General features: G+C 67.2%; 52 protein-coding genes, 2 tRNA genes, 3 pseudogenes and 1 other annotated feature (2 of these 58 only partly in view). Of the genes and pseudogenes, 33 read left to right on the plus strand and 24 right to left on the minus strand.

The annotated features are described in order from the left end of the window. Positions 1 to 382, plus strand: partial view of a M48 metallopeptidase family protein gene (locus ACQ1RG_RS11690; protein ID WP_040340957.1) — the 3' portion only. The gene continues 170 nt to the left of window position 1, outside the view; only the last 382 of its 552 coding nucleotides appear in the window; the start codon falls outside the window, past its left edge; it ends in the stop codon at positions 380 to 382. Between the two features lie 56 nt (positions 383 to 438). On the opposite strand, the gene ACQ1RG_RS11695 is transcribed toward ACQ1RG_RS11690, so the two are convergent. Next, a complete protein-coding gene (locus tag ACQ1RG_RS11695; protein ID WP_063249704.1) occupies positions 439 to 984 on the minus strand; it encodes an NUDIX hydrolase in 546 nt (181 codons plus the stop codon). A 1-nt stretch (position 985) separates the two neighbouring features. Continuing rightward, the gene (locus ACQ1RG_RS11700) at positions 986 to 2578 is read right to left on the minus strand and encodes a zinc-dependent metalloprotease (protein WP_040341141.1); all 1593 of its coding nucleotides are present in this window, start codon (positions 2576 to 2578) and stop codon (positions 986 to 988) included. 162 nt (positions 2579 to 2740) lie between these two features. On the opposite strand from ACQ1RG_RS11700, the gene ACQ1RG_RS11705 reads away from it, so the two are divergent. Both ACQ1RG_RS11705 and ACQ1RG_RS11710 read left to right on the plus strand, forming a co-directional pair. Then, positions 2741 to 3880, plus strand: a complete 1140-nt coding sequence (locus ACQ1RG_RS11705) for a YlbL family protein (RefSeq protein ID WP_040340959.1) — start codon at positions 2741 to 2743, stop codon at positions 3878 to 3880. Beyond that, positions 3877 to 6858, plus strand: a complete 2982-nt coding sequence (locus ACQ1RG_RS11710; RefSeq protein ID WP_119296823.1) for a UPF0182 family protein — start codon at positions 3877 to 3879, stop codon at positions 6856 to 6858. The genes ACQ1RG_RS11705 and ACQ1RG_RS11710 overlap by 4 nt, the downstream gene beginning before the upstream one ends. Before the next feature lie 138 nt (positions 6859 to 6996). Here the strand turns inward: ACQ1RG_RS11710 and ACQ1RG_RS11715 are convergent, their stop codons facing one another. The 7 genes and pseudogenes from ACQ1RG_RS11715 to ACQ1RG_RS11745 all read right to left on the minus strand — a co-directional run bounded on the left by ACQ1RG_RS11715 (position 6997) and on the right by ACQ1RG_RS11745 (position 13579). Further along, complete coding sequence (locus tag ACQ1RG_RS11715; protein ID WP_238614676.1) at positions 6997 to 7992, minus strand: ABC transporter substrate-binding protein; 996 nt, start codon at positions 7990 to 7992, stop codon at positions 6997 to 6999. A gap of 502 nt (positions 7993 to 8494) precedes the next feature. Then, a pseudogene (locus tag ACQ1RG_RS11720) lies at positions 8495 to 9076 on the minus strand (recombinase family protein). Positions 9077 to 9363: 287 nt separating this feature from the next. Then, positions 9364 to 10857, minus strand: a complete 1494-nt coding sequence (locus ACQ1RG_RS11725) for a multicopper oxidase family protein (protein ID WP_119296825.1) — start codon at positions 10855 to 10857, stop codon at positions 9364 to 9366. Continuing rightward, on the minus strand, positions 10854 to 11120 hold the full coding sequence (locus ACQ1RG_RS11730; RefSeq protein WP_062862452.1) for an SHOCT domain-containing protein: 267 nt from the start codon (positions 11118 to 11120) through the stop codon (positions 10854 to 10856). Before ACQ1RG_RS11730 ends, ACQ1RG_RS11725 begins: the two co-directional genes overlap by 4 nt. Positions 11121 to 11429: 309 nt before the next feature. Beyond that, the gene (locus tag ACQ1RG_RS11735) at positions 11430 to 12785 is read right to left on the minus strand and encodes an MBL fold metallo-hydrolase (RefSeq protein WP_119296826.1); all 1356 of its coding nucleotides are present in this window, start codon (positions 12783 to 12785) and stop codon (positions 11430 to 11432) included. Between the two features lie 53 nt (positions 12786 to 12838). Beyond that, the gene (locus tag ACQ1RG_RS11740) at positions 12839 to 13258 is read right to left on the minus strand and encodes a DUF302 domain-containing protein (protein WP_062862454.1); all 420 of its coding nucleotides are present in this window, start codon (positions 13256 to 13258) and stop codon (positions 12839 to 12841) included. A gap of 63 nt (positions 13259 to 13321) precedes the next feature. Beyond that, positions 13322 to 13579: a metal-sensitive transcriptional regulator gene (locus ACQ1RG_RS11745; protein WP_062862455.1), complete on the minus strand. Its 258-nt coding sequence runs from the start codon at positions 13577 to 13579 to the stop codon at positions 13322 to 13324. 124 nt (positions 13580 to 13703) lie between these two features. Between ACQ1RG_RS11745 and ACQ1RG_RS11750 the strand changes: the two genes are divergently transcribed. The 4 genes from ACQ1RG_RS11750 to ACQ1RG_RS11765 all read left to right on the plus strand — a co-directional run bounded on the left by ACQ1RG_RS11750 (position 13704) and on the right by ACQ1RG_RS11765 (position 16898). Beyond that, positions 13704 to 15083, plus strand: coding sequence for an MBL fold metallo-hydrolase (locus tag ACQ1RG_RS11750; protein WP_062862456.1), 1380 nt, complete (start codon positions 13704 to 13706; stop codon positions 15081 to 15083). A 40-nt stretch (positions 15084 to 15123) separates the two neighbouring features. Beyond that, positions 15124 to 15426 (plus strand): rhodanese-like domain-containing protein, encoded by a 303-nt coding sequence (locus tag ACQ1RG_RS11755; RefSeq protein WP_119296827.1) that lies wholly within the window; start codon positions 15124 to 15126, stop codon positions 15424 to 15426. Positions 15427 to 15504: 78 nt separating this feature from the next. Beyond that, positions 15505 to 16128 (plus strand): rhodanese-like domain-containing protein, encoded by a 624-nt coding sequence (locus tag ACQ1RG_RS11760; RefSeq protein WP_062862458.1) that lies wholly within the window; start codon positions 15505 to 15507, stop codon positions 16126 to 16128. Next, positions 16125 to 16898: a sulfite exporter TauE/SafE family protein gene (locus tag ACQ1RG_RS11765; protein ID WP_062862459.1), complete on the plus strand. Its 774-nt coding sequence runs from the start codon at positions 16125 to 16127 to the stop codon at positions 16896 to 16898. The genes ACQ1RG_RS11760 and ACQ1RG_RS11765 overlap by 4 nt, the downstream gene beginning before the upstream one ends. Positions 16899 to 17126: 228 nt before the next feature. Here the strand turns inward: ACQ1RG_RS11765 and ACQ1RG_RS11770 are convergent, their stop codons facing one another. The 3 genes from ACQ1RG_RS11770 to cmtR all read right to left on the minus strand — a co-directional run bounded on the left by ACQ1RG_RS11770 (position 17127) and on the right by cmtR (position 18858). Beyond that, positions 17127 to 17750: a recombinase family protein gene (locus tag ACQ1RG_RS11770; RefSeq protein ID WP_119296828.1), complete on the minus strand. Its 624-nt coding sequence runs from the start codon at positions 17748 to 17750 to the stop codon at positions 17127 to 17129. Between the two features lie 158 nt (positions 17751 to 17908). Next, positions 17909 to 18502, minus strand: coding sequence for a cadmium resistance transporter (locus tag ACQ1RG_RS11775; protein ID WP_062862469.1), 594 nt, complete (start codon positions 18500 to 18502; stop codon positions 17909 to 17911). Further along, on the minus strand, positions 18499 to 18858 hold the full coding sequence (cmtR, locus tag ACQ1RG_RS11780) for a Cd(II)/Pb(II)-sensing metalloregulatory transcriptional regulator CmtR (RefSeq protein ID WP_062862470.1): 360 nt from the start codon (positions 18856 to 18858) through the stop codon (positions 18499 to 18501). Before cmtR ends, ACQ1RG_RS11775 begins: the two co-directional genes overlap by 4 nt. A 198-nt stretch (positions 18859 to 19056) precedes the next feature. Between cmtR and ACQ1RG_RS11785 the strand changes: the two genes are divergently transcribed. The 4 genes and pseudogenes from ACQ1RG_RS11785 to ACQ1RG_RS11800 all read left to right on the plus strand — a co-directional run bounded on the left by ACQ1RG_RS11785 (position 19057) and on the right by ACQ1RG_RS11800 (position 21955). Then, entirely contained in the window at positions 19057 to 19683 is a 627-nt protein-coding gene (locus ACQ1RG_RS11785) for a recombinase family protein (protein WP_009883804.1), read from the plus strand. 19 nt (positions 19684 to 19702) lie between these two features. Continuing rightward, positions 19703 to 20407, plus strand: a pseudogene (locus ACQ1RG_RS11790) (transposase); the annotation flags it as partial. A gap of 322 nt (positions 20408 to 20729) precedes the next feature. Beyond that, entirely contained in the window at positions 20730 to 21035 is a 306-nt protein-coding gene (locus ACQ1RG_RS11795) for a transposase (RefSeq protein ID WP_009381361.1), read from the plus strand. Continuing rightward, positions 20996 to 21124, plus strand: a sequence feature (AL1L pseudoknot). It overlaps the preceding gene by 40 nt. Beyond that, positions 21032 to 21955 (plus strand): IS3 family transposase, encoded by a 924-nt coding sequence (locus tag ACQ1RG_RS11800; protein WP_009381362.1) that lies wholly within the window; start codon positions 21032 to 21034, stop codon positions 21953 to 21955. It overlaps the preceding feature by 93 nt. Before ACQ1RG_RS11795 ends, ACQ1RG_RS11800 begins: the two co-directional genes overlap by 4 nt. A 150-nt stretch (positions 21956 to 22105) precedes the next feature. Here ACQ1RG_RS11800 and ACQ1RG_RS11805 read toward each other — a convergent pair whose 3' ends face one another. The 3 genes from ACQ1RG_RS11805 to ACQ1RG_RS11815 are packed head-to-tail and all read right to left on the minus strand — an operon-like array spanning position 22106 to position 24350. Next, the gene (locus ACQ1RG_RS11805) at positions 22106 to 23206 is read right to left on the minus strand and encodes a DUF2637 domain-containing protein (protein WP_119296326.1); all 1101 of its coding nucleotides are present in this window, start codon (positions 23204 to 23206) and stop codon (positions 22106 to 22108) included. Next, complete coding sequence (locus tag ACQ1RG_RS11810) at positions 23206 to 24123, minus strand: hypothetical protein (protein ID WP_157929919.1); 918 nt, start codon at positions 24121 to 24123, stop codon at positions 23206 to 23208. The genes ACQ1RG_RS11805 and ACQ1RG_RS11810 overlap by 1 nt, the downstream gene beginning before the upstream one ends. After that, the gene (locus ACQ1RG_RS11815) at positions 24123 to 24350 is read right to left on the minus strand and encodes a helix-turn-helix domain-containing protein (protein ID WP_193338286.1); all 228 of its coding nucleotides are present in this window, start codon (positions 24348 to 24350) and stop codon (positions 24123 to 24125) included. The genes ACQ1RG_RS11810 and ACQ1RG_RS11815 overlap by 1 nt, the downstream gene beginning before the upstream one ends. Positions 24351 to 24554: 204 nt before the next feature. Here ACQ1RG_RS11815 and ACQ1RG_RS11820 point away from each other — a divergent pair, with 204 nt between their 5' ends. Then, positions 24555 to 24818 (plus strand): helix-turn-helix domain-containing protein, encoded by a 264-nt coding sequence (locus ACQ1RG_RS11820; RefSeq protein WP_227492575.1) that lies wholly within the window; start codon positions 24555 to 24557, stop codon positions 24816 to 24818. Here ACQ1RG_RS11820 and ACQ1RG_RS11825 read toward each other — a convergent pair. Further along, positions 24775 to 24851 (minus strand) — tRNA-Met (locus ACQ1RG_RS11825). The two genes, ACQ1RG_RS11820 and ACQ1RG_RS11825, sit on opposite strands and share 44 nt — an antisense overlap. Before the next feature lie 272 nt (positions 24852 to 25123). Between ACQ1RG_RS11825 and ACQ1RG_RS11830 the strand changes: the two genes are divergently transcribed. Then, on the plus strand, positions 25124 to 25672 hold the full coding sequence (locus tag ACQ1RG_RS11830) for a YceI family protein (protein ID WP_009375251.1): 549 nt from the start codon (positions 25124 to 25126) through the stop codon (positions 25670 to 25672). A gap of 165 nt (positions 25673 to 25837) precedes the next feature. Here ACQ1RG_RS11830 and ACQ1RG_RS11835 read toward each other — a convergent pair whose 3' ends face one another. The 5 genes from ACQ1RG_RS11835 to ACQ1RG_RS11855 are packed head-to-tail and all read right to left on the minus strand — an operon-like array spanning position 25838 to position 30704. After that, positions 25838 to 27094, minus strand: coding sequence for an aminotransferase class I/II-fold pyridoxal phosphate-dependent enzyme (locus tag ACQ1RG_RS11835; RefSeq protein WP_231882214.1), 1257 nt, complete (start codon positions 27092 to 27094; stop codon positions 25838 to 25840). After that, positions 27091 to 27882, minus strand: coding sequence for a histidinol-phosphatase (gene hisN, locus ACQ1RG_RS11840; protein WP_009375253.1), 792 nt, complete (start codon positions 27880 to 27882; stop codon positions 27091 to 27093). The genes ACQ1RG_RS11835 and hisN overlap by 4 nt, the downstream gene beginning before the upstream one ends. A 9-nt stretch (positions 27883 to 27891) precedes the next feature. Next, positions 27892 to 28911 carry a ribosome small subunit-dependent GTPase A gene (gene rsgA / locus ACQ1RG_RS11845; RefSeq protein WP_009375254.1) on the minus strand — a complete coding sequence of 340 codons (1020 nt, stop codon included), beginning with the start codon at positions 28909 to 28911 and terminating at the stop codon, positions 27892 to 27894. 1 nt (position 28912) lies between these two features. After that, the gene (gene aroA / locus ACQ1RG_RS11850) at positions 28913 to 30220 is read right to left on the minus strand and encodes a 3-phosphoshikimate 1-carboxyvinyltransferase (RefSeq protein WP_051995472.1); all 1308 of its coding nucleotides are present in this window, start codon (positions 30218 to 30220) and stop codon (positions 28913 to 28915) included. After that, complete coding sequence (locus tag ACQ1RG_RS11855; RefSeq protein WP_040340965.1) at positions 30207 to 30704, minus strand: DoxX family protein; 498 nt, start codon at positions 30702 to 30704, stop codon at positions 30207 to 30209. Before ACQ1RG_RS11855 ends, aroA begins: the two co-directional genes overlap by 14 nt. A gap of 213 nt (positions 30705 to 30917) precedes the next feature. On the opposite strand from ACQ1RG_RS11855, the gene ACQ1RG_RS11860 reads away from it, so the two are divergent. Together ACQ1RG_RS11860 and rsrA are read left to right on the plus strand one after the other, a co-directional pair. Continuing rightward, entirely contained in the window at positions 30918 to 31562 is a 645-nt protein-coding gene (locus tag ACQ1RG_RS11860) for a sigma-70 family RNA polymerase sigma factor (protein ID WP_269668304.1), read from the plus strand. Then, complete coding sequence (rsrA, locus tag ACQ1RG_RS11865; protein ID WP_009375261.1) at positions 31559 to 31825, plus strand: mycothiol system anti-sigma-R factor; 267 nt, start codon at positions 31559 to 31561, stop codon at positions 31823 to 31825. Before ACQ1RG_RS11860 ends, rsrA begins: the two co-directional genes overlap by 4 nt. A gap of 77 nt (positions 31826 to 31902) precedes the next feature. Here rsrA and ACQ1RG_RS11870 read toward each other — a convergent pair whose 3' ends face one another. The 3 genes from ACQ1RG_RS11870 to ACQ1RG_RS11880 are packed head-to-tail and all read right to left on the minus strand — an operon-like array spanning position 31903 to position 36439. Then, complete coding sequence (locus tag ACQ1RG_RS11870) at positions 31903 to 31977, minus strand: 50S ribosomal protein bL37 (protein WP_100227367.1); 75 nt, start codon at positions 31975 to 31977, stop codon at positions 31903 to 31905. Between the two features lie 59 nt (positions 31978 to 32036). Further along, positions 32037 to 32654, minus strand: coding sequence for a GDSL-type esterase/lipase family protein (locus ACQ1RG_RS11875; RefSeq protein ID WP_009375263.1), 618 nt, complete (start codon positions 32652 to 32654; stop codon positions 32037 to 32039). Continuing rightward, the gene (locus ACQ1RG_RS11880) at positions 32651 to 36439 is read right to left on the minus strand and encodes a multifunctional oxoglutarate decarboxylase/oxoglutarate dehydrogenase thiamine pyrophosphate-binding subunit/dihydrolipoyllysine-residue succinyltransferase subunit (RefSeq protein WP_009375265.1); all 3789 of its coding nucleotides are present in this window, start codon (positions 36437 to 36439) and stop codon (positions 32651 to 32653) included. The genes ACQ1RG_RS11875 and ACQ1RG_RS11880 overlap by 4 nt, the downstream gene beginning before the upstream one ends. 101 nt (positions 36440 to 36540) lie before the next feature. On the opposite strand from ACQ1RG_RS11880, the gene ACQ1RG_RS11885 reads away from it, so the two are divergent. The 18 genes and pseudogenes from ACQ1RG_RS11885 to ACQ1RG_RS11970 form a co-directional block, all read left to right on the plus strand. Further along, on the plus strand, positions 36541 to 37998 hold the full coding sequence (locus ACQ1RG_RS11885) for a GuaB1 family IMP dehydrogenase-related protein (protein WP_009375267.1): 1458 nt from the start codon (positions 36541 to 36543) through the stop codon (positions 37996 to 37998). A gap of 131 nt (positions 37999 to 38129) precedes the next feature. Beyond that, entirely contained in the window at positions 38130 to 39461 is a 1332-nt protein-coding gene (locus ACQ1RG_RS11890) for a hemolysin family protein (protein ID WP_009375269.1), read from the plus strand. Further along, a complete protein-coding gene (locus ACQ1RG_RS11895; protein WP_009375271.1) occupies positions 39458 to 40504 on the plus strand; it encodes a hemolysin family protein in 1047 nt (348 codons plus the stop codon). Before ACQ1RG_RS11890 ends, ACQ1RG_RS11895 begins: the two co-directional genes overlap by 4 nt. 271 nt (positions 40505 to 40775) lie before the next feature. After that, the gene (locus tag ACQ1RG_RS11900) at positions 40776 to 41774 is read left to right on the plus strand and encodes a M15 family metallopeptidase (RefSeq protein WP_040340968.1); all 999 of its coding nucleotides are present in this window, start codon (positions 40776 to 40778) and stop codon (positions 41772 to 41774) included. An 81-nt stretch (positions 41775 to 41855) separates the two neighbouring features. Beyond that, positions 41856 to 41928: transfer RNA gene (locus ACQ1RG_RS11905), tRNA-Arg, on the plus strand. A 75-nt stretch (positions 41929 to 42003) separates the two neighbouring features. After that, positions 42004 to 42765, plus strand: a complete 762-nt coding sequence (locus tag ACQ1RG_RS11910; RefSeq protein WP_009375275.1) for an ABC transporter ATP-binding protein — start codon at positions 42004 to 42006, stop codon at positions 42763 to 42765. Next, positions 42762 to 45299, plus strand: coding sequence for an FtsX-like permease family protein (locus ACQ1RG_RS11915; RefSeq protein WP_009375277.1), 2538 nt, complete (start codon positions 42762 to 42764; stop codon positions 45297 to 45299). Before ACQ1RG_RS11910 ends, ACQ1RG_RS11915 begins: the two co-directional genes overlap by 4 nt. A gap of 44 nt (positions 45300 to 45343) precedes the next feature. Continuing rightward, positions 45344 to 46519 carry an MFS transporter gene (locus ACQ1RG_RS11920; protein WP_009375279.1) on the plus strand — a complete coding sequence of 392 codons (1176 nt, stop codon included), beginning with the start codon at positions 45344 to 45346 and terminating at the stop codon, positions 46517 to 46519. A gap of 46 nt (positions 46520 to 46565) precedes the next feature. Next, positions 46566 to 47432: a DALR anticodon-binding domain-containing protein gene (locus tag ACQ1RG_RS11925; RefSeq protein ID WP_009375281.1), complete on the plus strand. Its 867-nt coding sequence runs from the start codon at positions 46566 to 46568 to the stop codon at positions 47430 to 47432. Further along, complete coding sequence (gene lysA / locus ACQ1RG_RS11930; protein WP_009375282.1) at positions 47433 to 48896, plus strand: diaminopimelate decarboxylase; 1464 nt, start codon at positions 47433 to 47435, stop codon at positions 48894 to 48896. A 46-nt stretch (positions 48897 to 48942) separates the two neighbouring features. Further along, the gene (locus tag ACQ1RG_RS11935; protein ID WP_040340970.1) at positions 48943 to 50250 is read left to right on the plus strand and encodes a homoserine dehydrogenase; all 1308 of its coding nucleotides are present in this window, start codon (positions 48943 to 48945) and stop codon (positions 50248 to 50250) included. Next, positions 50247 to 51368 (plus strand): threonine synthase, encoded by a 1122-nt coding sequence (gene thrC, locus ACQ1RG_RS11940; protein WP_430600143.1) that lies wholly within the window; start codon positions 50247 to 50249, stop codon positions 51366 to 51368. The genes ACQ1RG_RS11935 and thrC overlap by 4 nt, the downstream gene beginning before the upstream one ends. Beyond that, positions 51365 to 52273, plus strand: a complete 909-nt coding sequence (gene thrB, locus ACQ1RG_RS11945; protein ID WP_009375286.1) for a homoserine kinase — start codon at positions 51365 to 51367, stop codon at positions 52271 to 52273. The genes thrC and thrB overlap by 4 nt, the downstream gene beginning before the upstream one ends. 243 nt (positions 52274 to 52516) lie before the next feature. After that, complete coding sequence (gene rho / locus ACQ1RG_RS11950) at positions 52517 to 54478, plus strand: transcription termination factor Rho (protein ID WP_040340972.1); 1962 nt, start codon at positions 52517 to 52519, stop codon at positions 54476 to 54478. Position 54479: 1 nt separating this feature from the next. After that, entirely contained in the window at positions 54480 to 55553 is a 1074-nt protein-coding gene (gene prfA / locus ACQ1RG_RS11955) for a peptide chain release factor 1 (protein WP_063249734.1), read from the plus strand. After that, positions 55537 to 56490, plus strand: coding sequence for a peptide chain release factor N(5)-glutamine methyltransferase (prmC, locus tag ACQ1RG_RS11960; protein WP_009375299.1), 954 nt, complete (start codon positions 55537 to 55539; stop codon positions 56488 to 56490). Before prfA ends, prmC begins: the two co-directional genes overlap by 17 nt. Further along, positions 56491 to 57140: pseudogene (locus tag ACQ1RG_RS11965) on the plus strand (L-threonylcarbamoyladenylate synthase). Further along, positions 57141 to 57173: the start of an MraY family glycosyltransferase gene (locus tag ACQ1RG_RS11970; RefSeq protein ID WP_009375302.1), read on the plus strand. The gene runs 1077 nt beyond the window's last position; the window shows 33 of its 1110 coding nt (coding positions 1-33); its start codon is at positions 57141 to 57143; its stop codon lies beyond the right edge, outside the window.

The following is a 57173-nucleotide window of genomic DNA, read 5'->3' on the forward strand; positions in this document are numbered from 1 at the left end:
GTCGCTGACCGATCTGTTCAACCGCCTCGCCGCGAAGGACCACTCCTCGGCTGCGGACCTCGTCGCTCTCGCCGACGAACTCAACGACCGCTACTTCGCCGGACGCCTGCGGCCGGCGTCGATCCGGTGGGTGACGAACCAGAACCTCAGCCGGTGGGCGTCGACGACGACGTCGACCGGCGACATCAGGATCTCCCACCGGCTGCAGTCCGTGCCGCGCTGGGTGCTCGAGACCGTCATCGTCCACGAACTCGCGCACCTGCAGATCGGCCCGCACACCAAGGAGTTCCACGCTCTTGCCGACCGTCACCCGAGGCAGGCGGAGGCGAAGCTCTATCTCGACGGCTTCAGCGCGGGGGAGCGCTTCGGCCGCGGCACCTGAGGCGGCCGTGCGCGGGTCCGTTCGGCTGCCGCGTGACCGACCGCTCATCGATCCGTTCAGGCGCCTTGCGCGAACACCTCGGCTGTGGCCCGATAGAGCTGCGGAAGGCGCTCGACGAGGTCGGGCATGAGGTCCTCGGGAAGTCTGCCGACGGGGAACCAGGCCACGTCGATCGATTCCTCGGAGACCCTCGGCAGATCCGCCGTCTCGGCGACGGCACCGTAGACGACGTCGAAATGGCGTCGGCACGTGCCGAAGTCACCGGCCAGCTCGTGGATGTCGAGGTCGATGGGGGCAGGGGAGACCCATGAGAGCGAGCCGATCCCGCTCTCCTCGAGCGCCTCGCGTCTCGCCGCCTCCCGCAGGCTCACATCACCGGGTTCGAGGTGACCCCCGAACTGCATCCAGGCCCCGGCCTTCCGGTGGTGGTTGAGGAGGACCGCTTCGGCGGCGGGGTCGATGACGAGGCAGCTCGCCGTGACATGCTCGGACGTGCCCTCACGCACGAGCGCCGACGCCCCGCTGTGCTCGAAGAGCTCAGCGAACGCCTCGGCGTTGACGATGCCCGTGATCTCCGCGCGAGCGGTGTCGAGGTCGATCACCTCACTTCTCGTCGCGGTCCGTGGAGTCAGGGCCCTCAGGGGTCGACTCGTCCTCGGTCGCCGCGGACTCGTCATCCGTCGACCTGTCGCCTCGCGCGCTGTCACCCCGCGCGCTGTCGGCCTGGGAACCGTCGGCGGAGGAGGCGTCGGTGGATGAGTCGCCATCCTGCGACGCGGATGCCGAACCGTCCTCGGCGTCGCCTCGCGCCTGCGCCGGATCCTCGGCACCGGCGGACGAGTCGGTCGCGGTGGCCGTGGCGCCGCTGCCGTCCGTGCCTTCGGCGAGGATGCGGCTGAGCGCCTCGTCGAGGGTCGATCCGCCCTCCCATTCCGCGCGACGGCGTTCGCTGTAGCCGAGCGGGTCGTCGAGGTCCTCGGTCGTGGGCAGGAGGTCGGGATGGGAGAAGACCTTGTCCCGGGCCTCCGCCCCGCCCTGCGTCTCGAGGTACCCGAAGAGCGCGGCGGCGTCGCGCAGCCGGCGGGGATTGAGCTGGAGTCCGACGAGGGTGGAGAAGGTCTTCTCCGCCGGGCCGGCGGTCGCCCGTCGACGGCGCAGGGCCTCGCGGATCTGCTCGCGAGCCGGAAGCTTCTCGCACGCGGCATAGACGACGACGTCGACCCAGCCGGCGATGACCGCAAGGAGGTTCTCCAGGGTCGTCAGCGCCCGCTTCTGCTCGTCCGTCGTCGGCGGGTTGAAGAGTCCCTGGCGGATGTTGTCGCTGAGGTCGGAGATGTTCGAGGGATCGATCGACGAAGCCATCTCCTCGATCTGCGAGGTGTCGACCTTGAGGCCCTGAGCGTATCGGGCGAGCGCGGTCTCGACCTGAGCGCTCAGCCACGGAGCGCGCTCGAAGAGTGCGAGGTGCGCGAGCTCCTGGGCGGCGAGATAGATGCGGACCTGGGAGACGTCGACGCCGATCTCCTCGGCGAACGCGGCGATGTTCGACTCGACGAGGACGGCCTGGTCGTGGGGGAGCAGAGGCAGTCCCACCTCGGTGCCGGTGAGCACGCTCTCCGACAGCGCCCCGACGGCCTGACCGATCTGCATCGAGAACATCGAATCGCTCATCGAGGAGAACATCGACGAGGCACCGGCGAGGATGCCCTTCATCTCTTCGGGCATCTGGGTCTGCAGGGTGTCGGTGAGCGCGGTCGACATGTTGTCCTTGATCGGCTCGACGAAGCGCTGCCAGCCTGGCATCGTCCGTTTGACCCAGTCGGCGCGGGTGAGCGTCGACGTCGACCGATTGGCCACGGAGAGGTCCGTCGCTTCGGCGAGCCACAGCTCGGAGAGGCGGAATGCATCCGTGGTCGCGTGGACCGCGTCATCACCGACAGCGGGATCGGGGGAGGGGACGCTGCGCAGGGCGATCGAGGTCGCCTGCGCGGTCGGGTCGGCTCCCTGCCCGAAGAGGCCCTGCATCTGGTTCATGATCGTCGCCATCATTGCGGGGTCGATCGAGAAGCCCTGTGCACCGCCGGCACCCTGCGCGCCGTCCGAGCCGCCCTGACCACCCTGGCCGAAGAGCATTCCGAAGATCTGCTCGAAGGGGTTCTGCTCGTTGCTGTTGTCGTTGGTGTTGTCGTTGCTCATGATCTCACGCGCCTTCACGAATCGTAGTCATCACCACGGTAACCGCCGTACCTGTCAGAAGCTTCCCAATCCCGCCCGATGTTCGCACCGGGCGAAAGGAGTCTGAGAATTCCGTGACCTGCTTTCAACTAGACTGGTCACGCGGTGCAGCGAAAGGAATACATGTCTGAGAATGCCCCCCGGGCCGTGCCGGTGACGGCGCCGTCCCAGCGGAGCCGAGCCCGCCGACGTTCACCCCGTTTCGCCACGTCCTCCGGCGTCATGACCTATCTCCTCATCGCCCTTGCCGTGCTCCTGCCCGTGCCCTACATGCTCCAGCTGCCGGGGCCGGTGTTCAACACCCTCGGTGACTATCAGGGGAAGCCGATGATCAGCGTCTCCGGCGCCCAGACCTACCCCACCGACGGGAAGATCGACATGCTCACCGTCGCCGTGAGCGGTGGACCCGGACGCGACACCTATGCCTCGCAGGCGCTCGGGGCGCTCATCCGCGGCAAGGAGACGGTGGTTCCGACCGAGGCCTACTATCCGCTCGAGACGACCCGCGAGCAGGTCGCGGAATCGAACTCGTATGAGATGACGTCGAGCCAGGACGTCGCCGTCGCCGCTGCGATGGAGCAGCTCGACAAGCCGTACACGGTCTCCCTCCTCGTCGACGAGGTGACTCAGGGTGCTCCGGCCGACGGTCGGCTGGAGTCGGGAGACCGAATCCTCTCCGTCAACGGCACCGGCCTCGAAACCGACCCCGAGGCGGCTGCGAAGATGAGCACGACCGTGCAGAACTCGGACTCCGTCGATCTCGTCGTCGACCGGGACGGCGAACAGGTCGAGCTCACCCTCGAGCCTGCGACGATCCAGGGACGCAACGCCATCGGCATCACGATGAAACAGGATTTCGAGTTCCCCGTCGACGTCACCTTCAACGTCGACGGCATCGGCGGACCGTCCGCCGGCACGATGTTCGCCCTCGCGATCGTCGACGAGCTCACTCCGGGGGCGATGACCGGCGGCAAGCACGTCGCCGGCACCGGTGAGATCACCCCCGCCGGACAGGTCGGCCCCATCGGCGGAGCCCGGCAGAAGGTGGCGGCGGCGACCGCGGCGGGAGCGAAGCTCTTCCTCTCGCCCGCCGGCAACTGCGCCGAGGTCATCGCCGCAGCCGACCGGTCGAAGATCACCGTTGCACGCATCGACACCCTCGACGACGCGCAGAACGCCGTCGAGGGCTTCGCCGCCGGGGACACGTCCGCACTGAAGACGTGCCCGGCCGGCGACTCCACCAATGAGAAAGGGAAGCAGTGAGCACTTCGTCCTCACCCACCTCCGCGAGAATGCCCGGATCTGGATCCAAGCGTTCCCCCCTGCTGCTCACCCTCGTGACGGTGGCGATCCTCCTCGTCGCCTTCATCGCGTTCACCCAGGTCTACACCGAGGTGCTGTGGTTCGGTCAGATCGGTGCCGGCGACGTGTTCCGCACGATGTGGTTCACCCGCGGCATCACCTTCCTCGCCGGCTTCGTCGTCATGGCCGTCCCGGTGTGGCTGAGCCTGCACCTGGCGTATAGGAACCGACCGGTGTACGCACCGACGACCCCGCGCCAGGAGAACCTCGACCGCTACCGCGAGGCCATCGAGCCCCTGCGCCGGGTCGCGACCCTGGCCATCCCCGCCGTCGTCGGCATCCTCTCCGGCATCACCGCCTCCGCGCAGTGGAGCACGGTCCTGCAGTGGATCAACGCGACGCCGTTCGGCGAGACCGATCCGCAGTTCGGCATCGACAAGTCCTTCTTCGTCTTCGTCCTTCCCGGTCTGCGGCTCATCGGCGACACGCTGGGGATGGCGCTCGTGCTCTCGCTCATCGCCGCCCTCGTCGCGCACTACCTCTTCGGCGGCATCCGCCCAGGAGAGCAGCGGGGGATCGTGCTGACGAAGACCGCGCAGTGGCAGATCGGCATCACCGTCGCCGTGCTCGTCCTCGTCCAGGCCGGTCGCCTGTGGCTGAGCCGCTATGACCGGCTCACCGCGACCGGCGGCATCGTCCCCGGTGTCACCTACGTCGACGACCGGGCCGCGCTGCCGGCGATGGCGATCGTCGCGATCGCCGCCGTCCTCGTCGCCCTCCTCTTCGTCTACACCGCGTGGAAGGGCAACTGGCGGATCTCGATCATCGCCACCCTCACCCTCCTCGTCCTCGGCGGGGTCTCGATCATCGCCTACCCTGCGCTCGTCCAGCAGTTCCAGGTCAATCCCTCCCAGCAGAGCCTCGAATCCGAGTACATCCAGCGCAACATCGACGCGACCAGGGAGGCCTTCGACTTCGACGACATCGAGGTCACCCCGTACGAGCCGAGCACGAGCGGTGAGAAGGGAGCGCTGCGCGAGGACGCCGAGACCGCGGCATCGATCCGCCTCCTCGATCCCAACCTCGTCTCCGACACCTTCCGCCAACTCCAGCAGGTGCGGCCGTACTACTCGTTCCCCGCCCAGCTCGACGTCGACCGCTACAACATCGACGGGCAGATGCGCGACACGGTCATCGCCGTGCGCGAGCTCAGCCCCGCCTCGGTGAACAACCAGAGCTGGTACAACCGGGCGATCGTCTACACGCACGGATTCGGCGTCGTCGCCGCCAACGGCAACCAGCGCAATCCCGACGGCGAACCGACGTTCATGGAGTCGGACATCCCGCCGCAGGGCGAGTTCCCCGAATACGAGCCGCGCGTCTACTTCGGCGAGAGCTCTCCCGAGTACTCGATCGTCGGCGGACCCGAAGGGGCCACACCGCGCGAGCTCGACTACCCCTCGGACGAAGAGGGCGGTTCGGGTCAGGTCAACAACACCTTCCAGGGCGACGGCGGCCCATCCGTGGGCAGTCTCTTCAACCGCCTCGCATACGCGCTGAAGTACCAGGACGAGCAGATCCTCCTCTCCGATGCGGTGAACTCGGAGTCGCAGATCCTCTACGAACGCCATCCGCGTCAGCGCGTCGAGAAGCTCGCTCCGTTCCTCAAGATCGACGGCGACCCCTACCCGGCGGTCGTCGACGGCAAGATCAAGTGGATCCTCGACGGCTACACGACGGCCAAGGACTACCCGTACTCGACACCGCAGCCCCTCCAGGAGGCCACGGAGGATTCGACGACGGCGACCGCACCCGGCACGGTCGCGACCCTGCCGGATGAGGAGGTCAACTACATCAGGAACTCCGTGAAGATCACCGTCGACGCCTACGACGGCTCCGTCGACATGTACCAGTGGGATGAGAACGACCCGGTGCTCAAGACGTGGATGAAGATCTTCCCTGGTCTCATTCAGCCCCCGTCGGAGATGTCCGGTGACCTCATGAGCCACGTCCGCTACCCCGAGGACATGTTCAAGGTCCAGCGTGAGCTGCTCACCCGCTACCACGTGACCACGGCGAGCGAGTTCTACACCGGGCAGGACTTCTGGGCCCTGCCGACCGATCCGACGAAGCAGGCGAACAGCGGTCTCACGCAGCCGCCGTTCTACATGACCCTGCAGATGCCGGGTCAGGAAGCGCCCTCGTTCTCGCTCACGAGCTCCTACATCCCGGCCCGCTCCTCGGAGGGGCAGTCGCGGAACAACCTCACCGGCTTCCTCTCCGCCGATGCGGACGCCGGGGCGACGAAGGGCGAGATCTCGGAGAACTACGGCAAGCTCCGGCTCCTCCAGCTGCCGCGCAACACGACCGTTCCAGGCCCCGGTCAGGCGCAGAACAACTTCAACACCGCGCCCGAGGTCCAGCGCAGCCTCAACCTGCTGCGTCAGGGTGAGTCGCAGGTCCAGAACGGCAATCTGCTCACCCTGCCGCTCGGCGGCGGACTGCTCTACGTCCAGCCCGTCTACGTCCGCTCGGCCGGTGAGACCTCGTACCCGCTGCTCCAGCACGTTCTCGTCGCCTTCGGTGAGAACATCGGGTTCGCCCCGACCCTCGACGAGGCGCTCGACCAGGTGTTCGGCGGTGATTCGGGCGCCGAGGCCGGCGACGCGGGCACGGAGTCCGGCGGTGGCGGAACCGCAGGCACCTCCGGAGGCGAGGGTGAGGGCGATCGGCCCGCCAACAAGAGCCTCAATGATGCCCTCGAGGAGGCGCGCAAGGCGATGGAGGACTCCGACGCCGCGCTCAGGGAGGGCAACTTCGAGGAGTACGGCAAGGCGCAGGACCGCCTGCGGAAGGCCCTCGAGGACGCCGTGGCCGCCGACCCCTCGATCGCTGAGGACGGCACCCAGTCGCCTGCTCCCAATGAGGGCGGGAACTGAGCTGAAAGCGGCCTGAGCCGAAGACGGCCTGAGCCGAACGCGGCCCGAGCCGAAGACGACGGCCCCCGGAGGACTTCTCCGGGGGCCGTCGTCGTGCAGGGCGGACCTGATGGGGCCGCCTCGGCGGGGGAGCGGTGATTACTTCGTCAGATACCCGTCGAGGTCCTCGACGATCTCCATCGCTCCGACGGGGCCGAGGCCGAGGAACCACACGTCGTCGTCGACGCGGTGCGCCCGGCCGTCCTTGACCGCTTCGAGTCCCGTCCACTGGCTCGTCGACAGCGCCCGGGTCTCCCCGGTGGCACCGGGATCGCCGTAGCTCGTGTAGAAGATGTAGTCGCCGTCGGCCTGGTCGAGCTTCTCGGGAGAGATCTCCACGGCGAGATCGTCGACGTCCTGCATCTCCGGGCGTGCCAGACCGGCATCGGAGAGGACGACTCCGATGAGGGACAGGTTGCCGTAGAGGCGCAGACGCTCGGGCATGAACCGCACGAGTGAGATCGTCGGGTCGCCCTCGACGCTGTCCTTGAGCTCGGTCACCGCCCGCCCGTACTCGTTGAGCTTCTCGGTGGCCGCCTCCTCGGTGCCGAGCGCCTCACCGGCGAGGAGGAAGTTCTCCTTCCACGGGAAGCCGGGGCGGATCGAGAAGACCGTGGGAGCGATCGCCGACAGCTGGTCGTAGAGCTTGTCTGCACGCAGCTGACTGCCGAGGATGAGGTCGGGTTCGAGGGAGGCGATCTTCTCGAGGTCGAGTTCGCTGATCGTCCCGACGGTCTCGACACCTTGAGTCTTCTCGGCGAGGTAGGAGGGAACGGGGTTCGCCCCCTTGGTGGTCACCATGCCCACCGGTGTGATGCCGAGGGCGATGACGTCGTCGAGTTCTCCGGTGTCGAGGACGACGACGCGTTCGGGCTTCGCCTCGATCTCCGTCGTCCCGTTGGCGTGTTCGACGGTGCGGGGGAACTCACCGGGTGCCGCATCGCTGCCGAGCTTCGCGGTCTCTTCGTCGGCGGTGTCGAAGAGTCGGCCGCCGGTGGCGACATCGGTGTTCCCGGCGCTGTCTCCGGATGTCGCTTCGGACTCGGCGGCACAGCCGGAGGCGAGCAGAGCGACGGCGAGCACGGTCGCGGTCATGGTGCGGAGACGGGAAGAGCGGGGGAGTTGAGAGAATCTGGTCATAAGGTGAGTCTAACCTCACCTGGTGGTTCGGGCCGGCTGCGCCTCGCGGGTCCGGCCCGACCGTACAGCGCGCGTCCCGATTGCCGGGGCGCGTCCGGGGATGAGAAGAGGCCCCGTCCAGATCAACTGGACGGGGCCTCTGCCACTGTGGTGGCGGGGGGAGGATTTGAACCTCCGACCTCCGGGTTAAGCGATTCACTCGTGCTTGATCGAGTGACCATCGCCGGAGGGCAAGTTCTCGCACTGGCCTCGGTACTGAGCCTCGTCGAGATGGCTTCCGGAGGTGTCGACCGATGAGCAAGCATCTCAGCGTGCGCGGCGTCAAAATGATGCTCAGCCAAGCCGGCATCGACACTCACCAACTCACATTCACACGACACGACCTTGTGAGCTTCAGCGATAAATGGCGGTGTTCTGTCAAAGCCCGATGGCGTTCGGGGCTCGGTAGCCGTGCCGGCTATTCGGTGAGTGTGCGAGCTCTCCTGTAGAAGGTGGCCCGTGACATTCCCAGGTCCCGGGCTACCTGTGTGGCCGGCTCGCCACTATCAACCAGTCGGAGAGCGTTGCGGATCTGGCTGTAAGTGATTCGGCGAGGTCGGCCTCCGGGTCGAGCCCGGCAGCCCGGCGTTTAGCGATCTAGTCGGTTAATCGCTCGCGTTTGATGTCGTGTTCCATCTGCGCAAGTGCTGCCATGATGGTGAAGAGCATCGTCCTCATCGGCGTGGCGGTATCGACATCTCCGCCGCCGAGGTTGAGCACTCGCACCCCCAGCACCGCGGGTGCGGAGTTCCTCGGCGAAGGCCAGCATGTTCTGTGTCGACCGTCCCAGGCGGTCGAGTGTGGTGATGACGAGAGTGTCCCCGGCGATCAGTGCTTCGAGGGCTCGATCGAATTCCGGTCGAGAGGCACGTGCACCGGAGACGCCGTGGTCGATGTATAGGTCATCGCGTTCGACTCCAGCAGTCAGCAGATCGACCTGTTGCCGGTCGGTGGATTGGTCACGGGTGGATACGCGAGCGTATCCGATGAGTTTCGCCACGAAGGTCTCCCAGTGTGTCTCATAACCAACGGCGAGTTCATAGATTCCCTTCCAAGGTTACAAGACATAGTTATAAGAAGCTGGTGCTCGGTCAGGAAGGCTGAGAATGCTGTCATTTTCAGAAGTCGGCTGCACGGAATGTCCGAAGTCGGCTGCACTATCTGCTGGAGGCCGCGCTCTGATCGACGACCCTGCTGATCTTGTTCTTCGGCGCTTCCCTCATTTTTTCGCCTGGCGGCGCAGGGCACGGAGCACTGTGTCGCCACGGTCGTCACCGCACGTCGCGGTCAGCGGGCTTCTACGGTGCCCATCATGCCCTGGTCCTCGTGGTCGAGGATGTGGCAGTGGTAGACGGTCTTCCCGGGAAAGTCCTCGAAGGCGATGAGGACTTTTACCTGGCTGCGGGCCGGGACGTTCACTACGTCCTGCCACCTCGGTTCGGAGAGGTCGCGGTTTCCGTCCTGGACGATCTGCATGGGCCATACGTGCAGGTGGATGGGGTGGTCCATGGGACTGGAGTTTTTCAGGGTCCATTCCTCCACGGTCCCGGCCGCCACGGGGGTGTCGACCCGGTCGGGGCCGAACTCCTGGCCGTTGATGGTGAAGGCCATCATCGTGGTGTCCCCCTCACCGCCCCCACTGCCCATCATGGCCCCGCCGCCCATGCCCATGGCGAAGTCCAGGGTGCGGCGGGCGGTGATCAGCTCCCCGCGCAGATCTCGCAGGCCCGGTCCTTCAGGCACAGGTGGAGGTTTTTGGACGGGTGCTCCGGACACTGTCAGAGTGAGCAGCTCGACCGGCTCGCCGCTACCGGTCTCGTTGTCACCCATCATGGTCCCGCCCATCATGGCGTCCATGCCGCCGCGGTCCACCGGTGCGGCGACCAGCGTGGAGGAGCCCTCGGTCGTTTCCACGAGCATCTCGATGCGGTTGCCGGGGGCCAGCACCACTTCGGTGATGTCCTCGGGGGTCGGCAGGCGGCCGAGGTCGCGGCTGAGCACCCGCACCTGCTGGCCCTCCAACCGCAGTCGGAGGTACCGGGAGGGGCAGGCGTTCACGATTCGCCACCGTTCCCGCTCCCCGGGCGCGGCGTTCAGTTGCGGGCGGACCGCTCCGTTGACCAGCACGACCTCACCTTCCCGGCCCATCATCTGTTGCATCTGACTCACCTCGGCGAGGTTGCCCGAAGCATCCAGGGTCAGATCCGAGACCACCATGACCCGCTCCCGGGTGACCGGGACCGGCTCGGTGTCCTCAACGATGATGGCCCCGTAGAGTCCAGCGGCGACCTGATCGGCCACGTGGCCGTGGCGGTGCGGGTGGTACCAGTAGGTGCCCGGCGGATGGTCGGCGGGCAAGGCGAACTCATAGTTGAAGGACCCACCGGGTGCGATACTCACGAACGGGTTATCGCCGTTGCCTTCCGGGGAAACGTGCATCCCGTGCACGTGCAGGTTCGTCGGCGCCTCCAGACGGTTGGTCATCGCAACCCGCACTGTATCTCCGGGTGCCACGCGCAGAGTCGGGCCGGGAAGGGAGCCGTTGAAAGCCTTCACGGATGCCTGCTGTCCGCCGACCTGGATGCGTGTCTGGGCGGCGGTCAGGTCCAGTTCCAGCACGCCTTCGCGGCTGGCCAGCACCTGCGGTTCGATCAGGTCCTCACCACCGGTGTACCCGCGGCCGCCGGTGGCGGTCCACCACAGCCCGGTCCCGCCGACGACGGTGGCACCGGCCCCTGCCGCGCCAAGCGCCAGCAGCTGCCGGCGGGTCAGCGGGCTCACCGGCCGTCATCTTCGAGGGTCTGCAACCGTTCGCGGTACTCCTCGGCGCTCAACTCGCCGCGGGCGTAGCGCTCCTGGAGGATCTCCCGCCCCCGGCCAGGATCCGCGCCGGGGGCACGACCGTGATCGGGTGCGCCGGTGTTCGAGGATCTGCCGGAGAGGGTCTTTACCAGCACGACCACCAGCACGATTACCCCGGCGAGCACCAGCAGCCCGAAGACCCACATCAATCCCATACCACCCATACCGCCGCCGTTCATCATGATCGTGCTCCTTCTCTCTGGTCGTGCATGGTCAGATCTTCAGTCCTATGTGTCTCTTGCCGGTATGTGTCAACCCAGTTTTGACCTCTCAAGCCTTGGGCAGCGGGCATTTCCTGCTCACCACCACCGGGATGGACCGTGTGCTGCAGGGGCCCCGCCGATGGAGACGGCGGCGATCCCAGCTTCGGTGGCTTCTTCGATCGCGGTCGCTAACCGGGCTGGGCCTGTCCGAAGCGCAGCAGCAGCGAATCGGGCACGGAACAGCAGAGCCTGGTGAGCCAGCGCGAAGGCTGTCGCTGTGAGGAGCGGTTACGATTCGGCCATGGGCAGGCCGACACTTTCGGCCTCGTTGAACATGGCGTCGATGTGGACCACGTCTTTGCCGGCGCGCTGCAGCAGGCTCGCGGCGATGCCGGAACGGTAGCCGGAGGCGCAGTGCACCCACAGCCGCTGTGGCGGGACGTCGCCCATCCGGGACGGCAGGTCATGGACGGGGATGTTGACGGCCCCTCGAATGTGGGAGGTTTCGAACTCGTCGGTGCGCCGCACGTCAAGAATGACTTCGTCACCGGTGCTGCCGCGGGGAACCTCATCCCAGCCAACCCGGGGATACTTGGCGGTTGGCACTCCATGGGCCCATTCGGCCGGGCCGCCGCCGGTGGCAGTATCGGGGGAATCGATGCCGATCCGGGACAGGTCCCGGATCGCGTTCTCCACATCTTCGTGCGTACCGAGCAGTGTCAGTTTGTCGTTCCAGGGCAGCACCCAGCCCAAATATCCGGTGAAGCTGGACCCGTCGCCATATTCGAAACTGACGGACCCATCCAGATGGTTGCTGGCGAAAGCGACCCGGTTGCGCAGGTCGATGACCCATTCGCCGTCGTTGAGGCGGCGGCCGAGTTCGCCGGCGTCGACCGACTCTGGCACTGTCAGGTCCGCGGGACCGGGGCCTTCAATGTTCAGGGGGCTCATGTGTGCGTAGTAGGCAGGGTAAGCGCTGAGGTTGGCGATCAATTCCGAAACGAAGTGGTCCTCGTCCGGATCTGTCAGAGCATGGTTGTCCCGGGCCTGCTCGCCGATAGTGGACGAATCAACCTGGGCGGCAGGTCCGCTGGAGCAGAAGGAACCGAACCCATGGGTGGGATACAGCGGGGCGTCCTGGACGGCTTCGGCAACGAGCCGCCGCGCCGAGGCGTACTGGTTCCGGGTGAGGGTCTCGGTGTCATCGTCGCTGACCAGGTCGGTGCGCCCAACGGAGCCATACAGCAGACTCCCTCCGGAGAAAACCGCCTGCCCTTGACCATCGCTGACGATATAGGACAGGTGGGTGTGGGTGTGCCCGGGCGTGGCCACCGCCTTGACGGATAGATCGCCGACCTGGAAGACCTCCCCGTCGGCAACCGGGGTCCGTTCGTAGTCGACGGGGTCGGCGGCGTTGACCAGATACTCTGCCCCGTGAGCATTGGCGAGCATCAGCCCGCCGGTGAGGTAGTCGTTGTGGATGTGGGTTTCGGCAACGTGGGTGATTTTCACCCCCGCATTCCGGACGGCGGCTTCGAGCCGGTCGGTATCGCGCTGCGGGTCGATCACCAGTGCACTCGTGCCGTCGTGGACCAGGTAGCTGCGGTCGCCCAGTTGCGGGGTGTCGATCGTGATGACGTCCATGGGATGCTCCTTCACTATGGGCACTGTTCACGCTGATGGAATAGGTGGGGTTCCTACGCTCCGGCGGCGGCCGGCAATTGAGCTAATGCGGCGCGCAGCCGGGTATCGGCATCGTCGGCCACTTCGCGGACAGCATCGGTGTCGCTGAGCTCGACCATGGTTTGCGGGTCAATGGCTTGGACCACCGTGGTGCCGGCTGATGGGCCGCGGCGCACGACGACGTTGCACGGCAGCAGCGCCCCCAGATCCGGCTCGGCGGTGAGGCCGCGCTGGGCCAGGCCGGGGTTGCAGGCACCCAGGATGACGTAATCGCCGAGCGCCTCTGCGGCCTCAGCGCCCAGCTTGCTCTCGAAGGTGGAGCGGACGTCGATTTCCGACAGGACGCCGAACCCCTGTTCAGAGAGGGCCTCCTTGGTCCGTTCCACGGCGTCGGTGTAGGAAAGGTCGACGGTGATCGTGTGGGTGTAGCTCATCTGCTGCTCCTTGCTGGTTGTACCTGCAGTGCTGCTTGACGATTCGTGCGGGCGGGGGTGCTGTTAGGCGAGGGAGAGGAACAGTTTTTCCAAGTCCTTCTTATCGATACTGGGGTCCTCCTGGCTCATGCACTGCTGAAGCCCGCTGGCGATGATGGCAAATCCAGCCTTATCCAGCGCCCGCGATACGGCGGCAAGCTGAGTCACCACATCCTTGCAGTCACTGCCGTTTTCGAGCATCCGTGTGACGGCACCAAGTTGTCCCTGTGCACGCTTGAGCCGGTTCACGACCGGGCCCAGATCTGTGGTGTCGAGTTGCATTGTTCCTCCATAGTCTTTCGTGCTTGCCTTCAATTGTATACCCCCAGGGGCTTATTGCATACCCCCTAGGGTATGTGTAAGACTGGCTTCATTCCCACCAACGACAATCCTTTGGAGGACGATAATGATCGTGAATCAGTACTACCTCGGCTGCCTGTCCCATGGCTCCTACCTGATCGGCGATGAGAGAAGCGGTCAGGCGGTCGTCGTCGATCCGCGGCGCGACATTGGCGAGTACCTCGCCGACGCGGCGGCGAACAACCTGACGATCACCGGGGTGATCAATACCCACTTCCACGCCGACTTCGTCGCCGGCCACCTTGAACTCGCCCAGGCCACCGGCGCATGGATCGGCTACGGCCGCCGAGCAGAAACCGAATACGAGATCCGCACCTTCAGCCACGGCGATAAGGTCTCCCTCGGTGAGGTCGAACTCGAGATCCTGGAGACTCCCGGGCACACCTGGGAGTCGATCAGCGTACTGGTACGCGAACAGTCCGGTGCGAGCCCGGATGCGGTACTCACCGGCGATGCATTGTTCATCGGCGATGTCGGCCGCCCCGACCTGGCTGCCGCCGTCGGCGCCGACCCGGACGAGCTGGCACGTGCCCTTTACGCGTCGATCCATGATGTGCTGATGAAGCTTCCCGACGACGTGCGTGTGCTGCCGGCCCACGGCGCCGGTTCCGCATGCGGCAAAAACCTTTCGGATGAACTCGAGTCCACTATCGGTGCGCAGCGGATGATGAACCTCTCCGTCCAGCCGATGGGTGAAGACGAATTCGTTGCCATGATCCGCAGTGGACAGCCGGCCATCCCGGAGTACTTTGCCGTCGATGCCGTACTGAACCGTCAGGACCGCCCCTTGATCGGCGCCGCCAGTGACCTCCGTGCACTGTCCGTACGGGACCTGCAGGATGCCGCCGCCCGCGGCGCTCGGATCCTCGACACCCGCTCACCGGAGGACTTCGCCGAAGGCCACCTCGCCGGATCTCTCAACGTCGGACTCGACGGACGCTTCGCCGAGACGGCCGGCATGGTCATCGGATCAGATGAGGAGATCGTCCTTATCACCCACGCGTCACGTGAAGAAGAGGCCGCGATGCGGCTGGGCCGGATCGGCTTCGACCGGGTGGCCGGTTACCTCAACGAACCGGCACGCGCCTTCACCGAACTCGGCGACATTGTCCAGCGGGGAGAACGCGTCGACGTCGAAACCTTCGACACAGAACGCCAAAACGAAGGGGCCACGGTTCTCGATGTCCGCAATCCCGGTGAAATCGAAGACGGCGCGGTGCCCGGTTCCGTGCGGATTCCGTTGGCAGAACTGGCGCAGCGCCACAACGAAGTCCCCGCGGACCGGCCCGTCCTCGTACACTGCGCCGGCGGGTGGCGCTCCAGCGTCGGCGCCAGCACCCTGCGAGCCCTCGGCCACACCAACGTTAAGGATCTGACCGGTGGCTACAGCGCCTGGACAGCCACTCACGAACCATCCAACGCCTAAGAACACCGGGCAGCACCATCACCGGAAAGGAAATACCGCCATGTCCGAAATCACCACCGCAGAGGCCAATGCACGCCGCAATACTGCGACCATCCTGGACGTACGTGAAGAGGCTGAAACCGCCGAAGGCATGATCCCCGGCGCAGTGCACATCCCGCTCGGCCAACTGGCATCCCGTCTTGGAGAACTCGATGCGGGCCGGCCGGTCATCACCGTCTGCGCCAGCGGAAACCGAAGCGCCCACGCGGCCGTGGACCTGCTGGTCGCAGGTTTCCGCGCAGACACGATGGCCGGCGGCATGACCGCCTGGGAAACCGAAGGTCGACCCACCCACAAGCCCTAAAAAGGCGCATCCACCCATCCCGGCGGTCCGCCGCCGGTCCTTGCCGGCGGCGGGGACACCTTGAGCACAAAGGAAAGTATGACTACTTCAACACAACCTAAACCCACGATCGATACCGTGGGCGCGGCAACGCTGCAGTCCTGGATCGACACCGACGATGACCTGATCGTGTTGGACGTGCGCAGCGGAGCCGAATTCGAAACGGTGCATATCCGCGGCTCATACAACGTGCCGCTGCCGCTGCTCTCCGAACACGCCGATGAGCTCGCAGGGCGGCTCGGCCGACGCACCGTACTGGTCTGCCAATCCGGCACGCGTGCCGAACAGGCACGGCAGCGCCTCAACGGCGCCGGCGTGGAAGCCGCCCATGTATTGACCGGAGGCATTCCCGCCTACGCGGCCGCCGGCGGCGACGTCGTCCACGGCACCCAACGCTGGGACCTCGAACGCCAGGTCCGCCTGGTCGCCGGCTCCCTCGTCGTGACCGGGCTCGCCGGCGGCAAGTTCCTCTCACCGAAATTCCGCATGCTCGCCGGGGCCATCGGCACCGGACTGACCTTCTCCGCCGCGACCAACACCTGCGCCATGGGCAAAGCACTGGCCGCAATGCCCTGGAACCGCGCGGCTCAGGAGCCAACCCGCGAAGCAGTCATCCTGCAACTGCCCTCCCGGGGACCGGCACCGCAGACCCAGGCTTCATGATCGCCGCCGCCCTGGCCCTGGGACTGCTCGTCGGAGCGGTCCTGGGCCTGGTCGGGGCCGGCGGTTCCATCATTGCCGTTCCCGCGCTTGTCTACGGCGTGGGAATGAGCACCCACGACGCCATCCCCACCTCACTACTCGTCGTCGGACTCTCCTCCATAGCCGCCGTCATCCCCCGTATCCGCACCGGTATCAGCTGGCGTATCGCACTGCCGGTTGGGGCCGCCGGCATTCCAGCGGCATGGGGCGGAGCCGCCGCCGGCCGGCTCCTGAACGAAGAGGTGCTCCTTCTCGCCTTCGCCGCCATCATGGTGGCCGCCGGGGCCCGGATGCTCACCAAGACACCAGAGATAACCGGACACTGTGGCTCCGATCAGGGATCCTTCCTGCGATCGTGCTTACCCAAGGCAGCCGCCGTCGGACTTGGGATCGGTTTTCTCACCGGACTGCTCGGCGTCGGCGGTGGCTTTCTCATCGTTCCGGCACTGACGCTGTTCCTCGGTCTGTCGATGTCGCAGGCCGTCGGAACATCACTGGTCATCATCACCATCAACGCAGCAGCAGGATTCAGTGCCCACGCCACCGGCTTCACCATCGACTGGGTCCCAACACTGGCCTTCGCAATTCCCGCCATCGCCGGCTCGCTCGCCGCGAGCCGCCTGTCACACAAACTCAACAGCAAACACGTTCGCACCGCCTTCGCCATCCTCGTGTTCGCCGTCGCCGCCATCGTGGCGGTGAGCACCATTATCGGCATCATCGGCGGCTGACGATTCGCCGCTCCTTTCGTTTCACCGCGCTCAGCGACTGTCCCAGTGCCGTAACCGCCACCGGGGTTGATCGATGCACCAACCGCATCTGCAACTAGTAAGCAAACCTGGCACTGGATTTCAAGCAACTGGGTGCGGTGTCGGACCTGCAAGCGGTAGAGAGACACCTGCCTGTGAAGGGGACCCTCCGTGCCGCTGGGCGCCGGCCCATACAGTCGTACTCAATATTCACTGCGCCCGGCTTCGGGAGAGCAATTTAGCGCCGTCAGGCCTTAGTTCTCCAGTGGGCGAGACGTGCCGGTACAGCGTCTGCCGGGTGATGCCGAGTTCTTTGCAGAGATCACCAACCTTGGTGTCGGGCTGACCCATGGACGCTTTCGCCAGGCGGACTTTGGCGGACGTCATTTTGTAGGGCCGGCCGCCTTTTCTGCCCCGGGCGCGGGCCGATGCCAAGCCGGCCATGGTTCGTTCGGAGATGAGTTCGCGTTCGAATTCGGCCAGGGCGGCGAAGATCCCGAAGACCAGTTTGCCGGAGGCGGTGGTGGTGTCGATCGCTGCACCCTGACCGGTGAGGACTTTGAGCCCGATGCCGCGCTCGGTGAGGTCGTGGACGATGTTGACCAGATGGCGCAGGTCCCGACCGAGCCGGTCCAGCTTCCACACCATTAGAGTGTCCCCGTCCCGCAGGGACCGAAGGCAAGAGACCAGCTCGGGGCGGTCCTCTTTCTTGCCGGAGGCCTTGTCTTCATACAGCTGCGCAGGCTCGATGCCGGCGGCAAGGAGCGCGTCGCGCTGCAGGTCAGTGGCTTGGGAGCCGTCGGCTTTGGAAACGCGCATGTAGCCGACCAGCATCAGGTTTCTCCTCCATCATTTATACGTTCGTTTACGTGACATGAGAACTGTGAGTCGCAGCGGTAAGTGGCGTGGTTCTCGCGTCGGTAATTGTCGGCTACGTCGTTTGCGCTTTAGTGGCGAACCAGTTACATCCGTGTGAGCGGGTGACGGGGCCCTCAGAGTCCGAATGCTCCGCCGCTGATCAGGATGAAGATACCGAGGCCGATGAGGACAATGGGGAACAGGATGTGTTCCCAGCGTTCAAGGACTTCGGCGATCGGTGGGCGGGTGGCGACGAACTTGGCCAGCATTACCAGCACCGCGACCAGCGCGAGGAACACGATGCAGTAGGCCACCACCCCGGCCGGGCCCACGTTGAGGAAGACCGGGACGTAGACGCCGATGTTGTCTCCGCCGTTGGCGAACGTGACCCCGGCCACAGTCCAGACTGCGACGTTCTTGCCTTCGATCTCGGCGTCATCGTCATCGCCTCCGCACCAGGCCTGCCAGGCAGCCCACAGCCCCAGCCCCAGGGGGATGAGGCCGAAGTACGGGATGACCGCTGGAGGCAGGAATACTCCGGCCCCCAAGGAGACGAGCACGGCCGCACCCAGGATGCCCACGAACCCCAGGTACTGGCCGGCAAGAATTCGTGCGGTGGTTCCGCGCTGCCCGGCGCCGCGGGCGAAGAACAGGGAGAGCACGATGATGTCGTCAATATTCGTGGCGATGAACAGGCCGATCGCCTGTAGGGCCGAGGTCAGGATCACGTGCCCACCTTTGCTATACCGCATCCGGGAACCGAGCAGGCGGGATCAATGCACGGGGCGTTCTCGTCCACCGCGAGAGTGACGTCGACCAGTGCGGTGAGCGCCCGCGCCAGGTGCGGATCGGCGATCTTATAGCGCGTCTTGCGCCCCTCGGGCTCGGCGACCACGATGCCGCAGTCGCGCAAGCATGCCAAATGGTTGGATACGTTCGAGCGGGTCAGCTCCAGATCGCTGGCTAATTCTGCCGGGTAGGCCGGTCGATCTAGCAGCGTCAGGATAAGTCGTGACCTGGTTGGGTCGGCCATCGCCCGGCCCAACCGGTTCATCACGTCTAAGCGAGAAGTAATAGTCAGCACTTAGTGAACTATACAGTGGTGGCTGAACCACCGTCAATCCTTGCCCACTTTCCGGTCGTCCCAGTTCCTTGGTAGTGGGACACCGAAGACGAGCAACCTCATCGATCGGGCCAGAACCTGATTTTCCATCCCATAAGTAAGGCCCAGAACAACGTCCCATACATTCCGTACAGACACGAAGATTGGTACGCTGGGCGCATGGAATTGGGGTACGCGCGGGTTTCGACGGTCAAACAAGACTTGGATCGACAGATCGATGCTCTGACCCAGACCGGAATCGCGGCCGAACGGATCTATGTGGACAAAAAGTCCGGGTCCACGGTCGACCGCCCCGGGCTGCGTGCAGTCATGGAATATGCCCGCGACGGTGACGTCATCGTCGTCCACACTCTCGATCGGCTTGGGCGAACGGTGCGCGATACTCTGAACCTGATTCATGACCTCTCCGAACGCAACATCGGTGTGCGCAACCTCGCCGACCCGATCAGAGTGGACTCGTCGAACCCGGATGATCCGATGGCGCAGCTATCGGTCGTGCTACTGGCGTTGTTCGGACAGATGGAACGCACATACACCCTGGAGCGTGCCGCCCACGCTCGAGCGGTAGCGACCGCGAAGGGCCGACGCATCGGACGGCCATCAGTGGTGGATCCGGACAAACTGGCCTACGCCGAGCACCTGCGCACGACCGGACACACTATCGCCGAGATCGTGGCCAAAACCGGGATTACCCGTACCAGCCTGTATCGGCACCTGCCACCGCGTCCTCCCGAAGCGGTGACAGTCGCGCCGGAGACTGCCGCCGATCCCGGTCCCGAGACCTAATCCTGGACCGGTGATCGTCATGGCGCAGAGGACCCCAGAGGAGAGGCTGGCTCTGCTGCGCCAGCACGATGACGGTGTCCCTTGGACACGGATCGCGGCCGAATCAGGAGTACCGGTGCGAACGTTGTCACGCTGGGCCGCGAAGTATGGTGCTTTCCCGACGTCCAATGGCCTGCAACGCCTCCGGCGAGCTGACAACGGCACGAGGCGAATACTGCCCGAGATTGTGGAGATGATCGAAGCTCTGGCGCTTCGCCGCCCCGAGCCCTCAGTCGCGTTTGTTCATCGCCGAGTCAGCGGCATAGCTGCCGATCGGGGACTGCCCGCGCCAAGCTACTCCAGCGTCCGGGGGATCATTGGTGCCATCGACCCGGGCCTGCGCACACTCGCCCAGCACGGCGATGCCGCCTACCGGGACCAGTTCGAATTGGTTTTCCGCCGCACCACATTGACCCCGAACGAACAGTGGCAAGCCGACCACACGCTCTTAGACGTTGCAGTACTCGACCAAGCTGGCGTGCCGGTTCGGCCGTGGTTGACGGTGCTGCTGGATGACTACTCCCGCGCAGTCGCCGGCTACACCCTTTTCCTGGGTGCCCCATCAGCCGAACAGACAGCTCTGGCACTACACCAAGCGGTCAATCAGAAGACGAATCCTGCCTGGCCGGTCTGCGGCCTGCCAGATGTGCTCTATTCCGATCACGGCTCGGACTTCACCTCCGTCCGCCTCGAACGGGTTTGCCTGGACACGCAGATACAGCTCATCCACTCACGCATCGGCGTTCCGCAGGGGCGAGGGAAGATCGAGCGGTTCTATGGCTCCATCACCACCGAGCTCTTGCCGCACCTACCCGGGTATATCCCGCACGGAACGAACGGAGAACCTCTCACGGACCCGGCGCTCAGTCTTGAGCAACTCGACGCGATCCTGGAAAGATTCATTGTCACCGAATACAACCAGCGCCCACACTCCGAAACCCACCAAGTGAATCGCCCCGGGGATAATAGAGGCAGGGAGATTGGAAGAAGGAGATTCTCTCTTGCCAGTGAAATACACCGACGAACTCAAGGCTCGCGCCGTCGAACTCGTCATTCATGCTCAGGCCGATCCGGAGACGGCGAACGGGGCAATCACCCGTGTCGCCGGCGAGCTCGGTCTGAGCAAAGAGACCCTGCGAGTCTGGGTCCGTAAGCACAAAGACTCCGGCAAGGCCACACCGACTGAGTCAGTCGATTTGGAAGCGGAGAACCGTCGGCTGCGGGCGGAGTTGGCTGAAGCGAAGCGGGCCAACGAGATCTTGAAGAGAGCGTCGGCTTTCTTCGCGGCGGAGCTCGACCGCCCATCGAAGTGATTGTCGTCTTCATCGACGACAATCGTCACGAGTTCGGAGTCGAGCCAATCGTACGCGCCCTGTCCGGGACTGCGGCACGGATTGCTGTGAGCTCGTATTACGCGTTCAAGAAACGCGAACCATCGGCCAGGGCCCGCCGAGACCAGGCGCTGATGGTCGTCATCCAGGATGTCTATGAGGCGAACTACTCGTGTTACGGGGTGCGGAAGATGTGGAAGGCGATCAACCGCGAGTACGCGGATCAGTTCGGCCCGGTGGCCCGCTGCACGGTGGAGCGGTTGATGCGCCAGTTAGGCATCGACGGTATTCGACGCAGGAGGAAGCGCCCGAAGACGGCTTCGGCTAGGGCTGAGGAGTGTCCGGATGATCTTGTCGAGCGTGAGTTCGCAGCACCGGCACCCAATTGTCTATGGGTCGCGGACATCACCTATGTTCCGACGACTGCTGGGTGGGTATACACGACGTTCATCCTCGATGTCTTCCACAGGGAGATCGTCGGCTGGCAGGTGACGAACCACATGCGGGAGTCCCTGGCCAGGGACGCTCTGACGATGGCTCTCGCTGCGAAATATCGGGCCGGTGAAGACGTTTCCGGGCTGGTGCACCACTCGGATCGCGGGGTGCAATTCCGATCGATTCGCTATGGCGAGACCCTGGCGGAATCCGAGGTCGTGGCGTCGGTGGGGTCGCGTGGGGATTCGTACGACAACGCCATGGCCGAGGCGCTGAACTCGGTCTACAAGGCCGAACTCATCGACCGGAAGGGGTGGTCGGGGTTGATCGAGGTGATGGCGGAGACGTCGAAGTGGGTGGCTTGGTACAACCAGTCCAGGTTGCATTCAGCGATTAACTACCGACCGCCCGTCGAGGTCCATTCCGAATGGATCAACCAGTCCGGGACAGAACCCGCGGCTGCTTAGGAAACCAAGAATAGGAGCCTCTACGAAACCCGGGGCTTGACACAGCCAGGTACAGCAGGGACACCTCCTGGACGTTCTCTAGCGTCTCCGTCGTGGTCGGCCAGTCAGTGCCGAACCACGGTGAGAACTCAGGTTCCATGAACGACGGCATCATGACTCACTCTCTGTGAAGATGTGGGGGTGGGACTCGCGCAGTGCCGATAGGCGGCGGCGTCCGGTCTTGTCGCTGAAGCCGAATTCATTCGCGAGATCAGCCCCGGACGTGTCAAGGCCCTGTTCCGTTCGCGTGGCGATGAACTCCACCACTTCGTTGAGATCGCTGTTCTTCGGCTTCGGCGATGCAGGTTTCGGTTCTGGCGACGACGCCGCTAGAGGTTCTTCGGCTGATGGCTCTGGCACGCTGGCCAGCTTGGGAGACTGGGGCAGTGCGAAGACCTCGCCGCGCTCTGCGGCCTGTGCCGCCTGAGTTGCCAGTGCTTCACGCTGAGCACGAACCACTTCGAGCTGGGTCACGTGCTGTTCCCTGGCAATCTCCGTTTCCTGGCGTGCTCGCTCACGTTCAGCTTCGACTTCGAGTTGCTTCCGCTCGCGCTCGGCTTGTGCCGCCATCCATTCGGACTCTTCTTGCAGCTCTCTACGGCGAGACAGGGGGTCTTCGACTGCCACTCGTGATAACTGCTCGGTGGCGGCGAAAACGGCCAGGGGAACCATGCCTGCGATGACTGCCCCGACGATGGCCTGCCACGAGTCGCGATTCGCGGTCCCAAACGTCAGGGCGTGGGAGGCATTCGCTACCACCGACAGTGCGGTGAACGTGCCCAGGAGCATCCATGATGGCCATGTGCGTTCACCGCGGGTCTTATGGATCAGTACCGATCCGGCGTAGACGAGGATCGCGGTATCAATGAACGCAGGCACTGCCCAGTTCATCCAGGTCGGCAGTCCCAGCCAAGACGCGACTTCCATCAACGTCACGAACGAGATTGCGAACGCTACCAGTCCCGCGAACGCGACTCCGATGGTGATAATGCGGATGAATTTCGGGTCGTCGGTATTGATTCGTGACGACCGTGCGCGGGTTACAGAAATAGTCGCCTCCCGACGTGTACTCTGGTGTTCGCCTGCAGTTTCTGTAATAGCTCTTGCATGACTCTCAGGCAGGGCGGTCGTCTCGTTAGGGGCGACCGCTCCCTCGTTCTCGTGTGGTGTGTTCTCAGCGATTGCGCTGCTACTCACGTTTGCCTCCTTCATCAGTCGTCCTCGACGTTCCGGTCACCCGTGATCATGCTCAGGTTCTTGACCGCCTTCCGCATGGAACCGGCAGTATCTTGGTCGGTCAGCACTGACCGGACACTTGGTCCGCTGCTGTCCATCGCGGTCAACAGGTCGGTCAGCACGGCGACCGTGTCCGCGACGTCCTGACCGAGGTCGGTGATCTGCTCCAGCTCGAACTGGTCGCTGTTGGCCAGACCGGTCGCGAATGCTTGTTCCAGGAGTTTGGACTTCTTCTTGACCAGGGGCAGAGGTGCACGTGTGCCTGCGTGTAGTTCGTTGACCACCCGGACTATGTGCGCCCCGGACAGTGGAGCGTCCGTGCCGGTCATGGTGACCGTGATTGGCTCGATTCCAAGGTCTGATGCCAGCCGGTCAGTGTCCGGTTCTTGACCGGTCATGCGCCATGACTCTTCGACAATGACCTCGGCATCCACGATGTCCTCTGACCGGTCAGCCGGGGGAGTGGGACGTTGAGGTTGGTAAGACTTGCCGTCTAGACCGATGACCGGGGCCGGAACGGCGGGTGGATCATTTCGCTCACCTGCGCCGGCCGCGTCCTCAGGTGTTTCATTTGAAACACCTGCATCCCGCAGACGGCGGTACACCGTAGGGTGACTAATATCGACCGCTGATGCGATCCCTCGGGTGCTCATCCCCGCTGCCCGAAGCTCGGAGATCACTTGTTCTTCAAGGTCCTTCGGCGGACGCAGGCTGACATCTCTAAACTCATTGTCGAGGTAGTCCTGCCAGGAGTCGTACCCGAGAGCCAGCCAAATTCGTCCCTGCCACGCGGTGGAGATCTTGACCTGTAGCGATCCGTAGTCACTTCGCAGTTCGTCTGTAAGCTCGCGTGCCTCTGCTTCAGAGAATTTTGATTCCAGTGCGAGGGCCATCATGCACCTACCGGCTTCGGATCGCCATTAGGAGCGAACGGGTCGTCCTCTGTTCCTTCGAGCAAAGTTGCAATCGGAATATCCCACGCTTGCGCCAGCCGCAGCAGATCCCCGATCCGCCAGTCTGTATCGCCGGTCATGCGTTTCGACACTGAACGCTGACTTGTATTCAGAATCTGAGCAACGTCACCTTGTTTGAGTTCTCTTCGGCCCATCTCGGCGAGCACGTTAGCTCGCACCTGCCTTGTATATCTCATGGTGCCACCGTATACACATAGGTTTTACCGGTCAACGACGTGTAGATCTATAGGTTCTGGGTGTGTCGCAATATCGTTTACATTGAGCCGGTTTCGATCTACGCTGGACTCATGACTATTGGAGAACTGCAGTTAACTGAGAACGAGAGAGTCGGGCGTGAGGTTGCGGCGTGGATGACGCGGTACAACCTGCGGCAAGCAGACATTGCTGAGATCCTTGGGTTTGCCCAGCGAAATGTGTCGAAGCGGATCCGTGGCGAGATGCCATTTCGAATCGATGAGCTGCTCGCCATTGCCCGGTACATGGGCATCTCACTTTCGCAGCTGCTCGGTGAGGAGATTGTGAATGAGAAGAACCCCCAGCCAGTTGAACTGACTGAGGGTTCTGCCACCTTGGTGGCGGGGGGAGGATTTGAACCTCCGACCTCCGGGTTATGAGCCCGGCGAGCTACCGAACTGCTCCACCCCGCGGCGTGGTCTCCACATTACACGAGCGTAATTCCCGGAGCAAAATCCTGGACAAGTGACCTTTGCCACACGGTAACCTGGGGTTCACCCGAACGGCGGATCCTGAGGGGATGCCGGGCGGGCATGGGGGCGATGATGCCAAGGCGGGTCCGGTGCGACTGCGCACAGGAGGCCTGTCGAGCAGGGGGCCTGGGCGCGCAGGGCTTGCATCTGGTTGAAGTCTCAACTATAGTCACTGACGTACTTCAAATTTCAATCAAAAGGAGGACAGGCACATGACCGCACTTCCCAACGGACTCACCCCCGGAACGTGGAACATCGACCCGAACCACTCGGAGTTCACCTTCACCGCCCGGCACGCGGGTGTCTCGAAGGTCCGCGGCAACTTTGAGACGATCGCCGGGACCGTCCAGGTCGGTGAGACCCTCGAGGACAGCTCGGTCACCGCTGAAGCGGTCGTCGACTCGATCAACACCCGCAACGCCCAGCGTGACCAGCACCTGAAGACGAGCGACTTCTTCGCTGCCGATCAGCATCCGAAGCTCACCTTCACCTCGACCGGCATCAAGGCCGAGTCGGGCGACGAGTTCGCGCTCGAAGGCGACCTCACGATGCGCGGAGTGACGAAGCGCGTGACCTTCGACAGCGAGTTCAACGGCGTCGCCACTGATCCGAACGGCAACCAGGTCGCCGGGCTCTCGGCTGAGGCGACGGTCGATCGCAAGGAGTTCGGCATGGAGTTCAGCGCCGTGCTCGGCGGCGGCGAGCTGCTCGTGTCCGACAAGATCAAGATCGCCCTCGACCTCGAGCTCACCAAGGCCTGATCGCCGGGCGATCACTCCCCTCCGTCCGGACACAGGTGTGCGCCTGTGTCCGGAAGAACCCGCAGCGGGCCGCTCTCTCCGAGCGGCCCGCTGTCGCGTGCCCGAGGGCCCAGCGGTATCAGCCGAATCGGCCGGGGAGCCGGCGTTGCCCGGGCACCAGCCGTGTCAGCCGACGAGCAGCTGCGGATCGGCGGCGACCGCCTCGGCGAGGGAGCGGAACTGCCGGGCCCCTTCGGCGACGTCGGCCGGTGACTTGCAGAACGAGTACCGGATGGCGCTCCGGTAGGCCTCGGACGCGGTCGTGTCCGGCCGGCACAGGGCCGGGACGGGAATGCCGACGAGGCCGTGCCTGCGGGCGAGGAGATCGTTGAGGGCGAACGCGTCGAGATCGGTGAGCGCAGAGAAGTCGACGACGGTGAAGTATCCGGCGGCCGGATCCGAGGCCCGGGAACCGGGCACGCTCGCACATGCGGCGACGAGCACCTCGGCGCGCTCGCGCAGGGACCGGCGATTGCCCGCGACGAAATCGTCGTCCGAGTCCAGCAGGCGGGCGAGGCCGATCTGCATCGGCCCACCGCCGGTGAACGTGAGGAACTGCTTGACGGCCTGGATCGCCTCCCGCACCTCCGGTGCGGCGATGACCCAGCCGATCTTCCACCCGGTGATGTTCCAGCTCTTGCCCGCTGAGGAGACCGTGACGACTCGGGCAGGGTCGGCTGCAGCCACGGCCGGAGGGATGTGCGCACTCTCGTCGAGGACCAGCTGTTCGTAGACCTCGTCGGTGAGCACCCACGCATCCGCGGTCTCGGCGGCGCGGACGATCCGCGCGGAGTCCTCAGCGGAGAAGACGAATCCCGTGGGATTGTGCGGAGTGTTGACGATGACGAGTGCCGCACCGTCGGCCATCGCGGCCTCGAACGCCTCCCAGTCGGGTCGGAATCCGCTCTCGGTCTGGAGCACAGGCACGGTGACGAACTCACCGCCGGCCGCCGCAACCGCAGCCGGGTAGGCGTCGTAGTACGGTTCGAACGTCACGACCCGGCCTCCCCGGGGGACGAGGGCGAGGATCGCCGCGGTCAGCCCCTCCGTGGCCCCACACGTGACGAGCACCTCCTCGGCGGCGACCGGATGGCCGAAGTCCTTCGCCCGTCGGCGCGCGATCGCCTCGCGGAGGATCGGGTGTCCCTGCCCGGGGGCGTACTGGTTGAAGCCCTCGCGCATGGCCTCGGCCGTCGCCTCGATGAGCGACGCCGGCGCATCCGTGCCCGGAGCACCCTGGCCGAGGTTGACCGCCCCCGTCGCCGCCGCCAGCTGCGTCATCTGGCCGTAGATCGTTTCCGAGAGCTCTCCGTCGGCACCGACGAGTCCTGCCGCGTCCGCCATCTCGTGCCAGAGCATCGCGCGGGAGAGATCCGGCCTCATTCTGCGACCTCGGGGGCGACGCGGCCGAGGGCGTCGAGCACCCGCTCGTGGAGGCGCCCGTTCGTCGCGACGGCGTTGCCGCCGAAGACCCCGGGCACCCCGGCGGTGTTCGTGAAGGCGCCCCCGGCCTCGAGGACGATCGGGGCGAGTGCCCCCATATCGTAGAGGGCGAGCTCCGGTTCGCAGGCGATGTCGACGGCGCCCTCGGCGACGAGCATGTACGAGTAGAAGTCCCCGTAGCCGCGCGTGCGCCACACCGCGTCGGTGAGCGCGATGAACTCGTCACGGACTCCGAGGTCGCGCCAGCCGCCTAAGGAGGCGAAGGAGAGGGAGGCGTCGCCGAGGTCGTCGACCCGCGAGACCTCGATGCGCCGGTCAGGGCCCCCGGGACCCCGTGCGAAGGCACCCTGTCCCGCGGCCGCCCACCAGCGACGGGAGAGCGCGGGGGCGGAGACGACGCCGAGGAGGGGCCGCTGACCCTCGTAGAGGGAGATGAGCGTGGCCCACACAGGCACCCCGCGGACGTAGTTCTTCGTCCCGTCGATGGGGTCGATGATCCAGCGCCGCTCCGAGCTCCCGTGCGATCCGAACTCCTCACCGAGGACGCTGTCCTCGGGGCGGGTGACGGCGAGCCGGTCGACGAGCGCTGATTCGACGGCCCGGTCGCACTCCGTGACGGGGGTGAGGTCCGGTTTCGTCTCGATCGTGAAGTCCTGGGCGATGAAGCGCGAGAGGCTCAGCGAATCGGCGAGGTCGGCGAGGTCGAGCGCGAGGTCGAGGTCGTTCATCCTCCCACTCTAACCAGCGTTGGCGAGCAGCCTCCGCAGCGACTCCAGCCGTGAGACCCCTCCGGGGCCGGCCTTCCCGGACTCCACCCACGCATCGAGCCGGCAGCCGGGCGCATCGGCGAGGTGGGTGCACCCGCGCGGGCACTCGGTCGTCGCCTCGACGAGTTCGGGGAACGCGGCCAGCAGGCCGTCGCGGTCGACGTGGGCGAGACCGAAGCTGCGCACGCCCGGGGTGTCGATGAGCCAGCCGCCGGTCGTCAGGGGCAGGCACACCGCCGAGGAGGAGGTGTGGCGACCGCGTCCGGTGACGTCGTTGACGTCGCCGGTGGCCCGGTCGGCGGCGGGAACGAGGGCGTTCGTCAGCGTCGACTTCCCGACGCCGGAGTGCCCGACGAGGACGCTGATGTGACCGGCCAGCCGGTCGGCGACCGCGTCGTCGGCGAGGCTGCCGTCGGAGCGCAGCCCCGAGGAGACGATGTCGACCTCGGCCGCGGAGAAGCGGCGGGCGATGTCGTCGGCGGGAGCGAGATCCGTCTTCGTGACGATGATGAGTGGGGTGATGCCGGCGTCGATGGCCGCGGTCAGGGCCCGGTCGATGAGGCCGTAGGACGGTTCGGGGTCGACGGTGGCGGTGACGATGCCCATGAGGTCGACGTTGGCGACGATGACCCGTTCGGTGGGGTCCGTGTCGTCGGCGCTGCGACGCAGCAGGGTCCGCCGCTCGGTGATCTCGACGAGCCTGGCCAGTGTGCCCTCCCGGCCCGTGGTGTCGCCGACGATGCGCACGATGTCGCCGGGGACCACGGCGACCCTGCGCAGGTTGGAGGCCCGCACCGCGGTGACGGTGCGGCCGTCGCCGTCGAAGCCGCCGTCGGCGTCGGCGAGGACGACCCGGTAGCGGCCGCGGTCGACGGCGGTGACGAGGCCGTCGACGGCTGACTCGTGACTGGGACGGTGCTTCGTCCGCGGACGCGAGCCGCGCCGGTTCGGTCTGGGCCGGTAGTCCTCATCGCGGAAGATGCGCGCCATCTCAGGCCTCGGCGGCGAGCATGGCTTCCCAGAGGCCCGCGAACTCCGGCAGGGTCTTCGCGACCGTGCCGACGTCCTCGATGACGATGTCCTCGGCGGCCAGGGCGAGGACCGCCCCGGCCATGACCATGCGATGGTCGTGGTAGGTGTGCCACGTGCCCGCGCGCAGCCGCGCCCCGGTGATCGTCAGGGCGTCGGGCCTCTCATCGACCTCGACGCCGAGCGCGCCGAGCTCCGCGGACAGGGCTGCGAGTCTGTCGGTCTCGTGCCCGCGCAGGTGGCCGATTCCCCGCAGGTGCGACGTCCCGGGGGCGAGTGCGGCCAGCGCCGCAACGACCGGGGTGAGCTCGCCGACTGCCGAGAGGTCGAGGTCGACGGGGGAGAGCCGCTGGGGTCCCAGGATTCGCAGACCACGGCGATCGAGATCGACCTCCGCGCCGAACGCCTCGGCGATGCGGCGGAAGTCGTCACCGGCCTGCGTCGTGTGGGCCGGCCAGCCGGGCACCGTGACGGTGCCCCCGGTGGCGAGTGCCGCGGCGAGAAAGGCTGCGGCGTTGGAGAGGTCGGGTTCGACGACGACGTCGAGCCCGCGCGGCAGGCCCGGTTCGACGATCCAGTGCTCGGGCTCCGGTTCGGTGACGTCGACTCCGGCATCGGCGAGAACCTCGAGGGTCATATCGATGTGGGCCCGGCTGGGCACACTGTCACCCCGGTTGCTCAGGTCGAGGCCGAGCGGCATCGCCGCCGCGGCGAGGAGGAGACCCGAGACGAACTGGCTCGAGGTCCCCGCGGCGATCTCGAGATGCCCCCCGCGCAGCTCGGACCCCGCATGGATCGTCAGGGGCAGGGAGTCGTCGACCGCGGTGATGGACGCGCCGAGGCGGGTGAGGGAGTCGATTGTGACGTCCATCGGCCGTGCCCGGGCCTGCTCATCCCCGTCGATGACCACCTCACGGCCGGTGGCCGCGGCGATCGGGGGGACGAAGCGCATGACGGTCCCCGCGAGACCGCAGTCGATCGCCACCGGTTCTCCACCGGCAGTGAAGTCGATCGGGGTGACGTGGAGGTCGTCGCCGGACTCCGTGATCTCCGCGCCGAGGCTGCGCAGGGCGCCGACCATGAGCTCGGTGTCGCGGCTGCGCAGCCACCCGCGGATGATCGACTCGGAATCAGCGAGCGCGGCGAGGACGAGATAGCGGTTGGTCAGCGACTTCGACCCGGGGACCGTGACGACGGCGTCGAGGGCCTCGGGTGCGCGGGGAGGCCGCCAGTCGCCCACGGCTGACGGGGGAGGCTCAGTCGACGCCAAGGGCACTCATTGCCTGCTTCGACGTGTTCTCGACCGAGGACCAGAGGTCTTCGGCTGCGTGCTGGGTGCGCCACCACAGTCCGGGCTTGCCGGCGGTGTCGACGCTGGCAAGCAGGGCGCCGCCGAGCATCGAAGTCCGGGTGAGGGTGCGCTCGAGGCGGGTGCGCTTCTCCTCCTTCGACGTCGCCTTCTCCGCGGCGATGCGCTCCCCGACGGTGTCGAGGAGGTAGGTGCCGACAAGGATCGAGGCGCTCAACCGGGGGAAGCGACCGATGGCGAGCAGGGAACCGGCAGCGACCTGCGCGGCACCGGTGGCGCGGGCGATCGTCGTCGCATCGAGCGGGATCTCCACGCGCTTGCGGGCCTGGGCGAGCAGCGGCGCGATCGAGGCTGCGGCTGCCTCAGGGCGGCGGAGACGGTCGACGCCGTTGCTGATGTAGCCGGCGGCGAGCATGGGCCTTGCGAGAAGTCGAATCGGGGACACAGGGTTCCTTCCTGAGGCTGTCGGGCATCTCACCCGCAAGCATAGCCGAAAGGGAATATCGGAACCGCGCGACGGCGTTGAAGGTACACGATGTCGTCGGCATGTCAGGTCCGACGACGGCAACGACCGACCGCTCGCCGGGATCCACGCGACCTGGGTGCGCGGTGGGAGAGCGCCGAGGACGAGGAGGAGTCAGTGAGTGCCACTGCCGTGCTGGAGAGAACGGGCGTACCATTGACGGTGATGACCGAATCAGTCAGAGAAGCCACCGAGACCGAGACCGACGCACAGCGCTCGGCTCGTTTCGAGCGCGACGCCCTCGAGTACCTCAACCAGCTCTACGCGGCGGCTCTGCGGATGACCCGCAACCCCGCCGACGCCGAGGATCTCGTGCAGGAGGCGTACGCGAAGGCCTACGCAGCTTTCCACCAGTACACCCCGGGGACCAACCTCAAGGCGTGGCTCTACCGGATCCTCACGAACACCTTCATCAACAACTACCGCAAGAAGCAGCGGCAGCCGCAGGAGCACGGCAGCGAGGACATCGAGGACTGGCAGATCGCCCAGGCCGCGAGCCACACCTCCTCCGAGGGGCGGTCGGCCGAACTCGAAGCCCTCGACCACCTGCCCGACTCCGACGTCAAGGATGCGCTCTCCGCCCTGCCCGAGGACTTCCGGATGGTCGTCTACTATGCCGACGTCGAAGGCCTGCCGTACAAGGAGATCGCTGAGATCATGGACACCCCGATCGGCACAGTGATGTCGCGACTCCATCGCGGACGCAGGCAGCTGCGCGAGATGCTCTCCGAGTATGCCGCCGAGCGCGGCTTCGGCAAGCGCGAAGGAGGGGAGAAATGACCGACGGAGACTGCTGTGAGAGCATGCGGGCCGAATCGCTCATGCGCATCTACCACTACCTCGACGGGGAGCTGACGACGACCGAGATCCGTGAGATCTCGATCCACCTCGAGCACTGCCCGGCCTGCCACGACGAATACGAGATCGAAGCGATGCTCAAAGAGGTCGTGCGGCGGTCGTGCGGCCGCGAGGAGGCCCCGCTGGGACTCAAGGAGAAGATCCGGCGGAGGATCGCAGTCGAGCAGGTGCGCTGGCAGCGCTGAGGCATGGAGCAGACAGAAGGCGGGGAGAGTCGGATGACTCTCCCCGCCTTCTCTGTGCACCCGCGGTGCACGGTGGATCAGCTGTTCGGACGCTTGCCGTGGTTGGCATTCGAACGACGGCGATCGCGACGCTTGCGGCCTCGCTTGCTCATGGCAGTTCTCCTTCGATTGGACGGTTCATTGTTTCACGCCTGTGGACCGAGGGCCAAGTTCACCCGTCGTCTCCGAGCACGTCGCGCACGCCCAGCCACGGGAACCATCCGCGGTGGAGGACGAGCCACGCGAGCAGCCCGTAGCCCTCCTGAGCCGGCAGTCGGTCGTGCGAGGACGCGAGCTCCCGCTGCCAGACCGGATGGCCGAGCAGGGGGGTGTAGGTGTCGACGTAGGGGATGCCGCGGCGTTTGGCGACATCGGAGAAGCTCGTATTCAGCTCGGCGATGGCCCGGTTGCGATCCGTTCCGTGATCGGGCGGAGGACCGATGACGAAGGCCGAGACCTTCCGCGCCAGCGCCTCGTCGAGGACGTTGGCGACGTCGAGTCTGGCGCGGGCCACCGAGCGACCGGTATCGAGGTCGCCGGAGCCGAGTGCGAGCACGAGCCGATTGTCGGCACCGTCGGAGAAGCGCAGCGCCGCCTCCGACATCGCACGGGAATGGAGGCCTGCGGAATCCTCATGGCCGACGGCCAGAGGGTAGACCCGCATGCCCGGCAGACTCGGCAGGGTCCGTGCGGTCACCCTGCCGACCCATCCGAGACCGCGGCCATCGCCGTGGCCGGCGACCAAGGGGCCGCCGACCACGGCGATCGTCGTCGAGGTCTCGGAGCTCACCGCTGCAGCACCCTGCCGACGACCTCTTCCTGCTGGAGCTCGTGGACGTGCTTGAGTCCCGTCGCCGTCGACGCCGAAGCGGGTCGGGCGACGAGGGTGAGGTCACGACCGCCGAGGAGCGGGGTGAGGTTGAGGGCCATGAACGGCCACGCGCCCTGGTTCTCAGGCTCCTCCTGCGCCCAGACGAGCTTGGCATCGGCCGGGTACCGGTCGAGGATCGCGGTGATCGCGTCCTCGTCGAGTGGGTAGAGCTGCTCGACGCGCACGAGAGCGGTCGTGTCGTCACCGTTCTTCTCGCGCTGGGCGAGCAGCTCCCAGTAGAGCTTGCCGGAGACGAGGACGACCTTCTCGACCTTCGAGGGATCGATGCTCGGGTCGTCGATGACGGCTTCGAACTTCCCGGAGGTGAAGTCCTCCGGCGAGTTCGCCGCCGCCTTGAGGCGCAGCATCGACTTCGGGGTGAAGACGATGAGCGGGCGCTTGTTCGGGGTCAGCGCGTGCCGGCGCAGCAGGTGGAAGTACGAGGCGCCGCTGGAGGGGAACGCGACGGTCATGTTCGACTCCGCGCACAGCTGCAGGTAGCGCTCGATGCGCGCCGAGGAGTGGTCGGGTCCCTGTCCCTCGTACCCGTGGGGCAGGAGCATGACGACACCGGAGTTCTGCTGCCACTTCTGCTCGGACGAGGAGACGAACTCGTCGATGACCGACTGGGCGCCCTGCGCGAAGTCGCCGAACTGCGCCTCCCACGCCACGAGGGCGTCCTTGCGCTCGACGGAGTAGCCGTACTCGAAGCCGACGGCCGCGTACTCGCTCAGCAGCGAGTCGTAGACGTAGAACCGCGCCTGGTCGTCGCTGATGTTCTGCAGAGGCGTCCACTCGTTGTCGTTGACGGAGTCGATGAGCACCGAGTGGCGCTGGACGAAGGTGCCGCGGCGCGAATCCTGCCCGGCCAGCCGCACCGGGATGCCCTCGATGAGCAGCGAGCCGAAGGCGAGCAGCTCCGCGAAGCCCCAGTCGATGCCGCCGTGCATGGCCATCTCCCGGCGCTTCTCGAGCAGCGCGCGCAGCTTCTTGTGCACCGTGAAGCCCTCGGGCACGTCGACGAATGCGTCGCCGATGCGCTTCAGGGTCTCGGGGCTGATCGCCGTCGAGACGTCGTTGAGGGCCTCGATGTCGCTCGGTCGGTGCGGGGCGTTGAACGCGCTGCCCTTGCCCGACCCGGATTCGGCGGCCTTCGTCTCGGCGAACGCGGACTCCAGTTTCGACTGGTAGTCCTTGAGCGCCTCGGCGGCCTCCTCATCCGTGATGCACTTCCTGCCGACGAGGGACTCAGTGTAGAGCTTGCGCACCGACCCCTTCTTCTCGATGAGGGAGTACATGAGCGGCTGGGTCATCGACGGGTCGTCGCCCTCGTTGTGTCCGCGACGGCGGTAGGAGACGAGGTCGATGACGACGTCGCGATTGAATTCCTGGCGGTACTCGAACGCGAGACGGGCCGCCCGGACGACGGCTTCGGGGTCATCGCCGTTGACGTGGAGGATCGGGGCGTTGATCGACTTCGCGATGTCGGTGCAGTAGAACGACGAACGCGCCGAGGCGGGCGGAGTCGTGAACCCGACCTGGTTGTTGATGATGATGTGGATCGTCCCGCCGGTGCGGTAGCCGCGCAGCTCGGAGAGGTTGAGCGTCTCGGCGACGACACCCTGACCCGCGAACGCGGCGTCACCGTGGACGAGGACGGGAAGCACGGAGAAGCCTGCCTCACCCTGGTCGATGACGTCCTGCTTCGCGCGCACGATGCCCTCGAGGACGGGATCGACCGTCTCGAGGTGGCTGGGGTTCGCTGCGACGTAGACGTTCGTCGAGTTGCCCGAGGGCGAGGTGAACGAGCCCTGCGTGCCGAGGTGGTACTTGACGTCGCCGGAGCCCTGGACGCTGTCGGGAGACATGGTGCCATCGAACTCCCGGAACATCTGCGCATAGGACTTGCCCGCGATGTTCGTGAGCACGTTGAGGCGACCGCGGTGGGCCATGCCGATCGCAACCTCTTCGAGTCCGGCGTCTGCGGACTGGTTGAGGACCTCGTCGAGGAGGACGATGGCCGACTCGCTGCCCTCGAGGCTGAAGCGCTTCTGTCCGATGTACTTCGTCTGCAGGAACGTCTCGAACGCCTCGGCGGCATTGAGACGGCCGAGGATGTGCCCCTGCTCGGCGCGGGTGAGCTCCTGGTGGGGGACCTCGATCTTCGCCTGGAACCAGCGGCGCTGGAGCGGATCGGCGATGTGCATGTACTCGAAGCCGATGGTCCGGCAGTAGCTCTCCCGGAGCAGACCGAGGATGTTGCGGAAGGGCATCATCGGCTTCGCGCCGAAACCGCCGGTGGGGAACTCGCGTTCGAGGTCCCAGAGGGTCAGTCCGTGCTGGTTGATGTCGAGGTCGGGATGCGAACGCTGGCGGTAGACGAGCGGATCGATGTTGGCCATGAGGTGGCCGCGCGTCCGGTAGGCGTCGATGAGTTCGATGACACGGGCGGTCTTGTTGACGTCGTCCTGGTCCTCGGCGGAGACGTCGGGAACCCAGCGCACGGGTTCGTAGGGCAGGCGCAGCGATTCGAAGACGTCGTCGTAGAAGCCGTCCTCACCGAGCAGGTAGCCGTGGACGAGCTTGAGGAACTCGCCCGAGCCCGCGCCCTGGATGACGCGGTGGTCGTAGGTCGAGGTGAGCGTGAGCACCTTAGAGACGGCGAGGTCGTTGATCGTGCGCTGGCTCGCGCCCTGGAACTCGGCCGGGTAGTCGAGCGCACCGACTCCGATGATCGCGCCCTGCCCCTTGGTCAGGCGGGGGATCGAGTGGACGGTGCCGATGCCGCCGGGGTTCGTCAGCGACACCGTCGTGCCGGCGAAGTCGTCAGCGGTGAGCTTGCCCTTGCGGGCCTTGTCGACGAGGCCGTCGTAGGCGTCGACGAACTGCCGGAAGGTCAGCGTCTCGGCCTTCTTGACGTTGGGCACGAGCAGTGAGCGGGTGCCGTCCTTCTTCGGGACGTCGATGGCGAGGCCGAAGTTGACGTGCGCCGGCGAGACCATCGCGGGCTTGCCGTCGCGGACGTCGTAGGAGACGTTCATCGACGGGAAGTTCTTCAGGGCGCGGATGACGGCGAAGCCGATGAGGTGGGTGAACGAGACCTTGCCGCCGCGGGTGCGCTTGAGGTGCGAGTTGATGACGATGCGGTTGTCGATGAGCGCCTTCGCCGGCAGGGCGCGCACCGAGGTCGCCGTCGGCATCTCGAGCGACTCGTCCATGTTCTTGGCGATGAGCTTGGCGGGTCCGCGCAGAGGGGTGACGGTCTCCTCCGGGGCTGGCTTCGGCTCGACGTCCTTCGTCGTCACCTTCGGCACCGACTTCGACTCCGCCTTGAGCGTCTCCGTCTCGGCCGAGGACGGGGAGACGCCGCGCGAGGTCTCCTTCGCGGCCGGGACCGAATCCGGGCGAGCCGCGGTTCCCGCGTCCTCGGCCTGCGGTGACCCCTTCGCCTGGGGAGCCGACTTCGCCTCGGTCTTGCCCTGCGGCTCGTCGGCCGCCTTCTTCTGCGGGGCATCCCCACCGGATGCGGAATCCGCAGCCTTCGTCGTCTGCGCTCCGTCCGTCTTCTCGTACTGGTCGAAGAACGGCCACCAGGACTTGTCTACAGAGTTCTTGTCTGACTTGTACTGTTCGTACAGTTCCTCGACCAACCACTCGTTCGATCCGAAGTCGTCGACGGTGCGGTTCGGAGTATTGACGGACACGGCGCTGATCGCCTACTTCCTGTTCACGAATTGCTGCAATACGACACATACCAGCCTAACGCGATGTGCTCCGCTGTGTGCACATGGGGGACAATAGTGTCATGCGTTTCATTTCACACCAACCGGATCACGATCTCACGTATTCCGACGTGTTCCTTGTCCCCAACTCCTCGTCGCTGACCTCGCGCTTCGACGTCGACCTCACGACCACCGATCCGACAGGGTCCCCGACCCCCATCGTGGCCGCGAACATGACGGCCGTGTCCGGGCGACGGATGGCGGAGACGATGGCCCGCCGAGGCGGCCTGGCAGTCCTGCCGCAGGACATCCCGCTCACCGCCGCCGAGGACACGATCCGCTGGGTGAAGAGCCGGGACCGGGTCTTCGAGTCGGCGCTTCGGTTCTCCGCCGAGGACACCGTCCTCTCCGCCCTCCACGTGCTCGGCAAGCGCGCCCACGGTCTCGGTGCCGTCGTCGACGATGCCGGTCGGCTCGTCGGGGTCATCGACGCCGCCGACCTGCGCGATGTCGATCGCTTCACCGCGGTGGGCGAACTCGTCCAGACCTCCCCGCAGGTCATCCGGGCCGACGAGATCGACTGGGAGGACCAGGAAGCCCTCGCACAGCTGTTCGAGACGATGAACGAGGCGCGCACCGCCTACGCCGCGGTCGTCGATGACGCGGGCGTCCTTCTCGGGGCGCTCACCCCGAAGTCGCTGCTGCGGTCGTCGATCTACACGCCGAACCTCGACGACGGGGGACGTCTCAAGATCGCCACGGCGATCGGCGTCAACGGCAACGCCGTCGAACGGGCGAGCGCGCTCGTGGAGGCCGGAGCCGACACTCTCGTCATCGACACCGCCCACGGCCACCAGGCGAAGATGCTCGACGTCCTCACGGCCGTCGCGGACGCCGACCTCGGTGTGCCCATCGTCGCCGGCAACGTCGTCACCGCCGACGGGGTCCGCGACCTCGTCTCGGCCGGGGCGCAGATCGTCAAGGTCGGCGTCGGTCCGGGAGCGATGTGCACGACGCGGATGATGACGGCGGTGGGACGCCCGCAGTTCTCGGCCGTGCGCGAATGCGCCGAAGCGGCCGCCGAGCTCGGTGCCCACGTCTGGGCCGACGGGGGAGTGCGCTACCCCCGTGACGTCGCGCTCGCACTCGCCGCCGGGGCCTCCCAGGTGATGATCGGCTCGTGGTTCGCCGGCACGCATGAATCCCCGGGCGACCTCCTCGTCGACGGCGAGGGGCGGAAGTACAAGGAGAGCTTCGGCATGGCCTCGGCGCGCGCGGTGGCCAACCGGACGCGCACTGAGTCGGCGTTCTCGCGCGCCCGCAAGGGACTGTTCGAGGAGGGCATCTCCTCGTCGACGATGTACATCGATCCGGCGTCCCCGGGCGTCGAGGACCTCCTCGACTCGATCACCTCCGGGGTGCGCAGCTCATTCACCTACGCCGGAGCCGCGGATCTCGAGGAATTCGCCGATCGGGCGAGCGTGGGCGTGCAGAGCACGGCGGGCTACGAAGAAGGTCGACCTGTGAGCGGAAGTTGGTAGGATCGTCGCATGCAGAGTGACAGTCCCCGCCGGCGGGAAGCCGGCGACCCAGACGATGACCCCCGACCCGTGAGGGTCAGCGGAGACATCGAGACTCTCACCCCGCCCCTGCATGAGGGGGCGCACCGCTGATGGAGTGGCTGTTCCTCGCCCTCGCCCTTCTGCTCATCGCCGGCACGGGCATCTTCGTCGCAGCGGAGTTCTCCCTCCTCACCCTCGACCGCCACACGGCCGACCGAGCCGTCGCCGACGGCGTCGTCGGGGCGAAGACGCTGCGGCAGTCGATGACGCACCTGTCCACGCAGCTCTCCGCCGCGCAGGTCGGCATCACGATCACCACTCTGCTCACGGGTTACCTCATGGAGCCGTCGCTGGGCAGACTGCTCTCCCCGGTCTTCGAGACCTGGGGACTGAGCCCGGGCCTGTCGGAGCCGCTCGCGCTCACCATCGCTCTCATCGTCTCGACGGTGCTGTCGATGATCTTCGGCGAACTCGTTCCGAAGAACCTCGCGATCGCAGTGCCCTTGGCCACCGGGCGCATCGCCGCGCCGATCCAGTACGCGTTCTCCGTCGTGCTCCGCCCGCTCATCGCCGCACTCAACGGCACGGCGAACAAGATCCTGCTCGCCATGGGGATCGAACCGCAGGAGGAGGGCTCTGTCGGGCGCTCCCCGGACGAGCTCACCTCGCTCGTGCGCCACTCCGCCGAGGAGGGCGTCCTCGACGAGCAGACCGCCGGTCTGCTCGAGCGCACCCTGAGCTTCTCCGAGCGCACCGCCGAGGACGTCATGACGCCGCGCACACGGATGTCCTCGGTGGTCAAGGACACCACCGCGCGGCAGATCATCGAGCAGGCGCGTGAGACCGGCTACTCCCGGTTCCCGGTCGCCGGCGAGGACAAGGACCACATCGTCGGCGTCGTCCACGTCAAACAGGCCTTCGCCGTTCCCGTGGCCAACCGCGATGACGCGTACGCGGGAGGGCTGATGACAGAGGTCACGGAGATCCCCGAGACGCTGCGCCTCGACCCGCTGCTCATGGAGCTGCGCGGCAAGGGCATGCAGCTGGCCGTCGTCGTCGACGAGTTCGGCGGCACCGCCGGTGTCGTCACCCTCGAGGACGTCGTCGAGGAACTCGTCGGAGAGGTCGCCGACGAGCACGACAGGATGAGGGTGGCCGCCCGGCCCGCCCGCGACGGCTCGTGGATCGTGCCCGGTCAGCTGCGCCCCGACGAGATCGAGACGACGATCGGGCTGACGATCCCGGAGGACCCCGACTACGAGACCGTCGCCGGCTTCGTCCTCAAGGAGCTCGGTCGGATCCCGGTGCCCGGAGACGAGGTGCGCACGCCCGACGCGCTCATCAGGGTCGAGCGCATGCACGGCCGGCGCATCGAACGCCTCCGGGTGGTGCTGCGCGCCACCGACCACGCACTCTACGAGCAGGAAGGCGGTGCGGCATGAGCGCTGACTGGTTCGGACTCGTCTGGCTCGTCGTCCTGCTGCTCGGCAACTCGTTCTTCGTCGCCGCCGAGTTCGCCATCGTCGCCGCCAAGCGCTCACAGGTCGAGCCCAAGGCCGCCGAGGGCTCCGCCGCCGCGCGCACGGCCCTCTATGCGATGGAGCACGTCTCGCTCATGCTCGCGATCTGCCAGCTCGGCATCACTGTGTGCTCGCTGCTGCTCGGCAACGTCTCTGAGCCGGCGATCCACCATCTGCTCTCCGGGCCACTCGAGGGCCTCGGCATCCCGGCGAGCCTCTCGTCGACGATCTCGTTCATCCTCTCCCTCGGCATCGTCACCTACCTCCATGTCGTCATCGGCGAGATGGTGCCGAAGAACATCGCCCTGGCCACCTCGGGGCGTGCCGTGATGCTGCTCGCTCCGCCGCTGGTGTTCCTCTCCCGCGTCTTCGGCTTCGTCATCCGACCGCTCAACGGACTCGCCAACGCCGTGCTCCGCCTCATCGGCATCGAACCCCGTGACGAGGTCAACGAGGCCTACACGATCGAGCAGGTCGAATCGATCGTCGCCGAGTCGAAGCGCGAGGGCCTGCTCAGCGACGACATCGGACTGCTCAAGGGAGCGCTCGAGTTCAGCGACAAGACCGCCGCCGACATCATGGTGCCGATGTCCGAACTCGTGACGATCAGCGAGAGCGTGACTCCCGACGAGCTCGTCACCCTCGTCGGCCGCACGGGATACTCGCGGTACTTCGTCGTCGACGATGACGGGTATCCGGAGAACTACCTCCACATCAAGGACGTCCTCTACGCCGATCGGGACACCGAGCCGGTGCCGGCGAAGCGGTTCCGCCCGCTCTTCACCGTGCGCGCCGACGACGAGGTCGAGGAGGCGCTCGCGCAGATGCAGAAGGTCGGCATCCACGTCGCCCGGGTCCTCTCGGCCGACGACGAGGTGCTCGGCGTCCTCTTCCTCGAGGACGTCCTCGAGGAGCTCGTCGGCGAGGTCCAGGACGCGATGCAGCGCGGTCGCGCGAACGGCTGAGGTGAGTTCGCCCACATTCGCACGCCCCAACGGTGATCCCGGTCTCCCGAACGGCGTGGCCTGTGTAACGGAATGTAACGATCGATGTGCGCCAGGTCACGGATCAGCGGTGCTCCAACACGCCTGCCCTGGGCGTTCTGCGAGGTCAGAGCCGAAACGTTGCAGAGACATGACTTTCTGTAACAATGCCGTTATAGTGTTGTGACATAAGCTTTTCGGCCGCCTGCCCGACCGCGGGCGTGCAGCACAGCAGACGACAGTTCGGAGTGATATGTCGAGTGACACCTCGACCGTGGAGGCGCCTGTGCGCCGACGCGATCTACGCAAGCAGCACGCCTCCTCGAGCGTTCCCTCTCTCCTCTCCCGGCGCACCGCCGACACGACCCCGCAGACGCGGGAATCCGCATCTCAGCCTCAGTCCCAGCCCCTCTCGCCCCGGCGAGCGGCGATGGCCGCTGAGGCTGCGGCGCAGGCGGGTTCGCCCAGGCGTGCGGCCCTGGCCGCCGAACGCGCCTCGGGAAGCGTCGCCGCCTTCGCGGGCAACCGCGGCTCCGACGGCTCCCTGCTCCGCTCCGTCCGCCGCAAGCGGGTGACCACCGCCTCGGCGCTGGCGACCGTCTCGGTCACCGGCACCGCGATCGCGGCCGTGATGATCGCCGGCAACATGGGCGGCCAGGAGGTCAAGGTCGATGAGACCGCGGCCGCGGCCCCGGCGCGTGCGATCAACGCGGAATCGGTCTCCGCGGACATTCCCGCGACCGACGAGAAGACGAGCATCGAGATCGGCGCTCCCAGCGCCAAGCAGAACAAGGCCGAGGCCGCGTCCCGTGCGATCGAGAAGTCGGTCCTGCCCGGCTGCTCCGGTGAGGCTCCGAAGGGCTCGCCCTCGAACGGCGAGCTGCCCGACGAATGGCTGTGCGGCATCGGCGTCGGCGACCACAAGCTGCGCTCGGACGCCGCTGTCGCCTTCGCCGAGATGAACGCCGCGTTCAAGAAGGACACCGGCAAGGACCTCGGCATCACGGACTCGTACCGTGACATGGCCGGGCAGATCTCGGTCGCGGCCCGCAAGCCGGGTTTCGCCGCCCGCCCGGGCACCTCCAACCACGGCTGGGGTCTCGCGCTCGACCTCGACACCTCGAACTACGACTGGCTCGCCGCCAACGCCGGCAAGTACGGCTGGGAGAACCCGGACTGGGCCAAGGCCAACTCGTACGAGCTGTGGCACTGGGAGTACGTGCCCGGCCGCAAAGGCATGAAGGGCTCCTGAGTCCCGACCCGCTGCGCCGTCCGACACGATCGGGCGGCGTTTTGGGTTCGGATCCCAGTCGGTGATAGCATGACATGCGTTGCCCGCGTAGCTCAGCGGATAGAGCGTCTGCCTCCGGAGCAGAAGGTCGTAGGTTCGAATCCTGTCGCGGGCACAGTGATCCGCCCATCTCCCACGTCGAGATGGGCGGTTCGTCTATCCCGCGCCGACCGCGATCACGAGGACAGTGATGTCGACTCCTTCCCCCGCGCCGAGCAGCTCTGACGAGGCGGTGCTGTGCGCTCGTCACCTGCGCAAGAGCTTCGGCCGCGACGAGACCGCGGTGACTGCGCTCGACGACATCAGCGTCGACTTCGACTCCGGGCGCTTCACCGCCATCATGGGCCCCTCCGGGTCGGGCAAGTCGACGTTCATGCATGTGCTCGCCGGCCTCGACCGCGTCGACTCGGGGGAGATCCTCATGCGCGGCGAGGACATCACCGGACTCGACGACCGGCAGCTGACCCAGCTGCGCCGCGACCGCGTCGGCTTCATCTTCCAGGCCTTCAACCTCGTCCCCACCCTCGATGCCGACCAGAACATCGATCTGCCGGTCTCGCTCGCCCGCGGCTCCGTCGACGAGGCGTGGAAGGCGGAGATCGTCGAGCGCCTCGGCATCGGCGACCGACTCCGGCACCGTCCCCACGAGCTCTCCGGCGGCCAGCAGCAGCGCGTCGCCGTCGCCCGTGCCCTGCTGACGAAGCCCGATGTCGTCTTCGCCGACGAGCCGACGGGCAACCTCGACTCCCTCTCCGGCGCCGAGGTGCTCGACCTCCTCCATGCCGCCGCTGCCCAGTACGGCCAGACGATCATCATGGTCACCCACGACCCCGTCGCCGCAGCCCACGCCGATCGGGTGGTGCTGCTCAAGGACGGTCGTGTGGGCGGTGAGATCGCCGACCCGACGACGGAGACAGTCGTCACCGCCCTGAGCGAGCTGAGCGCGCGATGATCTCCGTGGCCTTCGCCCAGATCCGCGCCCATTGGGCGCGGTTCGCAGCGATCGGTCTCGGCATCGCGCTCGCTGCGGGATTCGTCTCGGCCACCCTCATCTTCAACACCTCGCTGCAGGAGAGCCTGCGGGAGGGGATCGGACAGTCGTTCTCCCGGGCCGGAGTCGTCGTCATGCCCGTCACCGGAGCCGCGATCGACCCGCCTGAGGTCGCCGCGGTGACGGAGTCGCTGGCGGGGGTGCCCGGAGTGAGCGCGGTCGAGGTCACCGCCAGCGCCGTCGCCTCGGCGCGTGGCGGCGGAATCGCCGACACCGACTTCGCCGTCACCCCCGCGCCGGGAGATCCCCGCCTCGACACGTTCTCCGTCGTCGAGGGATCCCGTCCGCAGGAGCCCACGGACGTCGTCGTCGACACGGCGACGGCTGCCGACCTCGGCGTCGGTGTCGGAGACACCCTGCGGTTCACCACGGCGACCGCCCGGATCGACACCGACACCGATTCGATGCCCGTCTACCGCGGACCGCGGCATTCGGCCACGGACTTCACCGTCGTCGGCATCGCGGAGATGGGCGACGACCCCACCTTCGTCGGCATGCCCCGGGCCCTGACGACGGGGGCGAGTTACCGCGAGCACTTCGCCCGCTCCGGTGACGTCGCCGCCATCCAGCTCGGTCTGTCCTCCGATGCCGACCCGGAAACGGTGCGCTCTGCGATCGAGACCCGCATCGCCGATTCCGTCCTCCGCGACAGGATGGAGACGATGACCGTCGACGAGGCGGTCGACCGCCGGGTCGCGGAGTTCTCCGAGGGCAGCGACTTCATCGCATGGATGCTGCTCGGCTGTGCGGGCATCTCCGTCCTCGTCGCCGTCCTCGTCGTCTCGAACACGTTCTCGGTCATCGTCGCCGGTCGTCGCCGCGAACTCGCCCTGCTCCGCTGCATCGGCGCCTCCCGCCGACAGCTCTACGGCTCGGTCCTCGTCGAAGGCGTCTTCGTCGGACTCCTCGGCTCGCTCCTCGGGGTCATCGCCGGGATCGGGGTGAGCGCCCTGCTCGTTGCCGTCGCCACCCGGGTCTGGAAGGACGAGTTCGCCTACGTCTCGCTCACGGTGCCGGCCTGGACGCTGCTGGCCGGCGTCGTCGTCGGCGTCCTCCTCACCGTGGCGGCGACGATCCGGCCGGCACGCAGCGCGATCGCGGTGACCCCGCTCGAGGCCCTGCAGCCCTTCGACGTCCCCAGCGCTCCGACCTCGCAGTCGCGGGCGCGCGTCCTCTCCGGGTGGGGGAGCATCGTCATCGGCACCCTCGCCGTCGTCCTCGCTCTCGTCTTCGCCGTCGACTCGCCCGTCTGGATCCTCGTCGGCGCCCTCGGCGGCATCCTCGTCGTCGTCGGACTCGTCCTCGGCTCAGGCCAGATCATCCCGCCCGTGGTCTCGTGGATCGGCGACCTCGTCGTCACCCCGTGGGGTCTGCCGGGCCAACTGGCCACGCTCAACACGCTGCGCAACCGCCGCCGTACCGGATCGACGGCCGCGGCGCTGGTCATCGGCGTCACGCTCGTCTCCACTCTCGTCGTCGGCGGCATGTCGACGAAGGCGACGTTCGGGGCGGGCCTCGAACAGCACTTCCCCGTCGACGTCGCCGTCAGCCTCGGCACCGCCGCCGATCAGGACGTCATCGAGGAGATCCGCGACATCGACGGCGTCGCCACGGCGGTGCTCGCGTACCACGGGTCGGTCGTCGACGACGATGCCGAGCTCTACATCGTCGATCCGAGCTCGCTCTCGGCCCTCCTCGGCGAGCAGGCGCCTCCGGTGGTCGCCGGGCGGGTGACGGTGCCTGAGAACTACCCGGGGCAGTCGGTGCAGGTGCAGGGGCTGACGACGGCGACGCTGCCGGTCGAGAAGTCGGGGGAGTCGAGCCGGGCCTACTTCACGACCGCTGACGTCGGCAACAGGATCGGCATCTCCGCGGCGTCGACGGCTGTGCTCATCACCCTGGCCCCCGACCAGAGCGGCTCCGACGTCCTGCGCATCCGGCAGCAGGTCGCCGAGGCACTCGACGTCGCCACCGACGAGGTCATCGGTTCGGCGGTCGAACGCGGGCTCTTCGCCCAGGTCATCGACGTGCTCCTCCTCACGGCCGTCGGCGTCCTCCTCATCGCCGTCCTCATCGCCCTCATCGGGGTCTCGAACACGATCAGCCTCTCGGTCATCGAACGCCGACGGGAGAACTCGCTGCTGCGCGCCCTCGGCCTCAGCCTCGCGCAGCTGCGCGCTCTGCTCGCCTTCGAAGCGGTCCTCATCTCCGTCGTCGCCGCGCTCATCGGGCTCGGCCTCGGCGGCGCCCTGGGCATCGTCGCGACCCGACTCATCACCGTCGACTTCTCATCGGCATTCGTCGTCGACTGGTCGATCCCCGCCTCGCTCGGCATCCTCGCCGTCGCCGTCATCGCCGGGATCCTCTCGGCGCTGGCCCCGGCCCGTCGCGCCGCACGGCTGTCCCCGGTCGAAGGGCTCAAGCAGGAGACCTGACCCTGCCGGTAGCCGGGCACGGCCTCAGTGGTAGAAAGGCACACATGAGACCAGCGTGGACGTCGGGGATCATCCTCACCGGTATCGTCGTCGCCGCATTCAACCTTCGGCCCGGTGTCACCGGACTGTCCCCGCTGCTCGAGACGATGGGCGGCGAGATCCGCCTCGGCGGGACGTTCCTCGCCGTCATCGGGATGCTCCCGCCGCTGCTCTACGGGCTCTGCGGGTTCCTCGCCCCGCGCCTCATCACCCGCTTCTCCGCGATGACGATGACCGTGGCGGCGATGGCCATGATCACCCTCGGACTCGGGGTCCGCGCCCTCGTCTCCGACCCCGGCCTCTTCTTCGCCCTCAGCGTCCTCGCGCTGGCGGGCATGGGGCTGGGCAACGTCGTCGTGCCCCCGATCGTCAAGGCGTACTTCCCGGACCGGGTCGCGTTCGTCTCCACCGTCCACGTCGGTCTCCTCCAGCTCGGGACCTTCGTGCCCCCGCTCGTCGCCGTCCCGCTCGCCCGCGAACTCGGCTGGCGCGGCTCGCTGCTCGTCTGGGTCGCCTGCGCCGGCCTCGCAGTCGCCGTGTGGGGTGTCATCGCCGCGTGCCGTCCCGCCCCGCAGACCGAGGTGAGAGCCGCATCCGTGGGCGGCCGGGAGCTGCGCCGGCTGCTCTCGACCCCGCGGGCCTGGGCGCTGATGACGATGACGGGCATGACCTCGTTCAACAACTTCATCCTCTTCACGTGGCTGCCTCCGCTGCTCACCCGCGCAGGCTTCGACTCCGCGTTCGCCGGAGCCATGCTCGCCCTCGTCACCGCGATCCCGCTCGTCCTCGGCTTCGTCCTCCCGGCAATGGCCGCCAGGCTGCGCTCCTCGGCCGCGATCGTCGTCGCCTTCTGCCTCAGCCTCGCCGCAGGCTACCTCGGCCTCTGGCTCGCCCCGCAGGCGGCCCCGGTGCTGTGGACCGTGCTGCTCGGCATCGGCATCTCCACGTTCCCGCTCGCGCTCACCCTCATCACCCTGCGCTCGCGCGGCCCCGAGGCTTCGGCGGCGCTGTCCGGATTCGTCCAGGGCGGCGGCTACCTGCTCGCCGCGACGGGTCCCCTGCTCTTCGGCCTCCTGGTGGGAGCCGGAGGGAGTCTGTGGCCCGCCTTCGTCCTCGTCCTCGCCTCCGTCGGGATCAAACTCGCCGTCACCGTCCCCGCCACCCGGGCCGGCCATATCTGAGCCGGGCGATTCGGTGCGCGGATCGCGTGCCGAGTACGCTTGACGGGTGACTCCGGAACAGCTGCGCACCGTCCTCGCCGAGGCGGCGGCCGACACCGCCCGGACTGCGCATCCGGTCGATGGTGCGGTGCTGCGTCGTGCCGACGGCAGAACCCCCGGTCACTGGCATTCGAACCTTGCCCTGCGCACCGCGGCTCGCCTCGACGGAGCCGACGCCCATGACGTCGCCGAGCAGTTCGCCGAGGCGCTTCGCCGCCATCCCGACATCGCCGCGGTGACCGTGTCGGGTCCGGGCTTCCTCGGCATCGAGGTGACCGCGGCGAGCCTCCTCGCCGCCGTCTGCGCGATCATCGCCGAGCAGATCGACGATGCGGACCCGGGCGCTGACGCAGTCCCCGCCGCTGACGCACACACATCCGCCGACGACGGGGATCCGGCACCCGAGGTCCCCGACGGTCCGGCCCGCGCCCTCGACGACGATCCCGTCCACCTCATCCGCCGCAGCCACGCCCACGGCCGCCGACTGCTCCGCAATGCAGCCGCCGCCGGAGTCCCCGGCGGATGCCCGCGCACGGCCGCCAAGGGCGACGTCCGAGTGGGGGAGGCCCGACCGGACTCAGCCGAGATCGTCGGCGCCGAGACCCTCGACACCGCCGAGCGGAGCCTGCTCGTCCACGTCACCGAGGCGGCAGACACCCTCGCGCGCACGCGGGACCCGGCAGCGCTGACCGCAACGCTCGCCGACCTCGCCCACGCCTACCTCGACTGGGCGGCGAGCCACACGCTCGTCCCCACTCTCGACGCCGACATCACCGCCGTCCACGCCGCCCGGGCCGTGCTCGTCGATGCTGTGACCACCGTCCTCGCCCGAGGACTGAGACTGCTGGGCGTGCGCGCCCCGGAGAGGATGTAGATGCCCGCTCACATCGCAGGCCCCCTGCACGCGACGCCCGCCCCCGTGTGGCTGCCCTATCCCGACGACGTCAACGCCGTCATGCCGAGCCTGTGGTCGGACAACGTCGCCAAGGACTCAGACGGCGTCCTCACCGTCGCCGGTCACCCCGTGACCGACCTCGCCGAACGCTTCGGCACGCCGACATTCGTCTTCGACGTCGACGACTTCGTCTCCCGCGCAGAGCTCTTCCGTCAGGCGTACTCGGCCGCATTCGCCCCGGAGCACGGGCTCGCCGGCGCCGACGTCTTCTACGCGGGCAAGGCGTTCCTTTGCACGGCAGTGGCCCGGTGGGTGCACGAGGCCGGACTGGGACTCGACACGTGCTCGCTCGGAGAGATGATGATCGCCCGCGCCGCCGGAGTCCCCGGGGCGAGCGTGGGCCTGCACGGGAACAACAAGTCCGTCGCCGAACTCGAGTACGCCCTCGACTACGGGGTGGGACGGATCATCGTCGACAGCCTCGACGAGATCGACCGTCTCGAGACCATCGCCGCGGCCAAGGGCGTCGTCGCGCCGGTGATGCTGCGCGTCACCGTCGGCGTCGAAGCCCATACCCACGACTTCATCGCCACCGCCCACGAGGACCAGAAGTTCGGCCTCTCCGTGTCCGCGGGCAAGGCGAGCGCCGCCGCCGCGCGCGTCGTCGACTCCGCCCACCTGCGCCTCGACGGGCTCCACTCGCACATCGGCTCCCAGATCTTCGACATCTCCGGCTTCCAGGTCGCCGCCGCCCGCGTGCTCGCCCTGCGCGCCGAGATCATGGCCACCCACGGCGTCGACCTCCCCGAGGTCGACCTCGGCGGCGGCTTCGGGATCCGCTACACCTCGCAGGACACGCCGATCCCCGTCGCCGAGATGGCCTCCGAACTCGCCGCCGTCGTCGCCAAGGAGTGCCGCGGACTGGGCACGAACGTCCCGCGGATCTCGATCGAGCCGGGCCGGGCGATCGTCTCGCCCGCGGTGTTCACGCTCTACCGCGTCGGCACCGTCAAGGAGGTCGTCACCGACGAAGGTGTGCGCACCTACGTCGCCGTCGACGGCGGGATGAGCGACAACATTCGGACAGCTCTCTACGACGCCGACTATTCGTGTACCTTGGCCAATCGGAACTCGCCCGCCGCTCCCGTCGTCGTCCGCGTCGTCGGCATGCACTGCGAGTCCGGCGACGTCATCGTCCGTGACGAGTACATGGGCGGTGACGTGGCACCCGGCGACCTCCTCGCCGTTCCCGGCACCGGTGCCTACTGTCGGTCACTGTCGAGCAATTACAATCATGTCACTCGGCCGGGGGTGCTCGCCGTGACACGGGATAGGGTGGAGTGGATCGTCACCCCGGAGACGTACTCGCAGCTCTTCGCGAGCGACCCGGGGATGGCGGACCCGACCACCGACGGGAAGAATCCTGATCCGGCAGAGCGCTGAGATCACCTGCGAACCACCGAGAACCACTGAGAACAGAGAGTGAGCCATGCAGCCTTTGAAAGTCGCCATGCTCGGATGCGGAGTCGTCGGCTCGGAAGTCGCCGCCCGACTCCAGTCGCGGGCTGAGGCGCTCGAGGAGCGCATCGGCGCTCCGCTCGTGCTCACCGCGGTCGTCGTCCGCGACCCGGACAAGGAGCGGCCCGGTGTCGATGCGAGCGTGCTCACCACCGACGCCGAGGCGGCGATCGACGGTGCGGACATCGTCATCGAGCTCATGGGCGGCATCGAGCCCGCGAAGACGCTCATCACCCGTGCACTCGCCCAGGGCTCGTCCGTCGTCACCGCGAACAAGGCGCTGCTCGCCGCCGCCTACGGCGAACTCATGGCCGCCGCCGACGACTCCGAGGTCCGCCTCGAGCACGAAGCGGCCGTGGCCGGAGCGATCCCGATCATCCGCCCCGTCGGCGACTCGCTCGCGGGAGACCGGATCGATCGGATCATGGGCATCGTCAACGGCACGACGAACTACATCCTCGACCAGATGGACTCGCAGGGCTGGGATTTCGACGCAGCCCTGGCCTCGGCGCAGGAGCTCGGATACGCCGAAGCCGACCCGACAGCGGACATCGGCGGTCACGATGCCGCTGCCAAGGCCGCGATCCTCTCCTCCCTCGCCTTCCACGCACCGGTGACGATCGACGACGTCCACGTCGAGGGCATCACCGGCATCACCGCGGAGATGGTCGAGACGGCGAAGGACCAGGGCTTCGTCATCAAGCTGCTCGCCGTGTGCGAACGCGTCACGGACTCACCGGCCGGTGCGGGACTCTCCGCGCGGGTCTACCCGGCGCTGCTGCCGCGCACCCACCCGCTCGCCTCCGTCCACGGAGCGTTCAACGCCGTGTTCGTCGAGGCCGAGGCCGCAGGGTCGCTGATGTTCTACGGCCAGGGGGCCGGGGGAGCCCCGACCGCCTCGGCGGTGCTCGGCGACGTCGTCTCCGTCGCCCGGCGCAAGGTGCTCGGCGGGCGCGGACAGTACGAACGCCCCTTCCACCCCGAACGCAGGGTGCTGCCGATCTCGGCCATCACCACCCGCTACCACATCACCCTCGACGTCGTCGACCGTCCCGGCGTGCTCGCCGCGGTCTCCGAGGTCTTCGCCGACGAGGGTGCGTCGATCGAGCTCATGCGCCAGACCATCGGCGAGGTCGACGACGAGGGGATCCAGCACGCGAAGCTCGTGCTGGCCACCCATGAGAACACCGACGCTGCGCTCTCACGCACGGTCGACCGCCTCGGCGACCTCGACGTGGTGCGCGCAGTCGCCTCCGTCATCCGGGCGGAGGGCCAGTGAGCGAGACGAAGGACCAGACCCCCGTGACGAACAGCCAGTACCCCCGCCACCAGTGGCAGGGCGTCATCGACGAATACCGCAGCCTGCTCGACATCGCCGCCGACATCCCGTCTGTCAACCTCGGAGAGGGCGGAACTCCGCTCATCCGCGCGGAGAAGCTCAGTGCGATGACCGGCGCCGAGGTGTGGGTCAAGTACGAAGGCCTCAACCCGACCGGATCGTTCAAGGACCGCGGGATGACGATGGCGATCACGAAGGCGAAGGCGCACGGGGCGAAGGCCGTGATCTGCGCGTCGACGGGCAACACCTCCGCCTCGGCTGCCGCGTACGCGACGAAGGCGGGCCTCACGTGCGCCGTGCTCGTGCCCGCGGGCAGGATCGCGCCGGGGAAGATGAGCCAGGCCGTCGCCCACGGGGCGACGCTGCTCGAGGTCGACGGGAACTTCGACGACTGCCTCACCCTGTGCCGGAAGCTCTCCGAGTCCTACCCCGTCCACCTCGTCAACTCCGTCAACCCCGACCGCATCGAGGGCCAGAAGACGGCGTCCTTCGAGGTCGTCGACGTCCTCGGCGACGCCCCCGACATCCACGTCCTGCCCGTCGGCAACGCCGGCAACATCACCGCGTACTGGAAGGGCTACCACCAGTACCACGGGATCGGCGTCTCGACGCGCCTGCCGCAGATGTGGGGCTTCCAGGCCGCCGGAGCGGCCCCGCTCGTCGTCGGCCACCCCGTGACCGACCCGGACACGATCGCCACGGCGATCCGCATCGGCAACCCCGCCAGCTGGGAACGGGCGATCGAGGCCCGCGACGCCTCGGGCGGACTCATCGACTCGGTCACCGATGAGGAGATCCTCGCCGCGCACAAGGTCCTCTCGCGTGAGGAGGGGATCTTCGTCGAACCCGGGTCGGCCGCCTCGGTGGCGGGTCTGCTCAAGATGTCGGAGGCGGGCAGGGTCCCGGCCGGTGCACGGATCGCCGTCACCGTCACCGGCCACGGTCTCAAGGACCCGAGCTGGGCGCTGCACACCGCTGACGGGTCGGAGATCGAACCGGTGCGCGTGCCGGTCGACGCCGTCAGCGCCGCCCGCGCACTCGGGCTCGAGGACGAGTGATCCGGCGTCTGCGGATCGAGGTGCCGGCGACCTCGGCGAACCTCGGCCCCGGCTACGACTCGTTCGGCCTCGCCCTCGGCCTCGTCGACACCCTCGAACTCACCGTCCACGACGCCCCGGTCGATCCGACCGCCGTCGTCACGATCACCGGGGAGAGCGCCGCCGAGCTGCCCCGGGACGGTTCCCATCTCATCGTCTCAGTCCTCCGCGAGGTGCTCGCTGAGATCGCCCCGGACGCCCACGCGGAGCTGCTGCCGAGGATCACGCTCGAATGCACCAACCGGATCCCGCATTCTAGGGGACTGGGGTCCTCGGCAGCGGCCGTGGTCGCGGGCATCGCCCTGGCCGGCAGGCTCGGCGAGGCGGCCGGAGGGCGGGGGCTGACCCCGGAGGAGATCCTCGAGCGCGCCGCCGTGATCGAGGGGCATCCCGACAACGCGGCACCGGCGATCTTCGGGGGGCTGACGATCTCCCTCTCGGATCCCGCGCGGGCATGGAACGTCCCCGTGCGCACGCTGTCTGCGGTCACAGTTCTCGTGCCCGAGGAGCGGCTGGACACGCTCACCGCCCGCGGCGCCATCCCCGCGGTCGTCGACCATGCCGTCGCCGCGGAGAACGCTGCGCGCACGGGCCTGCTCGTCCATGCGCTCACCGAGGACCGGGACGCCCTGTTCGACGCGACCGCCGATCGCCTCCACCAGGAGGCCCGCCGATCGGCCTACCCGGGCTCGATGGACCTCGTCGACGCCCTGCGCTCCCGCGGGATCCCCGCGGTGATCTCCGGAGCCGGGCCGACCGTGCTCGCGCTCACCGAATCCGTTCCCGCCGAGGCGGTCCCGCCCGGCGTGCGCATCCTCACCGTCGACATCGATGAGGAGGGCTGCCGCATCGCCGACGTCGTGTGAGACACGACACAGAACTCGCGTGAGACGGGATTCGCAACATCGGCTCGCTGCGGGTACACTGAACGGTGTTCCTCCGATGAGCGGACTTCCGTGGCAGTCGCCGCGGACTCCACATCGATTCTTCTGGAACATCTCCTGCTCAGTCTTTAGCAGGACGACTTTCACAATGCACCGTCAAGGGTGTTTCCGTCGCCGTGGGACTACGGCTCTTGCCGCACGGCCGAATGAGGGAGAAGGACCTTCGTGTCTGAAACCACAACCCCGGATTCCACACCGCGCACCGGCAGTCTGACCGCTCTGCGCCTTCCCCAGCTGCAGGAGATGGCAGCCGGAATGGGAATCAAAGGATACCGTCGACTTCGCAAGGGCGAACTCATCGACGCCATCAACAACCAGGGCGGCTCGAACGCGCCCGCCGCCGACTCGGCTCCGGCCGTGACCACCGAGGACGCCAAGCGCTCCCGCCGTCCCGCGCGCCGCAGCGCCGCCTCCGCCTCTCGCGCGGATCAGCAGACCGAGGACGCGCAGTCCGCCGAGGCGACCGCCCCCGAGGCCCGCACCGAGACCGAGACCCAGGCGCCCGAGGGCGACGAGCAGGGTCAGGACCGCCAGCGCAGCCGCCGGAGCCGTTCGCGCTCCCGCGGCGGTGACGCCGAGGCCGAGACGCAGTCCGCCGAGGCGCGTGACGATTCCGCTGAGCGCGGAAACCGTCGGGGCCGCCGCGGTGACGACGACCGCCGCGGCGACGACCGCAAGGGCGACCGCGACAACGACCGCCGGGACAACGACCGCCGCGGCGAGGACCGCAAGGGAGACCGTGACAACGACCGCAAGGGCGATCGGGGCGGCAATGACCGTCGCGGCCGTCAGGGCGAGGGCGATGACCGCAGCGACGACCGCGGCAATCGCAACGACCGTCGCGACAACGACCGGCGCGACAACGACCGTCGCAACCGCGACGATGACGAGCGCGGTGGCCGCCGCGGTCGCGGACGGGATCGCAAGCGCCGCGGACGCGGCGGCGACGAGCCGGAGATCCGCAGCGACGACGTCCTCATCCCCGTCGGCGGCATCCTCGACGTCCACGACAACTACGCCTTCCTCCGCACCTCGGGCTACCTGCCCGGGCCCAACGACGTCTACGTCTCGGCCTCGATGGTGCGCAAGAACGGTCTGCGCAAGGGCGACGCCGTCGCCGGCGCGATCCGTCAGCCGCGGGAGAACGAGCGCGGGGGCAAGCGTGAGAAGTTCGACGCCCTCGTCCGTCTCGACTCGGTCAACGGACTGAGCGTCGACGATGCGAAGGGCCGCGTCGAGTTCTCGAAGCTCACGCCCCTCTACCCGCAGGAGCGTCTGCGCCTCGAGACCACCTCGAAGCTCCAGTCGACGCGCCTCATCGATCTCGTCACGCCGATCGGCAAGGGCCAGCGCGGCCTCATCGTCGCCCCGCCCAAGGCCGGCAAGACGACGATCATGCAGCAGGTCGCCAACGCGATCACGGAGAACAATCCGGAAGTCCACCTCATGGTCGTCCTCGTCGACGAACGCCCCGAAGAGGTCACGGACATGCAGCGCGCCGTCAAGGGCGAGGTCATCGCCTCGACCTTCGACCGTCCCGCCGACGACCACACGACGATCGCCGAACTCGCCATCGAGCGCGCCAAGCGCCTCGTCGAGATGGGCTCCGACGTCGTCGTCCTCCTCGACAACATCACGCGCCTGGGCCGGGCGTACAACATCGCGCAGCCGGCGTCGGGCCGCATCCTCTCCGGTGGTGTCGACGCGAACGCGCTCTACCCGCCGAAGAAGTTCTTCGGTGCCGCCCGCAACATCGAGGGCGGCGGCTCCCTGACGATCCTCGCCACCGCGCTCGTCGAGACGGGTTCGAAGATGGACGAGGTGATCTTCGAGGAGTTCAAGGGCACCGGAAACATGGAGCTGCGTCTGTCCCGCCAGCTCGCGGACAAGCGCATCTTCCCGGCCGTCGACGTCAATGCCTCGTCGACGCGTCGCGAGGAGATGCTCATGACGCCGGAGGAGACCAAGGTGATGTGGCGCCTGCGCCGCCTCCTCTCGGGTCTCGAGCAGCAGCAGGCCGTCGAACTCCTCATGTCCAAGCTCAAGGAGACCGGCTCGAACGCCGAGTTCCTCATGCAGGTGCAGAAGACGACGCCGCTGCCGAAGTCCTCGACCGACGAACACTGAGATGACAGACAGCCTCAGGGCCAGTGTGAGCATGCTCGTCGACGAGCATGCGAGGCTGTCCGAGGAGCTCTCCGACCCGGCCGTGCACGCTGATGCCGGCCGGGCCCGGAAGCTCACCCGCAGGTACTCCGAACTCGACCGCATCGTCGCCGCCGCCAAGCGCGTCGATGCCCTCGGCGACGACCTCGCCGCCGCCGAGGAGCTCAGCGCCGAGGATCCCGACCTTGCCGCCGAGGCCGAGCGCCTGCGCACCGAGCAGGCCGAGGCCGAGGCCGAACTCCGCGATCTCCTCGTTCCCCGCGACCCCGACGACGCCCGTGACGCGATCGTCGAGATCAAGGCGGGGGAGGGTGGCGACGAGTCCGCGCTCTTCGCCGGGGACCTGCTGCGGATGTACCAGCGCTGGATCGACTCCCACGGCTGGTCCTCTCAGATCCTCACCGCCACGCACTCCGACCTCGGCGGCTACAAGGACGTCACCCTCGCCGTCAAGGCCGGCGACGACGGCGCCTACGGGTGGCTGAAGTTCGAAGGCGGCGTCCACCGGGTCCAGCGCGTGCCCGTCACGGAGTCCCAGGGACGCATCCACACCTCGGCGGCGGGAGTCCTCGTCTTCCCCGAGGTCGACGAGCCCGAAGAGGTCCGCCTCGAGGAGAACGAGCTGCGCATCGACGTCTACCGGTCCTCGGGACCGGGCGGGCAGTCGGTGAACACGACCGATTCGGCCGTGCGCATCACCCACCTGCCCACGGGCATCACCGCGAGCTGCCAGAACGAGAAGTCGCAGCTGCAGAACAAGGAGGCGGCCCTGCGGATGCTGCGCGCCCGGATCCTGGCCAAGCAGGCCGAGGAGGCGGCGGCGGAGGCCGCTGACATCCGCCGTTCGCAGGTGCGCACCGTCGACCGCTCCGAGCGGATCCGGACGTACAACTTCCCGGAGAACCGCATCACCGACCACCGCACCGGCTTCAAGGCGTACAACCTCGATCAGGTCCTCGCCGGGGACCTCGACCCCGTCGTCGGCTCGAACCGCGACGCCGACCGTGCCGCACGACTCGATGCCCTGGGAGACTGAGCTGGACCCGAGCACCCGCGCGGTCGAACAGGACGTTCCCACCCTGCTCAGGGCAGGAGTGCGCGTCCTCACCGAGGCCGGCGTCCCCTCGCCGGACGCCGATGCCGCCGCGCTGCTCGCCCATGCGTGGGAGGTCGACGAGACAGACCTCTCCCGCAGGCGCCTCTTCGCAGACGCCGTGCCGGCCGAGGTCGCCGCCGGTTTCGCCCGCCTCGTCGCCGAACGCGCGCGCCGCATCCCGCTCCAGCACCTCACCGGAGTCGCCCACTTCCGACGCCTGAGCCTGCGGGTCGGTCCCGGCGTCTTCGTCCCCCGACCGGAGACCGAACTCCTCGTCACCGAGGTCCTCGATCACCTCGCTCACGGCGACGATGGGGCACCCCCGCTCGTCGTCGACCTCTGCTCGGGCTCGGGAGCGATCGCCCTGTCCGTCGCGCTCGAACACCCCGGGGTCCGCGTCATCGGCATCGAACGTGAGGCTCCCGCGCTGTCGTGGTCGCAGTCGAATCTCGTCGACCTCGACCTCGGCACCTCGACCGTCGACCTCCTCGCCGGGGACGCGACGACGGTTTCAGTCGATCACCCGGAACTCGCCGGCACCGTCGACGTCGTCGTGACGAACCCGCCGTATGTCCCCGACGCCGCCGTTCCCCGCGATCCCGAGGTCCGCGATCACGATCCCGCGGCCGCTCTCTACGGGGGCGCCTCGGGACTCGAGCTGCCCGCCCTCCTCATCGCGCAGGCGGTGGTGCTGCTGCGGCCGGGCGGTCTCTTCGTCATGGAGCACGCCGAGGACCAGGGGGCCGGGGTGCGTGAGATCGTCGCCGGCACGCCGGGGCTGAGCGGGGCGGCCACGTTCCCGGACTACACTGGACGCGACCGCTATACGGTGGCCCGTCGCGACTCCGCGGCGTCCCCGATGAGAAACGGAGAATGAGTGTCCCGTCGATTCGACGTCACCCAGGCCGACATCCGCGACCTCGTCCTCGACGAGTGCGCCCGCGTGGTCGAGGCGGGGAACCTCCTCGTCATCCCCACCGACACGGTCTACGGGATCGCAGCCGATGCCTTCAACGCCTCCGCCGTCGCGGCCCTGCTCGCCGCGAAGGGACGCGGACGGGACATGCCGCCTCCGGTGCTCGTGCCGAGGTCGGAGACGGTGTTCGGACTCGTCGACGGCGTCGATGAGACCGTGCTCGCGCTCACCGCGCGGTTCTGGCCGGGACCGCTGACGATCATCGCCGCGGCTCAGCCGTCCCTCGACTGGGATCTCGGGGAGACCCACGGCACCGTCGCCGTGCGCATGCCCGACGACGAGCACGCCCTCGCCCTGCTCTCGCGCACCGGTCCGCTCGCGGTCTCGAGCGCGAACCTCTCCGGCAGACCCGCGGCGACGACCGCCGACGAGGCCCAGGACATGCTCGGCACCGACGTCGAGATCTACCTCGACGGGGAGAGCGCACCTCCGGCCAGTCGTCGACGATCGTCGACCTCTCCGGGGACGTCCCCCGCATCGTCCGCCGGGGACCGATCAGCGCCGAGGAGCTGCGCGAGATCGTCCCCGACCTTGCTGACCTGGACGGCTGAGTGCGCGCCTACCTCTTCATCCTCGTCGTCTCC

It is taken from the genome of Brevibacterium sp. K72, assembly GCF_050562175.1.
GTDB lineage: Bacteria > Actinomycetota > Actinomycetes > Actinomycetales > Brevibacteriaceae > Brevibacterium > Brevibacterium casei.

Bases quoted from the DNA above. Each gene is read 5' to 3' on its own strand.
- ACQ1RG_RS11895 (WP_009375271.1), top strand. From the start codon at position 39,458: ATGAGCGCTGACTGGTTCGGACTCGTCTGGCTCGTCGTCCTGCTGCTC.
- ACQ1RG_RS11835 (WP_231882214.1), bottom strand. From the start codon at position 27,094: ATGAGGCCGGATCTCTCCCGCGCGATGCTCTGGCACGAGATGGCGGAC.
- rsrA (WP_009375261.1), top strand. From the start codon at position 31,559: ATGACCGACGGAGACTGCTGTGAGAGCATGCGGGCCGAATCGCTCATG.
- lysA (WP_009375282.1), top strand. From the start codon at position 47,433: ATGCCCGCTCACATCGCAGGCCCCCTGCACGCGACGCCCGCCCCCGTG.
- ACQ1RG_RS11885 (WP_009375267.1), top strand. From the start codon at position 36,541: ATGCGTTTCATTTCACACCAACCGGATCACGATCTCACGTATTCCGAC.
- ACQ1RG_RS11805 (WP_119296326.1), bottom strand. From the start codon at position 23,206: ATGAAGGAGGCAAACGTGAGTAGCAGCGCAATCGCTGAGAACACACCA.
- ACQ1RG_RS11810 (WP_157929919.1), bottom strand. From the start codon at position 24,123: ATGGCCCTCGCACTGGAATCAAAATTCTCTGAAGCAGAGGCACGCGAG.
- ACQ1RG_RS11740 (WP_062862454.1), bottom strand. From the start codon at position 13,258: ATGAGCTACACCCACACGATCACCGTCGACCTTTCCTACACCGACGCC.
- ACQ1RG_RS11915 (WP_009375277.1), top strand. From the start codon at position 42,762: ATGATCTCCGTGGCCTTCGCCCAGATCCGCGCCCATTGGGCGCGGTTC.
- prfA (WP_063249734.1), top strand. From the start codon at position 54,480: ATGACAGACAGCCTCAGGGCCAGTGTGAGCATGCTCGTCGACGAGCAT.
- ACQ1RG_RS11765 (WP_062862459.1), top strand. From the start codon at position 16,125: ATGATCGCCGCCGCCCTGGCCCTGGGACTGCTCGTCGGAGCGGTCCTG.
- prmC (WP_009375299.1), top strand. From the start codon at position 55,537: ATGCCCTGGGAGACTGAGCTGGACCCGAGCACCCGCGCGGTCGAACAG.
- ACQ1RG_RS11900 (WP_040340968.1), top strand. From the start codon at position 40,776: ATGTCGAGTGACACCTCGACCGTGGAGGCGCCTGTGCGCCGACGCGAT.
- ACQ1RG_RS11715 (WP_238614676.1), bottom strand. From the start codon at position 7,992: ATGACCGCGACCGTGCTCGCCGTCGCTCTGCTCGCCTCCGGCTGTGCC.
- ACQ1RG_RS11755 (WP_119296827.1), top strand. From the start codon at position 15,124: ATGTCCGAAATCACCACCGCAGAGGCCAATGCACGCCGCAATACTGCG.
- ACQ1RG_RS11935 (WP_040340970.1), top strand. From the start codon at position 48,943: ATGCAGCCTTTGAAAGTCGCCATGCTCGGATGCGGAGTCGTCGGCTCG.
- ACQ1RG_RS11830 (WP_009375251.1), top strand. From the start codon at position 25,124: ATGACCGCACTTCCCAACGGACTCACCCCCGGAACGTGGAACATCGAC.
- ACQ1RG_RS11920 (WP_009375279.1), top strand. From the start codon at position 45,344: ATGAGACCAGCGTGGACGTCGGGGATCATCCTCACCGGTATCGTCGTC.
- ACQ1RG_RS11705 (WP_040340959.1), top strand. From the start codon at position 2,741: ATGTCTGAGAATGCCCCCCGGGCCGTGCCGGTGACGGCGCCGTCCCAG.
- ACQ1RG_RS11770 (WP_119296828.1), bottom strand. From the start codon at position 17,750: ATGCTGGTCGGCTACATGCGCGTTTCCAAAGCCGACGGCTCCCAAGCC.
- ACQ1RG_RS11730 (WP_062862452.1), bottom strand. From the start codon at position 11,120: ATGATGAACGGCGGCGGTATGGGTGGTATGGGATTGATGTGGGTCTTC.
- ACQ1RG_RS11785 (WP_009883804.1), top strand. From the start codon at position 19,057: ATGGAATTGGGGTACGCGCGGGTTTCGACGGTCAAACAAGACTTGGAT.
- ACQ1RG_RS11890 (WP_009375269.1), top strand. From the start codon at position 38,130: ATGGAGTGGCTGTTCCTCGCCCTCGCCCTTCTGCTCATCGCCGGCACG.
- ACQ1RG_RS11750 (WP_062862456.1), top strand. From the start codon at position 13,704: ATGATCGTGAATCAGTACTACCTCGGCTGCCTGTCCCATGGCTCCTAC.
- ACQ1RG_RS11760 (WP_062862458.1), top strand. From the start codon at position 15,505: ATGACTACTTCAACACAACCTAAACCCACGATCGATACCGTGGGCGCG.
- ACQ1RG_RS11735 (WP_119296826.1), bottom strand. From the start codon at position 12,785: ATGGACGTCATCACGATCGACACCCCGCAACTGGGCGACCGCAGCTAC.
- ACQ1RG_RS11820 (WP_227492575.1), top strand. From the start codon at position 24,555: ATGACGCGGTACAACCTGCGGCAAGCAGACATTGCTGAGATCCTTGGG.
- ACQ1RG_RS11700 (WP_040341141.1), bottom strand. From the start codon at position 2,578: ATGAGCAACGACAACACCAACGACAACAGCAACGAGCAGAACCCCTTC.
- ACQ1RG_RS11910 (WP_009375275.1), top strand. From the start codon at position 42,004: ATGTCGACTCCTTCCCCCGCGCCGAGCAGCTCTGACGAGGCGGTGCTG.
- rsgA (WP_009375254.1), bottom strand. From the start codon at position 28,911: ATGGCGCGCATCTTCCGCGATGAGGACTACCGGCCCAGACCGAACCGG.
- ACQ1RG_RS11745 (WP_062862455.1), bottom strand. From the start codon at position 13,579: ATGCAACTCGACACCACAGATCTGGGCCCGGTCGTGAACCGGCTCAAG.
- hisN (WP_009375253.1), bottom strand. From the start codon at position 27,882: ATGAACGACCTCGACCTCGCGCTCGACCTCGCCGACCTCGCCGATTCG.